Below are 56,934 nucleotides of genomic sequence, written 5' to 3' on the forward strand. Positions count from 1 at the left end.
TCGGGTAAAACCGGCGCCGGCCTCGATCCCTGTGGAGCCGTCCAGTCAGCGGCTACATTTATTGACGGGGACCAGAGAACGTTTATTTTTGTCCTTGGCGCGGCAGATAATCATGCCCAGGCTCAGGAGATGCTTACCCGCTATCTCAATGAGGATGCGGCCCGCCTGGAGCTGAACCGCGTTCACCACTACTGGCACCATGTGCTCGATAAAATCGTGGTTAATACGCCTGATACATCTGTGAATTTGCTGGTCAACGGCTGGCTGTTATACCAGACCGTAGCCTGTCGCCTTATGGCTCGCAGTGGTTACTACCAGTCCGGCGGTGCATTTGGTTTTCGCGATCAGTTGCAGGATACGCTGGCACTGAGTCATGCCGATCCGAACCGAATGCGCGAACAGATAATGCTGTGCGCATCACGGCAATTTATCGAAGGAGATGTGCAACACTGGTGGCACCCTCCACACGGCAGCGGGGTTCGTACCCGCTGTTCTGATGACTACCTGTGGCTTCCGCTTGCCGTTTGCCACTATGTGGAAACGACGGGGGATATGGATGTGCTGGAGATGCGCATACCGTATCTGGAAGGTCGCCTGCTCCAGCCCGGTGAAGAGTCTATCTATGACACGCCGGTCGTCAGCGGCACCGAAGAGACATTGTGGTTACACTGCGTCAAAGCGATTCAACATGGACTGAGGTTCGGTGAGCATGGCCTGCCGCTGATGGGGGCAGGTGACTGGAATGACGGGATGAACCGGGTTGGTATCGAAGGCAGAGGTGAAAGCGTCTGGCTGGGTTTCTTCCTGTATGACATTTTGCAGCGGTTTGCCGCACTGGCAGAGCGCAGGCAGGATGACAGTATCGCCTTGATGTGTCGTTCGCAGGCCTTACACCTGCAAAACAATCTCGAAACCCACGCCTGGGATGGCGAATGGTACCGGCGCGGTTATTTTGACGATGGTACTCCCCTGGGATCGAAAGCCTCGCAGGACTGCCGGATAGATGCGATTGCGCAGAGCTGGTCTGTATTGTCCGGGGCTGCCAGCACGGGACGGTGCGCACAGGCCATGCAGGCGCTGGATAAGCACCTGGTAGATAACGATGGCGGGTTGATAAGGCTGTTAACACCACCATTCGATGGTCATGGACCTAACCCGGGTTACATCCAGGGTTATCTGCCCGGCGTGCGGGAAAATGGGGGGCAGTATACACATGGCGCCATCTGGGCCGTTATGGCATTTGCACGGATGGGAAATGCAGAACGCGCCTGGCAACTCTGGTCAATGATCAACCCGATAAATCATACCCTTAATGCAGGCTCGGTCGGGATTTATAAGGCTGAGCCTTATGTCATGAGTGCTGATGTCTATAGTGTCGCTCCCCATACCGGACGAGCGGGATGGAGCTGGTATACCGGTTCCGCAGGCTGGGCCTACCGCTTACTTACCGAGGAATTTCTGGGTATAAAACGCTCCGGTGCTATCTTTACTGTCCATGCCAGATTGCCGGATGAGTGGCCCTCTTTTTCGATGTCATATCAACATGGTGAAAGCCAGTATCAGATTATGGTTTCACGCGGAGAGGGAGAGTATCGTGTCACACTGGATGGCATCGTACTGCCTGGTGACAACATTCCTTTGCGGGATGATGGGAAAAATCATACGGTTGAAATTATTCAAAACTGATACTGCCTTAAAAGGCACATTAAAGCCTGCCGTTAATGCGCTGATTGTCCCTGAGAACTTCGATTGCGGTTTGCATTACGACTTTATCATCTCGTCTTTTCTGTTTGAGTTGCATTACCTGGAGGTATTCAAGCAACGTTCGGGTGTTAATCGGCCTGCCTTGTTTTCCCACGGCCAGCACCGCCTCACCAAGGATAATTTTCACTGGGGGTAACTGTGCAGGGTACCAGTCAAGGGTGTCTTCTGATTTCATTATAAATTTCTCATGGAAGGGTATTGTATCACAAAATATTACTTTGTTGCTTGGTTCTGCTCTCATAACTCAAGAATAAAGAGAAACGGTATACTATATGGATAGTTAAAGCCAATGCCTCCTTGCTAAGTTTATGAATATGATTAATGCATTTCGAGTTGTAAAAAACGAAATTCGGTTAATGGAATATACAGAGCAATGATTATAGGGGAGAGTGTAACTACTGTGCACCGACTATTTATATTTTGAATTTAAACACAACGCCATTGTCTAACTAATATGTAATGCTAAAGACATGGTTTTCCTTATGTATTACAAGCCATATATTAAACTTTCGGGTCGAGCTAAGGAAAAAACATGTCACAACATTTTACAAAAGCGTTGCTTCACCCCCGGTACTGGATTACCTGGTTTGGGCTAGGTCTGCTCTGGATTATCGTCCAACTTCCCTATCCGGTACTGCATTTATTAGGTTCTACTCTGGGGAGGTCATCTAGACCTTTTCTTAAAAGGCGCGGCCGCATTGCCGACAAAAATATAGAGCTCTGTTTCCCGGAAATGACAACAAAAGCACGGGATCAGATGGTCAGAAAAAACTTTGTTTCCTTGGGGTTAGGGTTGATGGAAACTGGCATGGCTTGGTTTTGGAGTGATGCTAGGGTGAGGAAATGGTTTGAGGTTGAAGGTATTGAAAATCTAACGAAAGCTACCAGAGGCGTGATGGTTTTAGGCGTTCACTTCATGTCCCTTGAATTATGCGGAAGAGTTATGGGGGTATGCCATCCAATGATGGCTACTTACCGTCCACACAATAATCTGCTTATGGAATGGATACAAACTAAAGGTCGAATGCGCTCAAACAAAGCAATGATTAATCGACGCAATTTACTTGGGTTTGTCCGGGCACTGAAAGCCGGCGAGGCTGTTTGGTTTGCACCTGATCAGGATTATGGGCCCGAGGGTAGTGTTTTTGCGCCTTTCTTCTGCGTTAAAAATGCAGCCACTACGAACGGAACTTTTGTTCTATCGAAACTCGCAAGAGCGGACTTGATTACTTTGAGCATGATCCGACTTAGTAATAAAAAGGGCTATCGTATGTTTATCAGCTCTCCGCTTTTAGATTATCCCAAAGGTGATGAGATTATAGCAGCAAACTACATAAATAAAATTATCGAAAAGGAAATCTGCCGAGCCCCCGAACAATATCTATGGATGCATCGTAGGTTTAAGACTCGGCCTGAAGGAGAGCTTTCTGTTTATAAATGAATTATCAGCTAAATCACACAGTATAGCATCAGACCGCCTTATATTTTCGAGATTTACAAAACACTCTGTTTATGTGGCCTCTAATAGATATAAAAATCACTACCGCGATTAATTTCACACGCAATCAATGCCTTGCAAGCGTGTTGGTTTAACTAAAATCGGCAATGAGCACTAATTATTTAAGGAAGGAATATCCTCACCATAATCTGCATATCGTTTAAAGGCATGTGTATAGGAATCCAAGACCGAACAGGAACATATACGCAATCCTATACACATTAGAGACCGGATTCCACTGGAACATTACGGACTAATACGGATAAAAAAATCATAATGTCTTTTTAAAACAGAGTGTTTATGGATAAATACGGACTTTACAGGAAGAGAGGATGGTGCCGATAATAGGAGTCGAACCTACGACCTTCGCATTACGAATGCGCTGCTCTACCAACTGAGCTATATCGGCATCGAGCCGGGCCTGCAGGGCAAGCCGGAAGTGCGTTGAACAAGGTAGACCCGTGCACGAAATGAGTCAATAGCCGCCGGGGCGTTTGGTTGTTTTGCAAGCAACCAGACTGTCGTGCAATCTCCCTTTTCCAAAAACAATCAGGGCGCAGCATGCTGCGCCCTGACCTCTTTATGACCGCAATGCGGCCTTAGCTGCGCACCAGATCGTCGCCGTAGCCGATCCACTTGTAGGTGGTCAGCGCGTCCAGGCCCATCGGACCGCGGGCGTGCAGTTTCTGGGTGCTCACCGCCACTTCTGCGCCCAGGCCGAACTGGCCGCCGTCGGTGAAGCGAGTGCTGGCGTTAACGTACACCGCCGAGGAGTCCACCGCGCGCACGAAGTGCTCGGCGCTGCTGAGCGAACGGGTGAGGATCGCGTCGGAATGGTTAGTGCCGTGGGTGCGGATGTGATCGATGGCCTGATCGATATCGTCCACCAGCAGCACGTTCAGATCCAGCGACAGCCATTCGTCGTCGTAATCCTCCGTATTCACCGGCACCACCGTCGCCGGGCCGCCCTGCAGCAGCGGCAGCGCGTTTTCCGCCGCGTGCAGCGTCACGCCCGCCGCCGCCATTTTGGCGCTCAGCGCCGGCAGGAACTCAGCGGCGATGCTGCGGTTCACCAGCAGCGTCTCCAGCGAGTTACAGGCGCTCGGGCGCTGGATCTTGGCGTTTTCAATCACCGTCAGCGCCTTGTCGAAATCGACATTGGCATCCACGTAGGTATGGCACACGCCGATGCCGCCGGTGATCACCGGAATGGTCGATTGCTCGCGGCACAGCTTGTGCAGGCCGGCGCCGCCGCGCGGGATCAGCATGTCGACATAGCGATCCAGGCGCAGCAGTTCGTTCACCAGCGCGCGATCCGGGCTGTCGATCGCCTGCACCGCCGCCGCCGGCAGGCCGCACTGTTCCAGCGCCTGCTGGATCACTTTCACCGTTGCCTGGTTGGTGTTGTGCGTCTCTTTACCGCCGCGCAGGATCACTGCGTTGCCGGTTTTCAGGCACAGGCTGGCGACGTCGATGGTGACGTTCGGCCGCGCCTCGTAAATCACGCCGATCACGCCGAGCGGCACCCGGCGGCGCTCCAGCTTCAGCCCGCTGTCCAGCAGGTTGCCGTCCAGCACGTGGCCGACCGGATCGTTCAGGCGGCATACCTGGCGCACGTCGTTGGCGATCGCCGCCAGCCGCGCCGGGGTCAGCAACAGGCGATCGAGCAACGCTTCGCTCATGCCGGTGGCGCGCGCCTGCGCCATGTCTTGTTCGTTCGCCAGCAGGATCGCTTCGCTGTTGGCTTCCAGCATGTCGGCCATCACCGACAGCACCTGATTCTTCTTCGCCGTGCTCAGCACCGCCAGCTGCCAGGAGGCCTGCTTGGCGGCCTTCCCCATCTGCTCCAGCATGCTCACTCCTTAACTGACAATCATATCGTCGCGGTGCACTGCCACCGGACCGTATTCGTAACCGAGGATCTCGCTGATTTCCTGCGAGTGGTGCCCGGCGATCATGCGCATCGCATCGCTGTTATAGCGGCTGACGCCGTGCGCCAGATCGCGCCCCGCCAGGTTGCGGATGCGGATCACTTCGCCGCGCGAGAAGTCGCCCTTCACTTCGCGGATGCCTTTCGGCAGCAGCGAGCTGCCGCGCGCCATCATCGCTTCCACCGCACCGTCATCGACGGTGATCTCACCGGCCGGCGGCGCGCCGAAGATCCAGCGCTTGCGATTTTCCAGCGGGGTTTCCAGCGCGTGGAAACGGGTGCCCACCGGTTTGCCTTCGATCACGTCCGCCACCACGCCCGGCTTGCTGCCGGCGGCGATCACCACGTCGATGCCGGCACGGCAGGCCACGTCGGCCGCCTGCAGCTTGGTGCCCATGCCGCCGGTGCCCAGACCGGAGACGCTGTCGCCGGCGATGGCGCGCAGCGCGTCGTCGATGCCGTGCACTTCACGGATCAGTTCGGCCTGCGGGTTGTTGCGCGGATCCGCGGTGTAGAGGCCCTGCTGATCGGTCAGCAGCAGCAGTTTGTCGGCCCCGGCCAGAATGGCCGCCAGCGCCGACAGGTTATCGTTGTCGCCCACCTTGATTTCGGCGGTGGCGACGGCGTCGTTCTCATTGATTACCGGCACGATGCGGTTGTCCAGCAGTGCCGTCATGGTGTCGCGCGCGTTGAGGAAGCGCTCGCGGTCTTCCAGATCGGCGCGCGTCAGCAGCATCTGCCCGACGTGGATGCCGTAAATGGAGAACAGCTGTTCCCACAGCTGGATCAGCCGGCTCTGCCCCACCGCCGCCAGCAGCTGCTTGGAGGCGATGGTGGCGGGCAGCTCGGGGTAGCCCAGGTGTTCGCGCCCGGCGGCGATGGCGCCGGAGGTGACGATGACGATGCGGTGGCCCGCGGCGTGTTGCTGCGCGCACTGGCGCACCAATTCGACGATGTGGGCGCGGTTCAGACGCAGCGATCCGCCGGTCAACACGCTGGTGCCCAATTTCACAACCAATGTCTGGCTGCCGTTCATAGTATTTCTGCCGTGTAATATACCCGTCATCTTTCAAGCTGCAGCGTTGTTGGCTGCACGCACTCACCCCAGTCACTTACCTCAGTAAGCTCCTGGGGATTCCTGCGCTTGCCGCCTAGCCGCAACTCGAAAGCTATAGGGTATGATGAGAATAAGAGTGCAAAGGTCTTTGTAACAGGAGAGACGCGTTATGCCAACAGGCACAACGCGAAATCAGCACAATACGTGGTCAAACGGGGTCAGGCGGAGAGTTTGATCAGTTTTTCTTTGAAATCGTCGGCGGGTTCCAGCCCCAGCTCCATGGTCGCCAGCAGCTCGCCGAGGCGGCGATGGAAGTCGCGCAGGGTGTCTTCCAGCTTGGCGTTCACTTCATCATCCTTAATGTTTTGCGCCGTCCAGTCGCCTTCCTTGTCGAACAGGCCGAATTGGTACGAATAGGTGAAGCGCGCCTCTTCCGCCTGCAGCTCCATCCACCAGCCCCAGAACTCACGCTTCTCCGGAGCGGGCTTTACATTGACGCAGACGGCCAAACAATCAAAGAAAAAACGGTCGTTTTCACATTGCCCTTCACGCAGGTACGGCCCCAAGCTGGCAAAACGTTTCATTAGTCGGCTTTTAGGGTGACCACTCGGTAACGTCATTCTCTAACCTCCTCAATGTAGACCACTCTTTTTAACAAACTGTTAAAATTTAGCAACTAATTAACGCATTTTGTCCCTCAGCCAACCGGACATCTGCAGCAACGCCCGGTGGAAGCTGTCGTAAACCGGGGTGCGCGGGATGGCGACCAGCTTGCCGCTCACCGAGGAGGTGACGATCAGCTGCGACTCTTCTTTCGGGCTGAGCGTATCGCGCTCCCAGTAGCCGGAGATCATCGGCGTCGGGCAACGGCGCCCCAGCAACCCCTGCATTTTCAGCGAGTAGCTGTTCAGCTCCACCTTCAGCACGTTGTCGGAGGCATTGGCCATGCCCATGCGGCTGGCCAGCACGTCCATATACATGTCCGGCACGTTCAACTGGGTGCTGCTGTCGCACAGCAGGCGATGCACCACCGGCCCCAGGCAGGCCACGCCGCGCAGCCGCTGCGGCTCCAGATAGGCCAGCCGCACCGCCACGTTGGCGCCGAAGCGGAAGCCGAAGGCGCTCACCCGCTGATGATCCACCCACGGCACCGAGGCCAGCTGGATCAACACTTGTTGGTGCAGGTAGCTGGAGTCCTGCGTCAGCTTCCATTTGCAGGAGGAACCTATCGACGGCATGTCGAGCGTCAGCATGGCGATGCCGTGCGGCGCCAGGTAGTCGCGGAACAGGCGATGATAGTCAGTCTGCAGCGTATCGAGACTGCCGCACATCAGCACCGTCGGGAACGGCGCTTCGCCCTTCTCGGGCATGTGCAGGAAACCGGTGACGCAACCGCCGCCTTCGATGCGGAACTCCAGCTCTTTCAACTGATACGGCAACAGCAGCGCCGCCTCTTCATAAGCGCGGTTGGCGAGCATCTCCGCCTGTTCAGCCAACTCGTCGCCCTTCAGATGCGGGTAGCCGGCGATGCTGTACAGGCTCGCGGCCTTCAGCCAGTACTCGCCGCCGAGCAGCGGATCCTGCTGCTCCGTCGCCCGCTGCTGCCACTGCATGCCCTGATGGATCCACTCGTAGATCCAGTTGCCGTTGCGGTAGCCCACCACGGTATCCAGCCGCTGCGGATTGCTGCGCTCGGCGTCCGAGGCGGCGATGCGCGCCAGCACTTCGTGGATTTCGATCGGGCTGACGCCGCGCCAGGCCCACAGCAGCGGATTCAGCATGCGGTACCAGCTGCCGGTGGTGTCGCCTTCCAACGCGGAATGCATGGCGGCGCTCACTTTGTTGCGCGCGCGCAGCACCAGCGTCGAGGTTTCAGGGTGTTTGAATTTGGGCTTGAAAAGAATTTCAGAAAGGTTGGCCTGTGCCATGGTAACAACAGCCTCCGTAAATCTGGCGATAGGCCGCAACAGGCCTACTTAACTGGAGGTAGTGTACCTAACTCTGGCGGGATAAACCAAGATAACGCAAACGCCCGGCATAACCGGGCGTCAGGCGGCTGACAAAGGAGGAAAAAGCGTGGTTTTTCCTCCTTTGTGGTCAACGGCCGAAAATCAATAAATTGATTTTCCTTATTTTTTATATCTTGCCTTCGGTAAGCCTGACAACGCCATCACGTTTATCATTAAACAAACGCCCGGCATAACCGGGCGTTGACTTGGAACTGGCTGGGCTTAGCGACCGCCGATAGGGGGAACGAAGCTGACGCCCATGTCCCACGGCTGCTCAATCCAGGTGTCCTGTGGGATGTCGATCACGTAGTCGTCCACCAGCGGACGGCCCGCCGGCTTGGCGAAGATGGTGACGAAATGCGCTTTCGGGTACATGTCGCGAATCGCTTTTGCGGTGCCGCCGGTATCCACCAGATCGTCCACCACGATGAAGCCTTCACCGTCGCCTTCGGCGCGCTTGAGCACTTTCATTTCGCGCTGGTTGTCATGGTCATAGCTGGAAATGCAGACGGTATCCACATAGCGGATGCCCAGCTCGCGCGCCAGCAGGCCCGCCGGCACCAGGCCGCCGCGGCTGACGGCAATGATGCCGGTCCATTTGTCGGCAGGCAGCAGGCGGTGCGCCAGCTTGCGTGCATGTATTTGCAGCATATCCCAGGTAACAACGTATTTTTCGCTCATAGAATCGTGTCCCAGCCGGTTGGTGAAGCGGCTTACTTTATAGTTCAGGGGAAAAAAGGTTGCGCGAGATTATAGAGACTGGCCGCGTTGAATTCCAGCTGTACCGAGGAAAACCTCGCGATTTCCGCCGGGCGGCTTTTCGGTGATTGATGCTGAAAAAGCGAGCGTTCCCGCCGCGAAGCCGTGTGATCAAGCGCTTAAACCGCACAATACGGGGGGCGCACCGCCGGAAATAAAGTGATATTCTCTGACGATCGTGCCACGACGCACAGATACCCGCTCACCTTAACCGCGCGGCACGCCCGTCCTGTCGGAGCCTGCCGTCACAGGAGACTTATAGTGTCTGAATTGTCTCAGCTTTCGCCACAGCCGCTGTGGGATATTTTCGCCAAGATCTGTTCTATCCCGCACCCTTCTTATCATGAAGAAGCGCTGGCGCAGCACATCCTCACCTGGGCCAAAGAAAAGAATCTGCACGCCGAGCGCGATCGGGTCGGCAATATCCTGCTGCGCAAGCCGGCCACCAAAGGCATGGAAAACCGCAAGCCGGTCGCGCTGCAGGCGCACCTGGACATGGTGCCGCAAAAGAATAACGACACCGTGCACGACTTCGCCAAGGATCCGATCCAGCCTTATATCGCCGGCGAGTGGGTGAAAGCGCGCGGCACCACGCTAGGCGCCGACAACGGCATCGGCATGGCCTCCGCCCTGGCGGTGCTGGCCGACGACAGCGTTGAGCACGGCCCGCTGGAAGTGCTGCTGACCATGACCGAAGAAGCCGGCATGGACGGCGCCTTCGGGCTGCAGCCAAACTGGCTGCAGGCAGACATCCTGATCAATACCGATTCCGAAGAAGAAGGCGAAATCTACATGGGTTGCGCCGGCGGTATCGACTTCATCACCACCCTGCCGCTGCAGCGCGAAGCGGTGCCGGCCGGTTATCAAACCCTGAAGCTGACCCTCAAGGGCCTGAAAGGCGGCCACTCCGGCGCCGAGATCCACGTCGGGCTGGGCAACGCCAACAAACTGCTGGCGCGCTTCCTGTTCGCCCATGCGGCGGCGCTGAACCTGCGCGTGCTGGATCTGAACGGCGGCACCCTGCGCAACGCCATTCCGCGTGAAGCCTCCGCGGTGGTTGCGGTGCCGGCGGAAAAAGCCGACGCGCTGAAAGCGCTGAGCCAGGAGTTCCTGGCGGTGCTGCAGAACGAACTCTCCGCCAAAGAGAAGAACATCACCGTGCTGCTGGAGCCGGCCACCAGCGCTTCGCAGGCGCTGAGCGCCGACAGCCAGCAACGCTTCCTGGCGCTGCTGAACGGCACGCCGAACGGCGTGATCCGCATGAGCGACGCGGTCAAAGGCGTAGTGGAAACCTCGCTGAACGTCGGCGTGGTCACCACCAGCGAAAACGAAGCGGAAATCATCTGCCTGATCCGCTCTCTGATCGACAGCGGCAAAGATTACGTGGTCGAGATGCTGACCGCGCTGGGCCAGCTGGCCGGCGCCAAGGTGGCGCCGAAGGGCGGCTACCCGGGCTGGCAGCCGGACGCCGACTCGCCGGTGATGCACCTGGTGCGCGAGCTGTATCAGGAGCTGTTCAACAAGACGCCGAACATCATGGTGATCCACGCCGGCCTGGAATGCGGTCTGTTCAAAAAGCCGTATCCAAACATGGACATGGTATCGATCGGGCCAACCATCACCGGCCCGCACTCGCCGGATGAGCAGGTGCATATCGAAAGCGTCGGTCTGTACTGGAAGCTGCTGACCTCGCTGCTGAAAGCGATCCCTGAGCGCGCGTAATCTGCGCGCTTAACGCAAAAAGCCGGCTAATCGCCGGCTTTTTTATTCCCAAGGCAGCGCCAGCTGCCGCTCCAGCTGCGGATCGAGCAGCGTCACATGTAGCCCCACCAGCCGCACGCCGCGCCCTTCACGCCGTTCGCGCCACGCCTGCCGCGCCACCGCCAGCAAATCCTGCTGATTCAGCACCGGGAACACGTGCTCCTGGGTGGTTTGCTGAAAATCCTGAAACTTCAGCTTCACGCCCTGTCGGGCGATATGCAGATCCGGCTTCACCTTACGCAGCCGCATCTCCAGCTCGGGGTAGAGTTTGTCGATAATCAGCGTTTCGCAATCTTCCCAGTCGTGAATGTCCTCCGCCAGCGTGCGCTCCACGCCCACCGATTTACGCAGCCGCTCCGCCGAGATTTCACGCCGATCGATGCCCTGACACCGCTCCCACAGCACCCGGCCGAACTTGCCGAAGCGCTTGAGCAGCTGCGCCAAATCGTATTGCTGCACGTCGGCGCAGGTGATAAGCCCCACTTCCTCCAGCCGTTTGGCGGTCACCTTGCCGACGCCGGGGATTTTGCTGAGCGGCAGCTGCTGCAAAAACGCCGGCACCTGCGCCGGGGTGATCACGTATTGCCCATTCGGCTTGTTCATCTCGGAAGCGATTTTGGCGAGAAACTTGATCGGCGCGACGCCGGCCGACGCGGTGAGATTCAGCTCATCGGCGATCGCCTGACGGATCTCCTGAGCGATCAGCGTCGCCGAGCCGTTGCATTGCGGGCTGTCGGTCACGTCGAGATAGGCTTCATCGAGCGACAGCGGCTCGATCAACGGGGTATAGCGGGCGAAGATTTCACGGATATGCAGCGAAGCCTCTTTGTAGGCCGCCATGCGCCCCGGCAGCAGGGTGAGATGCGGACACAGCTTGAGCGCCATCGCCGTAGACATGGCGCTATGCACGCCGTAGCGCCGCGCCGGGTAGTTGGCGGTGCTGATCACCCCGCGCCGATCGGCGCTGCCGCCAATCGCCAGCGGGATATCGCGCAGACTGGGATCGTCGCGCATTTCCACCGCCGCGAAGAAGCAGTCCATATCGACATGAATGATTTTACGCATCGCACCCTCCAGTAACACTGTATAAGTATACAGTCAGATACCGAAAGCTCAAGGCCGCAGGCTTCGATGAAAGCGCCGTTTCCGCCAGATATTTCCGCGTTGTTAAAAAAGCTTAATTTTTCAATAGTATGATTTCCGCCATCCCGTGCGGCTCACCACAACGATAACGACAAGGTACTCTACATGATCAGATTTTCTCATTGGCTGCTGGCTTCCGCGCTGTCGCTGAGCGCGTTGGCGGCCAGCGCCGCCACCGGTCACGCGCCGGCGATCGTCGCCCATCGCGGCGGCACCGCCGATGCGCCGGAAAACACCCGCATCGCCATCGAAACCGCGCTGAAAAACGGTGCCGACGCCATTTGGATCACCCTGCAAGAATCCAAAGACGGCGTCATCGTGCTGTATCGCCCCTCGGATCTGAAGGCGCTGACCAACCGGCAGGGCCCGGTCTCTGCCTATACCGCCGCGCAATTGGCCGAGACCGATGCCGGCTGGGCGTTCGCCAAAGGCGATGCGCATCCGTTCCGCGGCCAGGGCATCGGCATTCCGCGGCTGGACGAGGTGCTAAAGGCGTTTCCGCACGTCACCTTCTATCTGGACATCAAATCCCCGGACGCCGATCCGGCGCAGTTTGGCCAGGCGCTGCTGGCGACGCTGGAAAGCACCGACAGCCTGAACCGCACCCGCGTTTACTCTACCGATGCCAAATACCTGCAGGCGCTGCCGCCGGCCGTCCCGCGCTTTGAAAGCCGCGACGAGACCCGCACGCTGCTGGCCAACGTCACCATGGCGCACCAGTGCGATGTCAAACCGGACAACCGACAGCCGCGCTGGTATGGGCTGGAGCTGAAGCGCGAGGTGGAAGTGGTAGAGAAGTACACCCTCGGCGAAGGGCGCTCGAAGGCGTTTCTGACCTGGGATAAAGAGTCGATGGATTGTTTCCGCTCGCAGGGCCCGGCGCACATCATTCTGTTCGGCGTCAACACACCGCAGGAGTATCAGCAGGCGCTGGCGCTGGGCGCCGACGGCGTGATGGTCAACTCGCCGGCCGAGGCGAATAGCTTCCGCAAGGCGAAATAAATAACCGGCTACGGCATAAGGCGGTTCGACATCCCACCTTATGCCCTTATGGCTTTCAACATCCGTTAGTGAGCAGGAACTACCTGGATGATGCCATTTTCATTGCGAACACTAAACCCAGCGCCGAATAGCCGGGCGGCAGGCTCAAGACCTTTATTTCGTTTATCCGGCGACAACAGCGTCACCGATACCCCATAAGACTTCCCGTCTTCGAATTTATAATTATCGTCGGGAATACACGTAGCTGCGGTGACCGCAGGCATCTCGTTATCCGTGAAGTGCTTGCCGAAGATAGCGTTGGCGTTGCCGATTTCTTCGATAATAACGCCGGCCAACCGCTCGTCCCCTTCAGGTTGAACCCGCACACAGACGTGGTTATCAACGACAGTGGCGTTGGCCAAGTAGTTTTTTGGCCTCGGATCGTTCATGTGCATGCAGCCGGCGAGCAGCAAAGCCAGAGTTCCAACCAAAATAATGCGGTTCATCCTGTTACCTCTGCTTAAGAAACTGAGAAAGCGTATATTCGTATTTTCTGGCGATCGTTTTATCCGTTACTCCCTGAAAATTCACGCCATTGTTAATCGCGCCCAGCCAGATAGTGTAACCATACTTCTTCAGGAACCAATAATCAGCGATGATAGAAGCTTGCTGTTCCATAGAGTAGTTATGCAACAGCTGTTTACCATCGAGTCGATATTTGTATTCAGCAGCCCAACTCAATAACCCTCGGGTTCTCACCCACATGCCTTTTTGGTGCTGCCAGACATGGCTCATTTCGTGGATAAATACATGCTGGAAACCTGCAGCGGCCGTGGAAAAATCAGCCTTATATAAGGCTTGTCTAAACCAGACTTCTCCGTTGGGTGCCATCGCCGTTCTGTTGGCTTGCAGCCCAAACGGCAGATAGCTATCGCAGTGAACAAACACTTTTTCATAGAAAACTGACCTGCCAAACACGGAACGGGCCAAATTAATTTCACCCACCGTTAACCCCCGTTTTATCCCTTCTTGTTGTTGTCCCATCCTAGAACTCCCTAAATCCAAAAGAAACCTAATGAGACGACATTTTAACCAATCAAGTCAACGAGCTAACCAACTGAGAAACAACAGAAAAATCCGGATGTTTTTAAAATGAGAGCTGTATCAACCTTAAGACCTAAAGCTTGATAAGAACAAAATAGAGGATGTACATTTTTCCTATCAAATAAAAAACCCGGCCAAGGCCGGGTTTTCGCTTCGCTACAGAATGCGGTGCTTGTCCAACTGCTCGCGCCGCTGCGCCGCTTTGGCTTCGCGTTTTTTGCGCGCATCGCACGGCTCCGGGCAGTCGCAGACTTTCTCCATGCCCAGCGCGGTGATGCCGCCGCAGCTGCCCTGCAGGCTTTTGCGTTTGAACACATAGCCCAGCGACATGCCGCCGACGATCAGCAGAAACAACACGAAGGTAGCGGCGAATACCGTCAACATAGCAACCTCACGAACGCTTTTTCAGATAGGGCTTGAACGCGTCTGAATAACGCTCCTCAAAGCCGTCGGCGGTTTTCACGATCATGAACACCGGAATGCCGAGCAGGTTGGCCAGCGCCATGCCGCGCTCCGGCCCCATCACGTTCAGGCCGGTGGACAGGCCGTCGGCGGTCATGCAGGTCGGGCTCAGCACGGTGATCGACACCAGCCGATGATGGATCGGGCGCCCGGTGATCGGATCGATGGTGTGCGAATAGCGCACCCCGTCCTGCTCGAAGTAGTTGCGATAGTCACCCGAGGTGGCGATCGACATCTCCCCCGGTTGGATCACCAGCTGCGCCTGCTGCTGCGCGCCGGTGGTCGGGCGCTCGATGGCGATGCGCCACGGCTTTTGCTCGCCGTTATGTCCGCGCGTGCGCACCTCGCCGCCGATATCCACCATGTAGTCTTTCACGTGTTGCGATTGCAGATACTCCGCCACCACGTCCACGCCATACCCTTTGGCGATCGACGACAGATCGACGTACAGCTCGGGGATGCTTTTCACCAGCGCGCTGCCCTGCACCGACAGCTTGTCGGCGCCGGTCCAGGCGCGGCGGTGCTCCAGTTCCGCCTCGCTCGGCACTTTGTCCGGTCGCCCTTCCGGGCCGAAACCCCATAGGTTGACCAGCGGCCCGACGGTCACGTCCAGCGCGCCATCGGTGACGCGGTTGATGCGCAGCGCTTCGCGCACCACTTCGGCGGTGGCCGGCGAAACCGGGAACGGCCGGTCAATGTCGCGGCTGGCGTTGAAGCGGCTTAGCTCGGAATCCGGCCGGTAGGTGGACATCTGATCGTTCACCTGTTCCAGCCGTTTGTCGATCTCCGCCTGCATCTCGCGCGCCGACGGCGTATCGTCGCCGGTCACGTAACGGATCGAATACGAGGTGCCCATGGTTTTACCCGTCAGATCCACCTGTTCCGGCCCGCAGCCGGTCAGCAGCAGGGTGGCGCTCAGCGCCACGCCCGTCAGCCAGTTCTTCGTCGCCAATGCGCGCAATTTAGCCACCAAAGTCATCCAGCATGATATTTTCGTCTTCGACACCCAGATCTTTGAGCATCTTGATCACCGCGGCGTTCATCATCGGCGGCCCGCACATGTAAAACTCGCAGTCTTCCGGCGCCGGGTGGTTTTTCAGGTAGTTCTCCAGCAGAACATTATGGATAAAGCCGGTGTAGCCGGTCCAGTTATCTTCCGGCTGCGGATCCGACAGCGCCACGTGCCAGGTGAAGTTTTCGTTCTCCGCCTGCAGCTGGTTGAAGTCGTCTTCATAGAACATCTCGCGCAGCGAACGCGCGCCGTACCAGAAAGTGATCTTGCGCTTCGAGTTCAGACGCTTGAGCTGATCGAAGATGTGCGAGCGCATCGGCGCCATGCCCGCGCCGCCGCCGATAAAGATCATTTCGGCGTCGGTGTCCTTGGCGAAGAACTCGCCGAACGGCCCGGAGATGGTCACCTTGTCGCCCGGCTTCAGCGACCAGATATAGGAAGACATGATGCCCGGCGGCACGTCCGGATTGTTCGGCGGCGGCGTGGCGATACGCACGTTGAGCATGATGATGCCCTTCTCTTCCGGGTAGTTGGCCATCGAGTAGGCGCGCACCGTGGTGTCGTTCACCGTCGAACGGTAGCGGAACAGGTTGAACTTGTCCCAGTCGCCGCGATACTCCTGCGGCACGTCGAAGTCGGCGTAACTGATGTCGTGCGCCGGCGCTTCGATCTGGATGAAACCGCCCGCGCGGAACGGCACGTCTTCGCCATCGGGGATCTTCAGCTTCAGCTCTTTGATAAAGGTGGCTTTGTTATCGTTGGAGATAACCTCGCACTCCCATTTCTTCACGCCGAAGATCTCTTCCGGCAGCTCGATCTTCAGGTTCTGCTTCACGTTCACCTGGCACGCCAGGCGGCAACCCTCTTTCGCTTCGCGCTTGTTGATGTGCGAGAGCTCGGTCGGCAGGATATCGCCGCCGCCCTCTTTGATCACCACCCGGCACTGGCCGCAGGAACCGCCGCCGCCACAGGCCGAGGAGACGAAAATCCCCTGGCTGGAGAGCATGTTGAGCAGCTTGTCGCCCGCCGGCGCATGGAAGCTCTTATCCAGATCGCCGTTGATTTCCACCGCGATGTCGCCGGTATTCACCAGCTTCGACTTGGCGAACAGGATCAGCAACACCAGCACCATCACGATGGCGGTGAACATTGCTACGCCTAAAATAATTTCCATAAATTCTTCCCGCCTTTACAACTGAACACCGGAGAAGGACATGAAGCCCAGCGCCATCAGTCCGGTGGTGATAAAGGTAATGCCCAGGCCGCGCAGCCCTGCCGGCACGTTGGCATACTTGAGTTTTTCGCGGATCCCCGCCATGGCGACGATCGCCAGCATCCAGCCGGTGCCGGAACCAAAGCCGTACACCACCGATTCGACGAAGTTGTAGTCGCGCTGCACCATGAAGGACACGCCGCCGAAGATGGCGCAGTTCACGGTGATGAGCGGCAGGAAGATGCCGAGCGCGTTATACAGCGACGGGAAGAAACGATCGAGGATCATCTCCAGAATCTGCACCAGCGCCGCAATCACGCCGATGAAGGTGATGAAGTTGAGGAAGCTCAGATCGACGCCTTCCACCAGCGCGCCGTCGCGCAGGATCAGGTTGTAGACCAGGTTATTCACCGGCACCGAAATGCCGAGCACGATGGTCACCGCGATGCCCAGGCCAAAGGCGGTCGAGACCTTCTTCGACACCGCCAGGAAGGTGCACATCCCGAGGAAGAACGCCAGCGCCATGTTCTCAACGAACACCGCGCGCACAAACAGGCTGATATAGTGTTCCATCGGCCTTTACTCCTTTTCGATCTGCGCCGGCTTCAGGGTGCGCAGCACCCAGATCAGCAGGCCGATGATGAAGAACGCGCTCGGCGCCAGCAGGAACAGGCCGTTCGGCTGATACCAGCCGCCGTTCTGCACCGTTTCCAGCACCGGCACGCCGAACAGCTTGCCGGAGCCGATCAGCTCGCGCAGGAAACCGACCAGCACCAGGATCACCCCGTAACCCAGCCCGTTGCCGATGCCGTCCATAAAGCTCTCGATCGGCGGCGACTTCATGGCGTAGGCCTCGGCGCGCCCCATCACGATGCAGTTGGTGATGATCAGGCCGACGAACACCGACAGCTGCTTGGAGATCTCAAACGCATAGGCGCGCAGCAGCTGATCGACCACGATCACCAGCGAGGCGATGATCGCCATCTGCACGATGATGCGCACGCTGTTGGGAATATGATGACGGATCAGCGAGATGAAGAAGCTGGAGAACGCGGTCACCAGCGTCACCGCAATGGTCATCACCACCGCCGTCTCCAGCTTGGTGGTCACCGCCAGCGCCGAACAGACGCCCAGCACCTGCAGGGCGATCGGGTTATTGTCGAACAGCGGCCCCAGCAGGACCCGCTTTATCTCTTTGGAATCAGCCATTTTTCAGCGCTCCTTCACGAACTTTTTTCAGGAACGGGCCGAAGCCGTGCTCGCCCAACCAGAAATCAAACGTATGCTGTACGCCGTTGGAGGTCAGCGTGGCGCCGGACAGGCCGTCCACACCATGCACATCCCCCTGACGCGCGCCGCCTTTCACCACGCGGATCGCCGGCTGGCCATTGTCGTCGAACAGCTGCTTGCCGACCCACTGCTGGCGCCAGGACGGGTTCTCGACCTCCCCGCCCAGCCCCGGGGTTTCCCCCTGGTCGTAGTAGGTGATGCCCTTGACCGTGTTGCCGTCATTATCCAGCGCCACGAAGGCGTACATCATCGACCACAGACCGGTGCCGTATACCGGCAGCACAATCTTGTTCACCTGGCCGCTTTCATCGCGCACCAGGTAGATTTCCGCCAGGTTGCTGCGGCGCTTGATGCCGGCCGGATCGTCGCCCGCCGCCAGCGCCACGCTTTTGGCGTCGTCGCGCAGCGCGGCGCCCAGATCGAACGCCGCCGCCTTGCCGGCGACAAACTCGCCGCTGTTCAGATCCACCAGGCGCGGTTCGATGCGCTCGCTGTACAGGCGCTTGACCTGCTCGCTCTCCATTTTCGGCTGCAACAGGCCGGCTACGTCGAGAATATTGCGCTGCTTGTCGAGCAGCTTTTGCTCCTGCTGTTTGGACTTCAGGCCGACGGCGGAGCCCGCCACCACCACTGAACACACCAGACACAGCAGCAGCACTACCAGCAGCGTTTTACCGATGCCGTCGTTTTTCGCTTCATTCGCCACGGGCTTTTCTCCGCTTGATGTTGGCCTGCACCACCAGATAATCGAACAGCGGCGCGAACAGGTTGGCGAACAGGATCGCCAGCATCATGCCTTCCGGATAGGCGGGGTTGACTACCCTAATCAGCACGCACATCACGCCAATCAGAATGCCGTACCACCATTTCCCCTTATTGGTGAAGGAGGCGGAAACCGGGTCGGTCGCCATAAAGATCATGCCGAAGGCGAAGCCGCCCAGCACCAGATGCCAGTACCACGGCATGGCGAACATCGGGTTGGTGTCCGAACCGATGGCGTTGAACAACAGGGCGGAAGCCACCATGCCGAGCATTACGCCGGCGACGATGCGCCAGGAGGCCACGCGGCCGAACAGGATAATCGCCCCGCCGATCAGGATCATCAGCGTGGACACCTCACCGATCGAGCCGGGAATGTTGCCGAGGAAAGCGTCCAGCCAGCTGATGGACTGGCCGGTGGCCACGTTGCTCAGGCTGTGCGCCCCGCCCGCGCTCCACTGCGCCAGCGGCGTCGCGCCGGAGAAACCGTCCGCGGAGGTCCACACCAAATCGCCGGAGATCTGCGCCGGATAGGCGAAGAACAGGAAGGCGCGGCCGGCCAGCGCCGGGTTGAGGAAGTTGCGCCCGGTGCCGCCGAAGATCTCTTTGGCCACCACCACGCCGAAGGTGATGCCCAGCGCGGCCTGCCACAGCGGCAGGGTCGGCGGCACGATCAGCGCGAACAGGATGGACGTGACGAAGAAGCCTTCGTTGACCTCATGCTTGCGGATAATGGCGAACAGCACTTCCCAGAAGCCGCCGACGACGAATACCACGGCGTAGATCGGCAGGAAGTAACAGGCGCCCAGCACCATCTTGCTGACCCAGCCGGCGTCGGCCGCCAGCGAGGCGCCGAGCCACTGCGCCAGGCGATAATGCCAGTCGCCCGCCAGCACCTGTTGCAGCGCGTCGCCGCTGTACAGATGGTGCAGCGCCGGGATTGCCTGCTGGCCGACGTTGTACATGCCCCAGAACATCGCCGGGAACACCGCCAGCCACACCAGGATCATCATGCGTTTCAAATCGATGGCGTCGCGCACGTGCGAAGCGCCGCGCGTCACCGTGCCGGGGGTGTAAAACACCGTGGTGGTCGCTTCATACAGCGGGTACCACTTTTCCAGTTTGCCGCCCGGCGTGAAGTGATGCTCTATCTTCTCGAAATAATTCTTCAGGCCCATCGGTTATCCTTCCTGCTCAATCTTGGTCAGCACCTCGCGCAGCACCGGCGCGTACTCATACTTGCCGGGGCAAACGAAGGTGCACAGCGCCAGATCTTCCTCATCCAGTTCCAGGCAGCCCAGCGCTTGCGCGCTGTCGCTGTCGCCCGCCAGCAAATCGCGCAGCAGCAGCGTCGGCAAAATATCCAGCGGCATCACCCGCTCATAGTTGCCGATCGGCACCATGGCGCGCTCGCCGCCGTTAGTGGTGGTTGAGAAAGCGAACAGTTTGTTCTTCAGGAAGTGGCCCAGCGTGGTGCGGGTAATGGAGAATTTGTTCGGTGAGGGCACGATCCAACCGAACAGCTCTTTGTCGCGCCCTTCCTCCAACACCGACACCTGCGAGTGGAAGCGGCCGAGCCAGGCGTTCGGCCCGGCGGCGTGCATGCCGTTCAGCACCGAACCGGAGATCACCCGATTCTCGCCGCCTTTCAGGCGGCCGGCGGTCAGCTCATCGAGGCTGGCCCCCAGGCGGGTGCGCAGTAGCGCCGGCTGCGCCACCTGCGGCCCGGCCAGCGCCACCACACGGCGGGTATCGAGCTTGCCGGTGGTGAACAGCGTGCCGATGGCGATGACATCCTGGTAACCGATGTGCCAAACGATTTTCTTCAGGCTGACCGGTTCAAGGAAATGAATGTGGGTGCCCGCCAGCCCGGCGGGATGCGGGCCGGCGAATTCGCTGTAGGCGATCTGCGAGCCGCTTTGCTGCCCAACCGAGGCGCCGGCGGCGTGGCATACGTGTACCTTGCCCGCCGTCAGGCGCGCCAACACCACCAGCCCGGCGTTAAACGCCGCCTGCTGTTCGGCGATGATCACCTGCGGGTCGGCGGCCAACGGCTGGGTATCCATCGCGGTGACGAAAATGGCGCGCGGCTCGCTGCCGGGGCTCGGCGTTTTGCTGAACGGACGGGTGCGCAGCGCGGTCCACAGGCCGCTGGCGATCAGTTCGCTTTCGACCTGTTCACGCGGCAGCTGGCTCAGTTCACCCAGCGGATAGTGCGCAAACTCAAGCTGATCGTCGCCGCCGTTTTCCAGCGCAATCACCACCGATTGCAATACGCGCCGCTCGCCGCGGTTAATCGCGGCGATGCGGCCGCTGGCGGGTGCCGTGAAGAAAACCCCGGGGTTTTTCTTATCTTCGAACAACGCCTGGCCTTTCTTAACGGTATCGCCTTCCTGCACCAGCATGGAGGGGCGCATTCCGACATACTCTTCCCCAAGCAGGGCGACATGCTGAATGTTCGGGCCATCTTGGATCGCCTGAACCGGAACCCCGGCTATCGGCAGATCTAACCCTTTTCTGATCTTAATCATAGGATTTATACGATGTAGTTTGGTTTACACGTCTGCCCGGCCCCAGAGGCGGGTGCGGACGATGCCAGGATTGCCGGGCAGTGCGCACGACGGCACGCCCAACATGAACTTTCTCGCAGTGAATATATGGGGTAACGCGCATTCCCTTGATTCCCCCCTCTCCGTTATTTGCGTGACAATCGATGTGTTAACGGCCTGTAGCCAAATAACCACCGAAACGGCCGGGTTATATGCCATAACCCCCGCCGCTTCAATCGCCACCGCGCGTTAAATTGAAGAGAGAATATTAACATTGTTCGCAACATTGTTCTGCGTTCCGTCGTGACTTGGGTCAAGCAAACGCAATTAAATTTCGCCTGTTTTTCACTACTTATCGTTAAAATCTGCCGGTCATTTCACTTTTATCGAGCTTTGTCGTTTTTTTATACATATCACGTATTGCTAAAAATAAACGCGCTGGTAATCTGGCGGTGTTTTGCAGCAGTAAAAACAATAATCAGTGGCATGCTGGCCAGGTTGATTACGCCGGCAGATAAATATAAGCAGGAATTATAATGAGCAAAATCGCGCTGTTGTTTGCGATGCTTGTTTCTATGCCGATGATCACGGCCTGCAGCGCCAGCGAGCAGGTACCCGAAGCGCCGGTAGTTAAACAGCAATTATTGGGTTCGCCGGTCTATATTCAGATCTTCAAAGAGGAACGCAAGCTGGAATTGTATGCCAGAATGGGCAATGAATTCCGCCTGGTCAACACGTTCCCGATCTGTAATTTCTCCGGCGGGCTGGGTCCTAAACGTCGTGAAGGCGACTTTAAAAGTCCTGAAGGCTTTTATAGCGTTGACGCGCGCCATCTGAAACCCGACAGCAAGTATTATCGGGCGATCAATATCGGTTTCCCTAACGATTACGATAAGTCGCAGGGCTATTCCGGCGCTTATCTGATGATCCACGGCGAATGTAAATCGATCGGCTGTTACGCGATGACCAACACCTATATGGATGAGATCTATCGCTACGTCGAAGCCGCCTTCGCCTATGGCCAAAGCCGCGTCGACATCAGCATCTACCCGTTCCGCATGACCGAACAGAACCTGAAACGCCATGCGTCATCCAGCTATATCGCCTTCTGGCGCCAGCTGAAGCCGGGCTATGATTACTTCGCGAAGAACCGCCAACCGCCGACAATGGGCGTGGTCAATGGCCAGTACGTCTTGGGTCAACCGCTGATGAGCAGCGGCGGCATGATGACGCAGTACGCGTCAGCCAGCCCGACGCCCAACACCAACCCCTTCGCTCAGAACAAGCCGCTCACCGAAGTGAAATAACGCGAACTCGCCTGGCTCAATCTTGTGCCAGGTTTCGTTAGCGGTCAGCGGTTGGGTGGCGATCACCGTGACCACATCGTTCGGTGTGGTCTGTTGCTGAAAATCAATCTCCACGTCCTGATCGAGCAGCGTCGCCTTGCCGAACGGCGCGCGGCGCGTGATCCAATACAGGTTGGTGGAGCAATACGCCATCACGAAGCGCCCGTCCGACAACAGCATATTGAATACCCCTTTCTTGCGCAGTTGGCTCGCCAACAGGCCAATGTAGCGGAATACCGCCGGCCACTGGCTTGGGGTGCGCGGATATTTCAGCGCCAGCTGGTGCAGCAGCCAGCAGAAGGCATATTCGCTGTCAGTCTGGCCGACCGGGCGGAACGTGCCGGTATCCAACTGACGATAGCCTTTCAATTGGCCGTTGTGCGCGTAGGTCCAGTTGCGGCCCCACAGTTCGCGGGTGAACGGATGGGTGTTTTCCAACGCCACTTCGCCGCGGTTGGCCTGGCGAATATGGGACACCACCGCGCAAGACTTGATCGGGTAGTCCTGCACCAGGCGGGCGATCGGCGAGTTGAAGCTCGGCTGCGGATCCTTGAATGTGCGGCAGCCGTTCCCTTCATAGAAGGTAATGCCCCAGCCATCCTTATGCGGCCCGGTGCGGCCGCCGCGCTGTACCAGGCCGGTAAAGCTGAAGCAGATATCGGTCGGTACGTTTGCGCTCATCCCGAGCAGTTCACACATCGCCAGCACTCCTTAACCACACTGACACAGACTGTGCGGGCACGGCATACATGCGGCGCCCGCCGTCTTATTCATGGGGAGCCGCAGCTCCCCGAAGGCTATTAAGCCTTAACCATCTCTTTTTCGATCAGCTGAATCAAGATGTGAATCGCTTTGATGTGGATTTCCTGAATGCGGTCGGCGTAGCCGAAGTGCGGCACGCGAATTTCCACATCGGCGGAACCCGCCATCTTGCCGCCGTCCTTGCCGGTCAGGGTGATCACTTTCATCCCCTTGGCACGCGCCGCATCGATAGCCTTGATGATGTTGCCGGAGTTGCCGGAGGTGGAAATGCCCAGCAGCACGTCGCCTTCGCGGCCCACCGCTTCCACATAGCGCGAGAACACATACTCATAGCCGAAGTCGTTGCTGACGCAGGACAGGTGGCTCACGTCCGAGATGGCAATCGCCGGGTAGCCCGGGCGGTTTTCGCGGTAGCGGCCGGTCAGCTCTTCGGCGAAATGCATCGCGTCGCAATGGGAACCGCCGTTGCCGCAGGAAATCACTTTACCGCCGGCTTTGAAGGAATCCGCCAGCAGCACCGCCGCGCGTTGGATGGCGTCGATGTTGGCGTCGTCATTGATAAATTTCGCCAGGGTATCAGCCGCTTCGTTCAGTTCACTGCGAATAAGGTCGTGGTACATGAGGAACCTCTTGTTATCGTCAAATCTTCCGCTCCGCAGTGTACCGGATCGCGGAAACAGCGAGAAGCATTCTCGGCCAAACAGCGCGCCGGTTAAGGAAGCGGAGAGGTTTTTGATGATTGGTGCTGTCAGTTTGTGACCTGAGTTGTAATTAAACTGTAAACGCATTGATAAAAATTCTGCCTTGTACTAAAACCTATTACATACACACAACAGGTCAGACCTCTTACTACTTCGGAGCTTCTTATGATAGTTCTTAGTATCGTCGTTTTCCTGGCTCTCCTCGGCGTGGTGTTCTACCACCGAGTGAACCTTACCCTCAGCAGCCTGATCCTGGTGGCGTACACCGCCGTCATGGGCGCTATCGGCCTGTGGAGCTTCTGGCTGTTGCTGCCGCTGGCGATCGTGCTGCTGCCGCTGAACCTTTCCTCTGTGCGCCGTTCCCTGCTCTCCGCGCCGGCGCTGCGCGCCTTCCGCAAGGTGATGCCGCCGATGTCCACCACCGAGAAGGAAGCGATCGACGCCGGCACCACTTGGTGGGAAGGCGATCTGTTCCGCGGTGCGCCGGATTGGAACAAGCTGCACAGCTACCCGAAACCGCGCCTGACGGAAGAAGAGCAGGCGTTTATCGACGGCCCGGTGGAAGAAGCCTGCCGCATGGCCAACGACTTCCAGATCACCCACGAACTGGCCGATCTGCCGCCAGAACTCTGGGCGTACCTGAAAGAACACCGTTTCTTCGCGATGATCATCAAGAAAGAGTACGGCGGTCTGGAATTCTCCCCTTACGCTCAGGCGATGGTGCTGCAAAAACTGGCCGGCGTTTCCGGCATCCTGGCGATCACCGTCGGCGTGCCGAACTCCCTCGGCCCGGGCGAACTGCTGCAGCACTACGGCACCGAAGAACAGAAAAACCACTATCTGCCGGGCCTGGCGCGCGGCGACGAAATCCCATGCTTCGCGCTGACCAGCCCGGAAGCGGGTTCCGATGCCGGCGCGATCCCGGACGTCGGCACCGTGTGCATGGGCGAATGGCAAGGCAAGCAGGTGCTGGGCATGCGCCTGACCTGGAACAAGCGCTACATCACGTTGGCGCCGGTCGCCACCGTACTGGGCCTGGCGTTCAAACTGCATGACCCGAACCGCCTGCTGAGCGACAACGAATCCCCGGGCATCACCTGTGCGCTGATCCCGACCAGCACCCCGGGCGTGGAAATCGGCAACCGCCACTTTCCGCTGAACGTGCCGTTCCAGAACGGCCCGACCCGCGGCACCGACGTGTTCGTGCCGATCGATTACATCATCGGCGGGCCGAAAATGGCCGGCCAGGGCTGGCGCATGCTGGTTGAGTGCCTGTCGGTCGGTCGCGGCATCACCCTGCCGTCCAACTCTACCGGCAGCCTGAAATCCATCGCCCTGGCGACCGGCGCCTACGCGCACATTCGCCGTCAGTTCAAGATCTCCATCGGCAAGATGGAAGGGATCGAGGAACCGTTGGCGCGCATCGCCGGCAACACCTATGTGATGGACGCCGCCGCTTCGCTGATCACCTATGCGCTGGTGCAGGGCGAGAAGCCGGCCGTGCTGTCGGCCATCGTCAAATACCACTGCACGCACCGCGGCCAGCAGTCGATCGTTGACGCCATGGATATCGCCGGCGGTAAAGGCATCATGCTGGGCGAATCCAACTTCCTGGCTCGCGCTTATCAGGGGGCACCGATCGCCATCACGGTGGAAGGCGCGAACATCCTGACCCGCACCATGATGATCTTCGGTCAGGGCGCGATCCGCTGCCATCCTTATGTGCTGGATGAAATGGCGGCGGCGCAGAACAACGATCTGAACGCCTTCGATAAATCGCTGTTCGGCCACCTGGGTCACGTCGGCAGCAACAAGGTACGCAGCTTCTGGCTGGGCCTGACCAACGGCCGCACCAGCGCCACGCCAACCAAGGACGCGACCCGTCGTTACTATCAGCAGCTGAACCGCCTGAGCGCCAACCTGGCGCTGCTGTCGGACGTTTCCATGGGCGTGCTGGGCGGCAGCCTGAAGCGCCGTGAGCGCATCTCCGCTCGCCTGGGGGATATCCTCAGCCAGATGTATTTGGCTTCCGCCGTGCTGAAACGCTTTGACGACGAAGGCCGTCAGAAAGAAGATCTGCCGCTGGTGCATTGGGGCGTGCAAGACAGCCTGCATAAAGCCGAACAGGCGCTGGATGATCTGCTGCGCAACTTCCCGAACCGCTTTATCGCCGGCGCGCTGCGCTTCGTGGTCTTCCCGTTCGGCCGCGTGCATACTGCGCCGTCCGATCGCCTGGATCATCAGTTGGCCAAGATCCTGCAGGTGCCTTCCGCCACCCGCAGCCGTCTGGGGCGCGGCCAGTACCTGACGCCGAGCGAGCATAACCCAATCGGCCTGCTGGAAGCGGCGCTGGCCGACGTGATGGCCGCCGAGCCGATTCACGAACGTCTGTGCAAGGCGGCCGGCAAAAACCTGCCGTTCACCCGTCTGGATCGTTTGGCGGAGCGCGCGCTGGAAGAAGGCAAGATCAGCGCCGACGAAGCGAAGATCCTGGTGAAAGCCGAAGAGAGCCGCCTGCGCTCCATCAACGTGGACGACTTTGCGCCGGATGCGCTGGCGGCCGCCAAGCCGGAAAAGCCGGCGGCGCAGTCTAAGCGCCAGCAGCAGACCGAAGCGGCTTAACGCCAATTCCCACTCCACGCATCCAAGGGGCGATCATCATCGCCCCTTTTTTCTTTTGCTTTCAGGACAAACTGCGCACCACGCCGCAGGTTGGCGCAACGGCGGATTTCACAGGAAGGAAGTTCGGGTAGACTGCGCGGCGGGTGCTCTGGATCTTTCTGTCCGGAGCCTTGGCAAAGGAGAGAAAGAGAAAGGCCCCGAGTCGATATTATCAACCCGAGGCCACTCTGATGCCTAGCAACATCAGGTTAGCCTCTTACCCGCCGCAAGGCAAGGATAGGGAGGTCAAAAATGCAGCAAAAACGGGTCGTACTTAAACTGGTGATCGTCTGTATGACGCTGCTCGCGTTCATCTGGCTAACCCGCGGTTCGCTGTGCGAACTGCGCATCAGGTTGGGAGACTCGGAGGTTGCGGCCACTTTGGCTTACGAATCCGGACGGTAAGGCAACCCAACGGCGGGGTTCGCCCCGCCCGTTGGCTGATGGTGTCAGGCAGGATCCACGAGCACCCGCCTTTTCAGCCCTGCTGACGAATGCGCGCCAACAGCGCGTCGATATGCTCGATCTGCGGCGCATTGACGATCAGCGTGCGCCCCAATCCCAGGGCGTGACGCTGACAGTCGAGGCGCATGTCGGCGTCGGCGATGCTGTCCAGATCGGCGACGTGCGCCAGGCCGATGGTGCGCCGAATCAGTTCGGTGCCGCAGTATCCTATCGCGTCGCTCCAGACCTGCTGCAGGAACTGCTCGGCGTAACCCGGCGTCGCCAGCGCCGCATCGCGGCTTTGCTGATGGCACAGCGCCAGAAAGCGATCGGCAAAGATCAGCCACAGCTCGCGCACATCCTGCAGCCGCTGCTCGCGCCCGGCGGCGGCGTCGCGCGGCCCGAACAGCCCCGGCTGGCCGCAATAGTTGAGCAGCAGGTTGCCTAACGCAGTGCCGACATCGAAACCGATCGGGCCGTAGAAACCGAATTCGGCGTCGATCGCTTTCAATCGCCCTTCCGCCACGAAGATCGAACCGCTGTGGATATCCCCGTGCAACAGCGCCTCCGCCTTGCTGAGGAAGCGATGTTTCAGGCCGGCGACCGCCAACTTCAGCGGCGCATCCTCGCGCAGCGCCTGCACCTGCGGCAACAGCGCCGCCTCGAACTGATTGCGCTCATGGTCGATATAGGGATCGGTAAAGAACAGATCTTCGGTGATCTGGCACAGTTCGGGGTTGGTGAAACGGCTGACTTCCGCCTTTTTCTGCTGCGCCGACTGATAAAAATCGGAGGTGTGAAACAGCGTCTGCGCCAGGTATTCCGCCAGTTGCCCGGCCGCCAGCGGATGATAGTTCCCCTGCACCAGTTCACTGCGCCAGATGCGATGATCGGAGAGATCTTCCTGCACCATCACCGCCAACTCGGGATCGTGATGCAAGACTTTTACCGTATGCCGCGGGCAGAAACCGCCGTGGACCAGCAGCGTTTCCGCTTCGATGCGCGCCCGATCCAACGTCAGCGGCCAGGATTCGCCCACGCAGCGCACGTAGGGCAGCGCCTGTTTGACGATCACCCGGCTCACACCTTCACGATCGCGGATCTTGAACACCAGGTTCAGGTTGCCGTCACCGATCTCGTCGGCGCTCACCAGCGCCTGCGGTTCGGCCACCTGCCCGTATTGGCGGGCATATTCAACGGCATCGGCAGCCGTAAACGTACGATAAAGCGACATTCCCCAACCCCTCTGTTCTCTCTCACTGACCCAGCAACTCTGATTATTTAGACGTAAAAGCATTTGGACGTCTATACATCTGGAAGTCATGTTGGCAGAATAGCGTTTCAGATGCAATAACCACGCAACAAGGAATTAACCGCCGATGCAAGCGCTTAACACCACCAGTTTGACCCTGCGAGATAACCGCCTTTGGATCCTCGATCAGCAAGCCCTGCCGCAGGAAAAGCGGTGGCGCGCTTGCGACAGCGTGGAAGAGTTGGTCGGGCACATTCACAGCCTGCGGGTGCGCGGCGCTCCGCTGATCGGGCTGTCCGCCAGCCTGCTGTTGGCGCTGCTCGCGGAACGCGGTCTGCCGCGCGCCGAGCTGGAGCAGGCGCTGCACACGCTGCGCGCCGCCCGCCCGACGGCGGTTAACCTGATGAACAATCTGGATCGCATGAAGTTGGCGCTGGCGGAACCTGACTGGGCGCCGGCGATGGTGGACGAAGCGCTGCGGTTGGTGGAGGAGGATCGCCTGCTGTGCGATCGCATCGCCGATCGCGGCGCAGGGCTGGTCAAGCCCGGCAGCCGCCTGCTGACCCACTGCAATACCGGCGGATTGGCCACCGCCGGCGTCGGCACCGCTATCGGGGTGCTGCTGCGCGCCCACCAGCAGGGCAAGGTGCAACAAGTATGGGTCGATGAAACCCGGCCGCTGCTGCAGGGCGGCCGCCTGACCGCCTGGGAACTGGGCGAGCTGGGCATTCCCTATCGTCTGATCTGCGATTCAATGGCCGCCAGCCTGATGGCGCAAGGCCAGGTCGATGCGGTATGGGTCGGCGCGGATCGCATCGCCGCCAACGGCGACGTCGCCAACAAGATTGGCACCTACAGCCTGGCGGTGCTGGCGCACTATCACGGCATCCCGTTCTACGTGGCCGCCCCGCACACCACCCACGATCCGCACTGTCCGGACGGCGCCGCCATCCCGATCGAGCAACGCGCGGCGGCCGAAGTCACCGGCGTTTCAGGCAGCTTCGGCACCTGCCAGTGGGCGCCGGCCAAGGCACCGGTCTACAATCCGGCGTTCGACGTCACGCCGGCAAAACTCATCAGCGGGTGGGTGTTCGACAGCGGCGTGATCACGCCGCAGCAGGTTGAAGCGGGGATTTTCCGGCGAACACTGGGTTAACGCCCGCCGGTTGACGATCAGTCCAGACGCGGATAGGCATCGGCGATCGTGTCGCCGGTGAAATGCGCCACCCAGCCCTCCGGGTTGTCAAATACCCGGATCGCGGTAAAGTGCGGCGCCGAGCCCATATCGAACCAGTGACGGGTGTTGGCCGGCACTGAGATCAGATCGTTCTTTTCGCACAGGATCTGGAAGATCTTGCCGTCCAGATGCAGGCAAAACAGCCCCGCCCCTTCAACGAAAAAGCGCACTTCATCCTCACCGTGCGTGTGTTCGGACAGGAATTTTTCGCGCAGCGCCTGACGCTGTTCGTGGTCCGGCCGCATGCTGATCACGTCCCAGCTCTGGTAGCCCTTTTCCGCCACCAGCCGGTCGATCTCATGCTGGTAGGCGGCGATCACCGCCTGCGGCTGCGGATTGTCGCCCAGTTCGCGATCCGCCTGCCAACGCTCAAAGCGCACGCCGATCTGCGCCAGCTGCCGCTGGATTTCCTGCGCGTCGCGGCTCTGCCACAGCGGCTGCTGCGGCGCTGTATCACTGAAAATGGTCAATCCACTCATGAGACAAACTCCCCTAAATCGATATGATCAAAACGGCTGACCTGCGGATGCCGGCTCTGTGCATCCGCCTCATCGCGGATCAGCTGGCAGGTATGCCAGCCGGCGGCCTGCGCGGCGTCCAGTTCCTGGTGGATATCGGACAGGAACAACAGTTCGTCGGGCGCGATGCCGATAGCCTGCGCAATGTTGCGGTACGACGCGGTTTCACGCTTGGCGCCGACGTGCGTGTCGAAATAGCCGCTGAACAGCGGCTGCAGATCGCCGGCGCTGCTGTGGCCGAACAGCAGCTTCTGCGCTTCCACCGAACCGGAGGAATAGACGTAAAGCTTCAGCCCCTGACGCTGCCAGGCGGCCAACTGCCCCGCAACCTCCGGGTACAGATGCCCGCGGAAATCCCCTTCGCGATAGCCGCTGCGCCAGATGATGCCCTGCAGCGCCTTGAGCGCGGTGGATTTGCGGTCTTCATCCATAAAGCGGTACAGCGCGGCGATCAGCGCGTCGAGATCCGCCTGCGGCTGGTCAATTTCAGCGCGCAGCGCCGCCAGCGGCGCGGCGACTTCGCTCTCCGTGGCGTGACGGCGTACAAAATCCGCCAGCCGTTCGCGGGCATAGGGAAACAATACCTGGTGCACGAAGCGAATATCGCTGGTGGTGCCTTCAATATCGGTCACGATAGCGCGGATCATTTCGCCTCCAGCAAGCGACGTTGCAGTTCACACTGGAACAGGAATTCCAGCCCTTCGAGATGGCGGCGGGCTTCCGCCACCTGACTTCCCCAGCAATAGAGACCGTGGCCGCGCACCAGAAAACCGTACTGCAGCGGCGTGACCTCGGCATAGGCCGCGACGCGCGACGCCAGCCGGGGAATGTCCTGATCGTTATCGAAAATGGGGATCGCCACGCTGTCCAGGTGGCTGCGCTGACCGGCGAGCGACTTTTGCATTTCGTACCCCTGCAGCACCAACGCATCGCCGCGTTCCACCCGCGACAACACGGTGGCGTTGACGGAATGGGTATGCAACACCGCGCCAAGGTGCGGGTACAAGCGATAGAGCAGCGTATGCAGCCCGGTTTCCGCCGACGGCGTACGGCCGCTCGGCACATGATTGTCGGCGATATCCACCTGCAGAAAATCGGCGGCGCTCAGGCTGCCTTTGTCTTTGCCGGATTCGGTGACCAGGCACTGGCGTTCGTCGAGGCGCAGCGACATGTTGCCGCCGGTCGCCGGACACCAGCCTTTGTCGCCAATCCAGTGGCAGGCCGCCAGTAATGCGGTAAGTTGCGGATTCTCCGTCATTGTTATCGTTTCCCGTTCGGTAAGGCGGCCGGCAGATGAAACGTTGCCTGCCGCGTGGCGGGCTAAGCACTTTTTCGCATTTAGCCATCTAAGCGTCTTGATTGCCAAATACTAGCATCGTGTTATATTGACGGCAATATAAGCGCCTGGAGTATTCACCTGCTATGAGCACTTCCGCATTGATTCCCGAAAGTAAACTGCCTGCCCTGGGCACCACCATCTTCACCCAAATGAGCGCGCTGGCGCAGCAGCATCAGGCGATCAACCTGTCGCAGGGCTTCCCTGATTTCGACGGGCCGGACTACCTGAAAGAACGCCTGGCCTGGCACGTCGCCCAGGGCGCCAACCAATATGCGCCGATGACCGGCGTGGCGGCGCTGCGCGAAGCCATCGCCGACAAAACCGCCGAGCTGTATGGCTGGCAGCCGGACGCCGGCGGCGAAGTGACCGTCACCGCCGGCGCCACCGAAGCGCTGTTCGCCGCCATCACCGCGCTGGTGCGCCCCGGCGATGAGGTGGTCTGTTTCGATCCGAGCTACGACAGCTACGCGCCGGCGGTGACGCTGGCGGGCGGCGTACTCAAACGCCTCGCCCTGCAGCCGCCCGCGTTTGCCGTGGATTGGCAACGGTTCGCCGCCGCGCTGTCGCCGCGCACCCGCCTGGTGATCGTCAACACGCCGCACAACCCGTCCGCCACCGCCTGGCAGGCGGAAGACATGCAACAGCTGTGGCACGCCATCGCCGAACGCGAAATCTACGTGCTCAGCGACGAGGTTTACGAACACATCTGCTTCGCCAAAGGCGGCCACGCCAGCGTGTTGGCCCACCCGCAGCTGCGCCAACGGGCGATCGCGGTCTCCTCTTTCGGAAAAACCTTCCACATGACCGGCTGGAAAGTGGGTTACTGCGTGGCGCCCGCCGCGCTGAGCGCTGAGGTGCGCAAGGTGCATCAATACCTGACCTTTTCGGTCAATACTCCGGCGCAGCTGGCGCTGGCGGATAGCCTGCGCGCCGAGCCGGAGCACTGGCGACAGCTGCCGGCGTTCTATCGCGCCAAGCGAGATCGCTTTGTGCAGGCGCTGACGAGCAGCCGACTGGAAATTTTACCCTGCGCCGGTACATACTTCTTGCTGGCGGACTACAGCGCCATCTCCGATCTGGACGATGTAGCGTTCTGCCATTGGTTAACCGAGCACGTGGGCGTGGCGGCCATTCCGCTGTCGGTCTTCTGTGCCGATCCTTTCCCTCATAAATTGATCCGGCTGTGCTTCGCTAAACAGGACGCCACGCTGGATGCAGCTGCGGAGCGGTTATGTCGACTTTAAAAATTACCCTGTTGCAGCAACCGCTGGTCTGGCGCGACGGCCTCGCTAACCTGGCCGCCTTCGACGCGTTGCTGGCGCCGATCGCCGGGCGTGATCTCATCGTCTTGCCGGAAATGTTCACCACCGGTTTCGCCATGGATGCCGGCGAGAGCGCCCTGCCCGAACAGCAGGTGATCGACTGGCTGCACGGTTGGGCGGTGAAAAGCCATGCGTTAATCGGCGGCAGCGTGGCGCTGAAAACTGACGAGGGCGCGGTCAACCGCTTCCTGCTGGTGGAGCCGGGCGGCCAGGTGCATGCCTATGATAAACGCCATCTGTTCCGCATGGCCGGCGAACACCTGCACTACCAGGCCGGCAACCGGCGTGAAATCTTCGAGTGGCGCGGCTGGCGCATCCTGCCGCAGATCTGCTACGACCTGCGTTTCCCGGTCTGGGCGCGCTATCAGCAGGATTACGATCTGGCGCTGTACGTCGCCAACTGGCCGGCGCCGCGCAGCCGCCATTGGCAAACGCTGCTGGCGGCGCGGGCGATTGAAAATCAGGTGTATGTGGCGGGCTGCAACCGGGTGGGCGACGATGCCAACGGCCTGAACTACAGCGGAGACAGCCTGATCATCAGCCCGCAGGGCGAGATCCTGGCGGATGCCGAGCCCGGCGCAGCCGCGCAGCTGGACGCTGAGCTGTCGCTGGAAACCCTGCAGAGTTACCGCAACGCCTTCCCGGCCTGGCGCGACGCCGACAGCTTTCTGCGTCTCGACTGATTAAACACGCTCCCAGCCGGCGATTGGCACGTCGATGTTCGGCAGAGAGATAAAGGCTCCGCGCCGATCGCCGCCAGCTTGTCGCCGCGCGTCATCATCCGTGCGGCGGCCTGCTGCGCCTCCAGCGCCGATGCCGGAAAAGGACGGCGCACTCAACACCAGTAGGCCATAAAGTTAACGGTAGCGCGGTCCAGATCGCGTTCACCGATCAGGTAACGCCGCAGCGTTTTCACCGTGGAAGACTCGGCCGCCACCCAGGCGTAGAAAACGTTGCTGCCGGCTGCCCGCTCCCACAACACCTCATCGCTCAGGCTGCTTTCCACCAGGGACTGCGCCTGCGCACAGGCCGACGCGGGGATATCCACCCGCTGGCGCACCGCTTCCACCAGCAACGTGCCGTGCGCCAACTGGCGGCCCACATCGCGCGGCAGCCAGTAAACCTCGGCGAACGGGAAACGGGTCAAATCCAGGCAATCCCCCGCCTGCGGCACTTCGAAGAACGCCTGCACGCGAGGCGGATTAGCCTGCTGCGCCAATTGCTCCAGAATGCCCATCGCCGCCGGCACGGCCGTTTCATCGGCGATCAACAGCGCCTGCTGCAACTGCGCCGGCGGCGCCCATTCGTAGCCGCCGCTGTCGCCGTCGAAGTCAGCGTTGGGGGCGACGGTCTGAATGGCATCACCCGGCTCGGCGTGAGTCGCCCAGGCGGAGGCCGGGCCGTTCACGCCATGCAGCACGAATTCGACGTCCATCTGATTCTGCTCACGGCGCAGCGCACGCAGCGTATAAGTGCGCATCACCGGGCGCCGCTCTTTGGGGATCGCCATGTAATCGCCGTACCAGTCCGGGCTATTGGCCAATTGCGGGATCTGGCCGTCCGCCGCCGGGAACAGCAGTTTGATGCGCTGATCCGGCGCTTCCAGCTTCATCCGATGAATATCCGCACCTTCAAACACGCAGCGCACCAGCGAAGGTGAAATCAGTATTTTGCTTTTCAAGGTGATATCAAAAATTCTGTAGCTGGCGGACATGTTCTCGATTCTCCGGCAACGGCTGTCGCTTGAACGTATGGCCGATCGGCTGCCGTGTTGACGGCGTGGGTTGCTCGATCGCGCAGCGGGCAAAATGTTAATAAAACTAATTAATTACGTTAATGTATCGCAAAAAATCATATCATGATTTTATTGATAACAAGAAACGTTATTGATAAAAGAATCATTCTCAAAAATAACGCAATAACAATATCACCTGGGAAATAAATAACGATGAAACGCAAACACCTTTGGGTTTTGAACCCTTGTCTGCTGGCAATGCTTGCGCCAGCGGCCTGGGCCGAAGATCAGAAAGCCGGCGCCGAAGAGCAGATGGTGGTCTCAGCCAGCCGTTCACACCGTAGCATGGCGGAAATGGCGCAGACCACCTGGGTGATCGAAAGTCAGGAGATCGAACAGCAGGTTCAGGGCGGCAAAGAGATCAAGGACATGTTGGCGCAGCTGATCCCCGGCATGGACGTCAGCGGCCAGGGCCGCACCAACTATGGCATGAATATGCGCGGCCGCTCGATGATGGTGATGATTGACGGCGTGCGCCTGAATTCATCGCGCAGCGACAGCCGCCAGTTGGATTCGATCGATCCGTTCAATATCGATCATATCGAGGTGATTTCCGGCGCGACCTCGCTGTACGGCGGCGGCAGCACCGGCGGCCTGATCAATATCGTCACCAAAAAAGGGCAACAGGAACAGCAGGTCGAGTTGCAGGTCGGCGGTAAAACCGGCTTTGGCGGCCATAACGATCACGACGAGAACGTGGCGGCGGCGGTCAGCGGCGGCAACGACAACGCCTCGGGGCGCCTGTCCGTTTCTTACCAGCGCTATGGCGGCTGGTATGACGGCAAAGGCAATGAGGTATTGATCGACAATACCCAAACCGGCCTGCAGTATTCCAATCGCCTCGATGTGATGGGCACCGGCACCCTCAACATCGACGATCATCAACAGCTGCAGCTGACCACCCAATACTACAAAAGCCAGTCCGACGGCGATCACGGCCTGTTTCTGGGGGAAAACTTCGCGGCGGTGACCGGCAACGCCAAGGCGTACAACAGCGGTAACTTAAACTCCGATCGCATCCCCGGCACCGAGCGCCACCTGATCAACCTGCAATATTCCAACACCGATTTCCTCGGCCAGGATCTGGTGGCGCAGGTCTACTATCGCGACGAAACGTTGACCTTCTACCCATTCCCAACGCTGGCGGGCAAAGCGCCGAACTATTACGTCAGCAGCATTGGCGCTTCGCAGCAAAAAACCGATTTTTACGGCGGCAAACTGACGTTAAACAGCAAACCTGTCGACGCGCTGACGCTGACTTACGGCATCGACGCCGAGCATGAGAGCTTCAACGCCAACCAGCAGTTCTTCGACCTGGCGAAGGCCCAACAGTCCGGCGGCATGACGCTGGAGAACGCTTACGGCACCGGCCGCTACCCGAGCTATACCACCAGCAACCTGGCGTCGTTCCTGCAGGCCAGTTACGACATCAATCCCATCTTCACCCTGAGCGGCGGCGTGCGTTACCAGTACACCGAAAACAAGATTGATGACTTCGTCGGTTATAACCAGCAGCAGGCGATCGCCACCGGCGCCGCGACGTCCGCCGACGCTATACCGGGAGGGAAAACCGACTACAACAACACGCTGTTCAATGCCGGCCTGTTGGCACATCTGACCGAGCGCCAGCAAACCTGGTTCAACTTCTCTCAGGGCTTCGAGATCCCGGATCCGGGCAAATATTACGGCAACGGCACCTACGCGTTGAACGGCAGCCATTATCAATTGCTGAAGAGCGTCAACGTCGGCGATTCCAAACTGGAAGGCATCAAGGTCAATGCCTACGAGCTGGGCTGGCGCTATACCGGCGATAACCTGCGCACGCAAATCGCCGCCTACTACTCGCTGTCCGACAAGAGCATCGCCATCAACAAAACCGACATGACCATCAACGTCAATGCGGACAAGCGGCGCATCTATGGGCTGGAAGGCGCGGTGGATTATTTCTTTGAAGACAGCGACTGGAGCGCCGGTACCAACTTCAACCTCATCCGTTCCGAAACCAAGGTCAACGGCGAATGGAAGAAGCTGGTGGTCGATACCGCCAGCCCATCGAAAGTCACCGCTTATGTCGGCTGGGCGCCGGGCGACTGGAATCTGCGCTTACAGTCGCAGCAAACCTTCGACGTGTCGGACGACGGCGATTACACCAAAGCCAACTCCACTCAGGGCCGCAAGATCGATGGCTACAACACCGTCGACTTCCTCGGCAGCTATACCCTGCCGGTAGGAAAAATCAGCTTCAGCGTGGAAAACCTGCTGGACAAGGAGTACACCACCGTTTGGGGCCAACGCGCGCCGATCCTGTACAGCCCGACCTACGGCTCGCCTGAGCTGTACAGCTATAAAGGCCGCGGACGCACCTTCGGCTTGAACTATTCGGTGTTATTCTGAGGATAAGGGGCCGGTCCGCCGGCCCCGTTGATTGGGCCGCACCGTTTTTCAGAGAACGGAAACGACGAAGCCCTGAGTTATCGCTAACTCAGGGCTTCTGAATAGTGGCGGAACGGACGGGGCTCGAACCCGCGACCCCCTGCGTGACAGGCAGGTATTCTAACCAACTGAACTACCGCTCCGCGCCATTCCCTCTTGCGGGGGAACGAGGCGCATATTACGGACGCCTCTCGGTTCCGTCAACGCCTTTTTCTCCGCAAATGAACCGTTTGCACAGTTTTTCAACGAAGATTCATCCGGTGAGGTTTTTTCACGCAAAAACGCCGTTATTCCGCCGGCGCCCCGCGCCACAGGCAGCTACCGCCCTTTTTTGCCACCAGATCCAGACGCGCCTCGTGCGCCTTTATTTCTTCGTCGCTGGCGTAGACCACTTTCATCGCCGTAGCCGGGCGGACGATACGCTGTATTTCTTGCGCGGCGTCATTTTGCTGGGTATCCCCCTCCATCTGGAACGCTATCGAGGTCTGACCGCCGGTCATCGCCAGATAGACTTCCGCCAGGATCTCGGCATCGAGCAATGCGCCGTGCAGCGTACGCTTGCTGTTATCTATCTCATAACGGCTGCACAAGGCATCGAGGTTGTTGCGCTTGCCCGGGAACAGGCGACGCGCCATCAACAGGCTGTCGGTGATGGTGCAGAAGGTCTCGGTCTTCGGGATGCCCTGCTGCAACATGCGGAATTCGTGATCCATAAAGCCGATATCGAACGCCGCGTTATGGATCACCAGTTCGCCGCCGCGGATAAAGTCGAGAAATTCCTCGGCAACCTGATCGAAGGTCGGCTTGTCGGCCAGGAAGTCGTCGCTGATGCCGTGTACGCCGTAGGCTTCCGGATCCACCAGCCTATCCGGCTTGATGTAAACGTGGAAGTTGCGCCCGGTCAGGCGGCGGTTAATCACCTCCACCGCACCGATTTCGATGATGCGGTGCCCTTCGTAGTGCACCCCAAGCTTGTTCATACCGGTGGTTTCGGTATCGAGGACAATCTGTCTGGTGGTTGTAGAGATCATATTGCAGTGCTCACAGCGCTCGTTTATGTCAGACTTGGCTTTTATAAAACTGATAGGAAGAGTCTACCAGAGATGCTCAAACAGGTAGAAATTTTCACCGACGGCTCCTGCCTTGGCAACCCCGGCCCCGGTGGCTACGGCGCGATACTACGCTATAAGCAGACGGAAAAAACCTTCAGCGAAGGATTTCGTCTGACCACCAATAACCGCATGGAAATGATGGCGGCGATCGTGGCGCTGGAAGCGCTGACCGTCCCCTGCGCCGTGACGCTCAGCACCGACAGCCAGTACGTGCGCCAGGGCATCACCAGCTGGATCCATAACTGGAAGAAACGCGGTTGGAAAACCGCCGACAAAAAACCGGTCAAAAATGTCGATCTGTGGCAGCGGCTGGATCAGGCCATTCAGCGCCACGAGGTGAAATGGGAATGGGTCAAGGGCCACGCCGGCCATCCGGAGAACGAACGTTGTGACGTGCTGGCGCGCGAGGCGGCCGGCAAACCGACGCAGGAAGACGTCGGTTACCAACCGGAAGCCTAAGGCAGCTTGCGATAGCTCTTGGTCGCGCCCACCGCGCGGCTGAGAGACGGCTTTCTCGCCCCCAGTTTCATCGGCGTAGGCGTCAGCGGCAAGGTGCGCTTACGCGCCACAATCACGCTCATGCAGCCCAGCGCCGGCAAATGGGTACATAAAAACTTGCCGCCCTTGCGGTGCCACGGCAGCACGTGAAAACGCGCCTGGTGCAACACCTCGTAATTCAGCAGGCTGAGCCAATCCAGCAGCCGCATCTGGGTAAACATGCGGCTGACATAGGGCTGGCGGCGACGCAACCCGGGCACCAGCTTGCCCAATCCCAGCAGGCTGAACGGATTGAAGCTGCTGACGACCAACCAGCCGTCGTCGATCAACACCCTGTCCACTTCACGCAGCATGCGGTGCGGATCGTCCGCATAGGACAGCGTATGCGCCAGCAGGCAGGCATCTACCGACTTGGCGGCGAACGGCAGTTGATAAGCATCGGCGACCACCTGCAGCCCTTCCCCCTCCAGCCCTACGTTAACCTGGTGGGAGATTGCGCATTTGTCCGTGGCCAGCCCGGCGCTGAGCATGCCCATCTTCAGCAGATGGAAACCGAACAGCTTGGGCCACCAGGGTTGCAACTGCCGCTCGAGCGCTTCACGATAGTACTCCCCCCACGGCAGCTCAGCCCAGGACTGCGGGCCGGTGAGCTTTTGTAGAGTATGGGCTGGTTTCATGATTTATTATCTTCTTTCAAGCCGTTGCCAACGAGAGGTACACCATGAATCTTATCAGCATTCCCGCCTTCCAGGACAATTACATTTGGTTATTGGATGACCGACAGGGGCGCTGCATTATCGTCGATCCGGGTGAAGCGCAGCCGGTACTTGAAGCGTTGCAGCGCCTGCAGCTGGCGCCGGCGGCGATCCTGCTGACCCACCATCATCACGATCACGTCGGCGGCGTGGCGCAGATCGTGGCGCAGTATCCCGGCCTGGCCGTCTATGGGCCGCAAGAAACCGCGGACAAAGGCGCCAACCACATCGTCCGCGACGGCGACACCTTTGACATCGATGGCCGCCACTACAAGACTATCGCCGTTCCCGGTCATACGTTGGGCCATATGGCATTCTATAGTGCCCCTTATCTGTTCTGCGGCGACACCATTTTCTCCGCCGGCTGCGGCAGGCTGTTTGAAGGCACCGCCAAACAAATGTACGACTCATTTCAACAACTCGCGCAACTTCCCGATAACACCTTAATTTGCTGCGCGCATGAATATACTCTTTCAAATCTTAAGTTTGCGCGGGCTATTTTGCCGGAAGATCGAGAGATTGAAACATATCAACAACATGTTGAAGCGTTAAGGGCAAAAGGCCAAGCCAGCGTGCCGACTACATTGCAATTAGAGCGCAAAATTAACCTATTTTTACGCTGCCATGACACTGATTTACAAAAGAAATTAGGCTTTAATTCACCACCCCAAAGCCTTCATTCAGTTTTTTCCGAATTACGCCTGCGGAAAGATAACTTCTAAGCTTTTAGTTGTGTTATTTGGCGAAGCAAAGTATTATTGCTCGTCTTTTAAGCAACTACATTGACACACACATGAAGGCTAAAGCGATATTTCTCGCCTCAGTCTTGCTAGTGGGTTGCCAGTCGTCCAGGCAGGACGCACCGGCGCCAGAACAGCATGCACAGAGTTTGTCTTCGGCTGGTCAAGATGGTGAAGCAGGAGAGTACACAGCAAATGGCCGAGCGAGCTCGGCGCGGTGGTTGGATAACAACAGTCCCGCCGCGCAACAGGACCTGTGGAACTTCATTAGCGACGAGCTGAAGATGGAGGTTCCGGAAAATTCCCGGATCCGTGATCAGAAAAGAAAGTACTTAAAAAGTAAGAGCTATCTCCACGATGTAACATTACGGGCAGAGCCGTACATGTACTGGATAGTCGGGCAGATTAAGAAACGTAATATGCCGATGGAACTGGTACTGCTACCCATAGTGGAGAGCGCTTTTGACCCACACGCCACGTCAAGTGCCAACGCCGCAGGGCTATGGCAAATCGTGCCGCAAACGGGTCGCAATTATGGTTTGAAAAACAATCAGTGGTATGACGGTCGACGCGATGTCGTCGCCTCAACAACCGCTGCGCTTAACATGATGCAGCGCTTGAACCGCATGTTTAACGGCGACTGGTTACTGACCGTAGCCGCCTATAACAGTGGTGAAGGCCGCGTGATGCAAGCGGTGAAGGCAAACAAACGCCAGGGTAAGCCAACCAATTTCTGGGCATTGTCGCTTCCGCGTGAAACGTCAATCTATGTCCCGAAAATGCTGGCGCTGAGCGACATCATCAAGAACAGCAAGAAGTACGGCGTGAAACTCCCGAAAACGGATGAAACCCGTGCGCTGGCGCGTATTGATGTCGGACAGCAGATCCAGCTGACTCAGGCGGCTGAGATGGCAGGGCTTTCAGTCACCAAGATGAAAGCGTATAACCCAGGCTACAAAAAAGGCGTTACGGCACCCAACGGGCCCCATTACATCATGGTTCCCAAAGGACATGCCGAGCAACTGAAAGACTCGCTGGCCGATGGCCAGATCGCCGTGACTCAGCCAACGACGCAGTTGGCGAAGAACAGCGGTTTGACCGGTGGCAGTTCGTATAAAGTGCGCTCCGGCGACACCTTATCGGGCATTGCCAAGCGGCTGAACGTTAAGACCAGCGATTTGCAGAGTTGGAACAACTTACGCGCCAAGAGCGCCATAAAAGTTGGGCAAACCCTGCAAGTGGCCAGCAATACTGGCAGTAACAGCAGTATCACCTACCAGGTCCGTAAAGGTGATTCGCTCGCCAGTATCGCACGTCGTCACGGCGTCGATATTAACGACGTGATGCGTTGGAATTCAACGCTCGCCAAAGGCAACCTGCAGCCAGGTCTGAAGCTGACCCTGTTTGTCGGCAACAAGCTAACGCCGGATACCTAAGTTTCCGGTACAAAAAAGCACCCTGCGGGGTGCTTTTTTATTACCTGCGATTCACCAGACGGGAGAGTCTTTTTCCGGGTGGAACTCCACCAACAACGGATTGTGATCCGACGCGCTGGTCACCAATACCGACGCCTCCACCACCCCCAGATTGCGGTAAAATACGAAATCCAGCGGACGGCCGAAGGCCTTGCGGCGATGATCGTCGGCGAAGCTCACTTCGCGCAGCGCCATCTCTCCGGCGAAGTCATACAGCGCATTGATGCGCTTGCGGCTCCAGGCGTTGAAGTCCCCGGCCATGATCACCGGCCCCCGGTGGCTGGCGATCTGCTCACCGATTGGCCCCAGTTGCTTGCTGTAGACGTCGACGCCCAGGCTAAAGTTCACCGCATGGATGTTCACCACCATCAACAGCTCGCCGTTGTACAGCGGATAAACGGTGATCAGGGCCGACTTGGACAGCCGCAGCAGCGGCTCTCGCTCGCGCAGCGGGCAACAGTAAACAGGATGAGCGGCCGCCAGCGTCATCACGCCGGAAGGGTGCTGCGGTAGCACAAAGGCCGGTACCTGATCGGCCGCCAGGTAGTTGGCGGTAGCGTAGCTCACCAGCTCCGGCGTGGTTTGCGCCTCTTGCAACAGCACCAGTTGCGCGTCTTTGCCATGGTTTTTCAGCACCGAAAGCCAGTCGGCTCGCTGCTGTTTGAAAATATTCCACACCATAACGCGCAAGGCGCCGGTCGTCGGCAGCGCCGCCCCTGGCGGCAACGGCTGGTTAACGGCGCCAGGAAAGATTCGCTCAACTGGCTGGCCTGCAACATACCGCATTGCATAAGTTCGTTTCGGCACGCGATTCGCCTATTACCCAGTAACATGAAAACTGGCGATGAAGACTCGCCAACGATGAATTGATTATACGCCTACCCCGCATAGAGGGCATGGCTTTTGCGGGCATCACCTTTTCAGTTATAGGGGCCACCTGCAGCGATTTCAATCTTCTGACGGTATAGCTGTGTAAAGGTGGGGGATAATAGGTGAAAAATGCGAAAAGGCCCGCAAAACGCGGGCCAGGCAGTAATAGTTGCCTATCAAGCTGTTTGCCGCTGAGACTTTTTATCCAGACGGCCACTGAGGCTAACCAGCAACAATGCAACCACCACGATCAGCGCGCCAATCCAGGGGGTCTGCGCCAGCCCCAGCGAGGCAACGGTCTGGCCGCCAATCACCGAACCAAGCGCAATGCCGATGTTGAACGCCGCGATGTTGAGACCGGACGCCACATCCACCGCATTTGGCGTGTATTGCGCGGCTTTTTGTACCACATAGACCTGCAGCCCCGGCACGTTGCCGAAAGCGAACACGCCCATCGCAATCACCGTCAGCAAAGCGGCGATACTGTGGCTGGCGGTAAACTGAAACACCAGTAACAAAACGGCCAACGCGGCAAAGATAAAGCTCAACGCACGCACCGCCCCATGGCGATCGGCCAGCTTGCCCCCCCAGATGTTACCCACCGCCACCGCGACGCCATAAGCCAACAGTATCCAGCTCACGGTCGGAGCAGAGAAGCCCGCCAGTTCCTGCATCATCGGCGCAAGGAAGGTAAAGGTCGTGAAGACCCCGCCGTATCCCAATGCGGTAATTGCGTAAATCAGCAGCAGACGAGGATGGGTCAGTACTTTCATTTGTTCCCGCACGCCGGCGCTGCCCTGGTTCTTGATATTGTTCGGCACCAGAATAATGCTGGCCACTGTAGCGACCGCGCCAATCAGAGAAACGGCCAGGAAGGTTTCACGCCAGCCAAACTGCTGGCCGATGAATGTCCCTAACGGTACGCCGGTCACCAGCGCCACCGTCAGGCCACCAAACATGATGGCAATGGCGGAAGCCGCCTTCTCTTTCGCCACCAGGCTCGTCGCGATAGTGGAGCCGATAGAGAAGAACACGCCGTGCGCCAGGCCGGTCAACAACCGGGCAATCACCAGCGATTCATAGCTGGGTGATTGCCAGGCCAGCAGGTTGCCGAGAGTGAACAGCGCCATCAGGCCAACCAGCAGCAGCTTGCGCGGTATACGGCTGGTCAGGGCCGTCAGCACCGGCGCGCCAATGGCCACGCCGAGGGCATAGATAGTCACCAGCAATCCAGCGGACGGTACGGTCACCCCAAGCTGTTCCGCGATAGTCGGGATCAACCCGACAATCACGAACTCGGTCGTGCCGATAGCAAAAGCGCTGATGGTTAAGGCAAGTAATGCGAGTGGCATTTTTACTCCGAAATAGCATTCAAGTTGATGACGGCTATTATCGGCCTATGCTTAAATGATAAAAATGCTCAAAATTTCAAATTAACTTTGCTATCGGAGCAAAAATGAAAGCAAACTCAGACGAGCTGATCACCTTTGTCACCGTAGTGGAAAGCGGCAGCTTCAGCCGGGCGGCCGAACGCCTGGAACAAGCGAACTCCGTAGTCAGCCGAACGGTGAAAAAACTGGAAAGCAAACTGGGCGTGACGTTACTCAACCGCACCACGCGCCAAATCAGCCTGACTCAGGAAGGAGAGAATTACTTTCGCCAGGTGCAGAAGGTACTGAACGACATGGCCGCGGCGGAAAATGCGCTGATGGAAAGCCGCCAGCGTCCGCAAGGCCTGCTGCGCGTCGACGCGGCAACGCCGGTGGTGCTGCACATGCTGACGCCTTTAGTGGCGGAGTTCCGCGAACGTTATCCTGAAATGTCGCTATCGCTGGTGTCTTCAGAAAACTTTATCAATTTGATCGAGCGAAAAGTGGATATCGCAATCCGCGTAGGCGAACTGACCGATTCCACGCTGAAAGCACGCAAACTGATGACCAGCTATCGGCATGTGCTTGCCTCTCCCGCCTATCTGGCTCAACACGGCACGCCACTAACGGTAGAAGATCTTGCACATCACTGCTGCATCGGCTTCAACGACCTGCCCAGCCTGAACCGCTGGCCACTGGCTTGTTCAGATGGCAGCCAGTTGGAAATCACCCCAGGCTTGACGACCAATAGCGGAGAAACCCAGCGCCATCTCTGTCTGCATGGCAACGGTATCGCCTGCCTGTCGGACTTTATGAGCGACGAAGATATCAAACGTGGAGATTTGGTTCCGATTCTGGTGGAAGCGACACTGCCGGTCGCCATGCCGATCAACGCGGTTTATTACAGCGACAGCGCCGTCAGCAACCGTCTGCGCAGCTTTATTGATTTTGTGAGTGAATACCTGAAACGATAAAAAAGGCGCCCCGATGGGCGCCTTATGCTGACTACTGCGAGGAATGATTAATCCCAGTTTGGCGCCAGACCTTCCGGGCTAACCAGACGGCCGTTGCACTCCAGTGCGGCAATCTGCGCCATATCTTCGTCGGTCAGCGTCAGTTGCTGCGCCAACAGGTTGCTCGCCAGGTTTTCACGCTTGGTCGAGGAAGGAATAACTGCATAGCCCAGCTTCAATGCCCAAGCCAGGACAACCTGTGCTGGAGTTGCATTGTGACGAGCGGCGATGCTTTTGATCGTTTCATCCTGCAGCGCTTTGCCGTAGGCCAACGTCATGTAAGAGGTGATGGCGATGCCGTGCTGCTGCGCGAATTCTACCACCTTGCGGTTCTGCAAGAACGGTGACAGCTCGATTTGGTTGGTGGCGATTTCATCGGCGCCAATCGCGTCAATCGCTTGCTGCATCAAATCGATGGTGAAGTTAGATACGCCAATTTGGCGAGTCAGTCCCAGCTTTTTCGCTTCCAGCAGCTCAGCCATAAATTCGGCAACCGGCACTTCGTCATTGGGTGACGGCCAGTGGATCAGCGTCAGATCAACGTAGGACGTTTGCAGTTTTTTCAGGCTTTCTTGCAGGCTTGGGATCAGCGCGCCTTTCGCCAGGTTCGCGATCCAAATCTTGGTGGTGATGAACAGGTCTTCACGTTTCACGCCGCTGGCAGCGATAGCCTGGCCAACAGCCGCTTCGTTTTCATAGATCTGCGCGGTATCGATAGTGCGATAGCCCAGCTCGAGTGCGGTGCTGACAGAATCGATAACAACCTGATCCTGAAGGCGGAAAGTACCTAAACCAAATGCAGGGATGCTCATAATGTTTTCTCTCATTAACAGGTAGATGTGGTATGAGGAAGATTATGGCAACTTTTTTATTGATCAAAAACGCCTGGTTCGGCATAAGACTTTTGATCTAACGGCAACAATATGGGGGGTAAGGCGGTAAGGAAGGATAATTCCGGCCTGAAAAGCGTAAAATGCAGATATGAAAAAGCCCTGAGTCGAGACTCAGGGCTTATCAATTAAGTGGCGGAACGGACGGGGCTCGAACCCGCGACCCCCTGCGTGACAGGCAGGTATTCTAACCAACTGAACTACCGCTCCACCGATTCTTTTACGTTGCATCTTTCGATGCCGGCAATATCGCGTTCTGCGATTTGCGCATTACCAGTCGTCACACTGATAACGTTTATTTGATGCCTGGCAGTGTCCTACTCTCGCATGGGGAGACCCCACACTACCATCGGCGCTACGGCGTTTCACTTCTGAGTTCGGCATGGGGTCAGGTGGGACCACCGCGCTATTGCCGCCAGGCAAATTCTGTTTCATTCCAACCGCTTCACTTTCGTGTCGCCATCAGAACCAATCTCGGAACTTCGCTGAAAATCTCTCTAAAACACCTTCGGTGTTGTAAGGTTAAGCCTCACGGATCATTAGTACTGGTTAGCTCAATGCATCGCTGCACTTACACACCCAGCCTATCAACGTCTTAGTCTTAAACGTTCCTTCAGGGGCCTTGAAGGCCCAGGGAAGACTCATCTTGAGGCAAGTTTCGCGCTTAGATGCTTTCAGCGCTTATCTTTTCCGCACTTAGCTACCGGGCAATGCCATTGGCATGACAACCCGAACACCAGTGGTGCGTTCACTCCGGTCCTCTCGTACTAGGAGCAACCCCTCTCAATCTTCCAACGCCCACGGCAGATAGGGACCGAACTGTCTCACGACGTTCTAAACCCAGCTCGCGTACCACTTTAAATGGCGAACAGCCATACCCTTGGGACCTACTTCAGCCCCAGGATGTGATGAGCCGACATCGAGGTGCCAAACACCGCCGTCGATATGAACTCTTGGGCGGTATCAGCCTGTTATCCCCGGAGTACCTTTTATCCGTTGAGCGATGGCCCTTCCATTCAGAACCACCGGATCACTAAGACCTACTTTCGTACCTGCTCGAGCCGTCACTCTCGCAGTCAAGCTAGCTTATGCCTTTGCACTAACCTCACGATGTCCGACCGTGATTAGCTAACCTTCGTGCTCCTCCGTTACTCTTTGGGAGGAGACCGCCCCAGTCAAACTACCCACCAGACACTGTCCTCACCCCAGATTATGGGGCCGAGTTAGAACATCAAACATTAAAGGGTGGTATTTCAAGGATGGCTCCACGCAGACTGGCGTCCACGCTTCAAAGCCTCCCACCTATCCTACACATCAAGGCTCAATGTTCAGTGTCAAGCTATAGTAAAGGTTCACGGGGTCTTTCCGTCTTGCCGCGGGTACACTGCATCTTCACAGCGAGTTCAATTTCACTGAGTCTCGGGTGGAGACAGCCTGGCCATCATTACGCCATTCGTGCAGGTCGGAACTTACCCGACAAGGAATTTCGCTACCTTAGGACCGTTATAGTTACGGCCGCCGTTTACTGGGGCTTCGATCAAGAGCTTCGCCTTGCGGCTGACCCCATCAATTAACCTTCCAGCACCGGGCAGGCGTCACACCGTATACGTCCACTTTCGTGTTTGCACAGTGCTGTGTTTTTATTAAACAGTTGCAGCCAGCTGGTATCTTCGACTGGCTTCAGCTCCATCCGCGAGGGACTTCACCTACATGCCAGCGTGCCTTCTCCCGAAGTTACGGCACCATTTTGCCTAGTTCCTTCACCCGAGTTCTCTCAAGCGCCTTGGTATTCTCTACCTGACCACCTGTGTCGGTTTGGGGTACGATTTAATGTTACCTGATGCTTAGAGGATTTTCCTGGAAGCAGGGCATCAACTACTTCTGCACCGTAGTGCATCGTCATCACGCCTCAGGGTTGATATGCAACCGGATTTACCAGGTCACACCCCCTACACGCTTAAACCGGGACAACCGTCGCCCGGCTAGCCTAGCCTTCTCCGTCCCCCCTTCGCAGTAACACCAAGTACAGGAATATTAACCTGTTTCCCATCGACTACGCTTTTCAGCCTCGCCTTAGGGGTCGACTCACCCTGCCCCGATTAACGTTGGACAGGAACCCTTGGTCTTCCGGCGAGCGGGCTTTTCACCCGCTTTATCGTTACTTATGTCAGCATTCGCACTTCTGATACCTCCAGCAACCCTCACAGGCCACCTTCAACGGCTTACAGAACGCTCCCCTACCCAACAACGCCTAAGCGTCGCTGCCGCAGCTTCGGTGCATGGTTTAGCCCCGTTACATCTTCCGCGCAGGCCGACTCGACCAGTGAGCTATTACGCTTTCTTTAAATGATGGCTGCTTCTAAGCCAACATCCTGGCTGTCTATGCCTTCCCACATCGTTTCCCACTTAACCATGACTTTGGGACCTTAGCTGGCGGTCTGGGTTGTTTCCCTCTTCACGACGGACGTTAGCACCCGCCGTGTGTCTCCCGTGATAACATTCTTCGGTATTCGGAGTTTGCATCGGTTTGGTAAGCCGGGATGGCCCCCTAGCCGAAACAGTGCTCTACCCCCGAAGATGAGTTCACGAGGCGCTACCTAAATAGCTTTCGGGGAGAACCAGCTATCTCCCGGTTTGATTGGCCTTTCACCCCCAGCCACAAGTCATCCGCTAATTTTTCAACATTAGTCGGTTCGGTCCTCCAGTTAGTGTTACCCAACCTTCAACCTGCCCATGGCTAGATCACCGGGTTTCGGGTCTATACCTTGCAACTAATCGCCCAGTTAAGACTCGGTTTCCCTACGGCTCCCCTATACGGTTAACCTTGCTACAAAATATAAGTCGCTGACCCATTATACAAAAGGTACGCAGTCACACCACGAAGGTGCTCCCACTGCTTGTACGTACACGGTTTCAGGTTCTATTTCACTCCCCTCGCCGGGGTTCTTTTCGCCTTTCCCTCACGGTACTGGTTCACTATCGGTCAGTCAGGAGTATTTAGCCTTGGAGGATGGTCCCCCCATATTCAGACAGGATGTCACGTGTCCCGCCCTACTCATCGAACTCACGACCTGTGCATTTTAGTGTACGGGGCTATCACCCTTTGCTGCGCGACTTTCCAGACGCTTCCACTAACACACAAGCCGATTCAGGTTCTGGGCTCCTCCCCGTTCGCTCGCCGCTACTGGGGGAATCTCGGTTGATTTCTTTTCCTCGGGGTACTTAGATGTTTCAGTTCCCCCGGTTCGCCTCATGCCACTATGTATTCATGACATGATAGTGTGTCGAAACACACTGGGTTTCCCCATTCGGGTATCGCCGGTTATAACGGTTCATATCACCTTACCGACGCTTTTCGCAGATTAGCACGCCCTTCATCGCCTCTGACTGCCTAGGCATCCACCGTGTACGCTTAGTCACTTAACCTCACAACCCGAAGATGTTTCCATCGTTCGCGCTGCAAACATTTGAGAGACTCTATGACAGGTTACTCTTCATCCCAATACGTCTACGTAGGGATAAATTTCAGCCGTCATGTTTCAATTTTCAGCTTGTTCCAGATTGTTAAAGAGCAATATCTTAAACATGACTCGGAAGTCATCTTTAAGATATGGTGTATCGTCAGATACTTGAGACCGCCGCTTTCACCGGGTGGGTCGGAAGCTTGGCGTCCCCTAGGGGATTCGAACCCCTGTTACCGCCGTGAAAGGGCGGTGTCCTAGGCCTCTAGACGAAGGGGACACGACACCGTACTTTTATGACGCTTTTGCTCGTTACTTTTTCATCAGACAATCTGTGTGAGCACGCCACTCGAACTAATATCTTTAGGTAAGGAGGTGATCCAACCGCAGGTTCCCCTACGGTTACCTTGTTACGACTTCACCCCAGTCATGAATCACAAAGTGGTAAGCGCCCTCCCGAAGGTTAAGCTACCTACTTCTTTTGCAACCCACTCCCATGGTGTGACGGGCGGTGTGTACAAGGCCCGGGAACGTATTCACCGTAGCATTCTGATCTACGATTACTAGCGATTCCGACTTCATGGAGTCGAGTTGCAGACTCCAATCCGGACTACGACGTACTTTATGAGGTCCGCTTGCTCTCGCGAGGTCGCTTCTCTTTGTATATGCCATTGTAGCACGTGTGTAGCCCTACTCGTAAGGGCCATGATGACTTGACGTCATCCCCACCTTCCTCCAGTTTATCACTGGCAGTCTCCTTTGAGTTCCCGGCCGAACCGCTGGCAACAAAGGATAAGGGTTGCGCTCGTTGCGGGACTTAACCCAACATTTCACAACACGAGCTGACGACAGCCATGCAGCACCTGTCTCAGAGTTCCCGAAGGCACCAATCCATCTCTGGAAAGTTCTCTGGATGTCAAGAGTAGGTAAGGTTCTTCGCGTTGCATCGAATTAAACCACATGCTCCACCGCTTGTGCGGGCCCCCGTCAATTCATTTGAGTTTTAACCTTGCGGCCGTACTCCCCAGGCGGTCGATTTAACGCGTTAGCTCCGGAAGCCACGCCTCAAGGGCACAACCTCCAAATCGACATCGTTTACAGCGTGGACTACCAGGGTATCTAATCCTGTTTGCTCCCCACGCTTTCGCACCTGAGCGTCAGTCTTCGTCCAGGGGGCCGCCTTCGCCACCGGTATTCCTCCAGATCTCTACGCATTTCACCGCTACACCTGGAATTCTACCCCCCTCTACGAGACTCTAGCTTGCCAGTTTCAAATGCAGTTCCCAGGTTGAGCCCGGGGATTTCACATCTGACTTAACAAACCGCCTGCGTGCGCTTTACGCCCAGTAATTCCGATTAACGCTTGCACCCTCCGTATTACCGCGGCTGCTGGCACGGAGTTAGCCGGTGCTTCTTCTGCGAGTAACGTCAATTGATGAACGTATTAAGCTCACCACCTTCCTCCTCGCTGAAAGTGCTTTACAACCCGAAGGCCTTCTTCACACACGCGGCATGGCTGCATCAGGCTTGCGCCCATTGTGCAATATTCCCCACTGCTGCCTCCCGTAGGAGTCTGGACCGTGTCTCAGTTCCAGTGTGGCTGGTCATCCTCTCAGACCAGCTAGGGATCGTCGCCTAGGTGAGCCATTACCCCACCTACTAGCTAATCCCATCTGGGCACATCTGATGGCAAGAGGCCCGAAGGTCCCCCTCTTTGGTCTTGCGACGTTATGCGGTATTAGCTACCGTTTCCAGTAGTTATCCCCCTCCATCAGGCAGCTTCCCAGACATTACTCACCCGTCCGCCGCTCGTCACCCGGGGAGCAAGCTCCCCTGTGCTACCGCTCGACTTGCATGTGTTAAGCCTGCCGCCAGCGTTCAATCTGAGCCATGATCAAACTCTTCAATTAAAAGCTTGATTTGCTTCCACTCGAGAAGCGATGCTCAAAGATTTACTGCATGAATTTTACTTCAGTTAGTCACTCTTCAAGACTTGATATTTTTTTGCATCCGAAGATGCTGGATATCGTCTTGTGGAGTGCCCACACAGATTGTCTGATAAATTGTTAAAGAGCAGTGCCGAGAAACTCATCGGCGCGGGCTGCGTATACTACGCTTTTCGCCCGGAGAGTCAAGCATTTATTTCGCTTTCTTCTCGCTGACCCGGCGGCTTGTCAGTCGTTGTTCCCGGTCAGTGGAGGCGCATTATAGGGAGTTCTCGGCGGGCCGCAACCCCTAATTGCAAAAAACTTTTCAAGCGTTCAAATAATCACCAGAAATGCCTTTTTAGGATGTTTATTAGTCAAAAAACACCGGTTTTAGCGCAGTAATAGCGGCAAACCCTGCAAACAGGAGCAAACGAAGATAAAGAAAAGGGAGCGGTCACCCGCTCCCTTTCATCTTTAATAGGCTTAACTGTCGTTATTGGCGTGCAACGATATGGTCGTTTTCCACATCCAGCGTTACCAGCTTGCCGGGGATCAGCTTGCCAGACAGGATTTGCTGCGCCAGCGGGTTCTCGATCTCCTGCTGAATAGCACGTTTCAACGGACGCGCACCATACACAGGGTCGTAACCGGTTTTGCTCAACAGTGCCAGGGCCGGTTCGGTCATGGTCACTTCGTAACCGCGCTCTTCCAAACGCTTGTACAGACGCGACAGCTGAATCTTGGCGATTGCAGCAATGTGTTTCTCGCCCAGCGGATGGAACACCACCACTTCGTCGATACGGTTGATGAACTCCGGACGGAAGTGGTGACTCACCATCTCCATCACCGACTCTTTCATCTGAGCGTAGTTCATCTGACCGAAATGCTCCTGGATCAGATCCGACCCCAGGTTGGACGTCATGATCACCACAGTATTGCGGAAATCGACGGTGCGGCCCTGGCCATCGGTCAGGCGGCCGTCATCCAACACCTGCAACAGAATATTGAATACGTCCGGGTGCGCTTTCTCGACTTCATCCAGCAGGATCACCGAGTAAGGCCGGCGGCGCACGGCTTCCGTCAGGTAGCCGCCCTCTTCATAGCCGACATAACCCGGAGGCGCGCCGACCAGACGAGAGACGGAGTGCTTCTCCATAAACTCGGACATGTCGATACGCACCATGGCGTCGTCGCTGTCGAACAGGAACGAAGCCAGTGCCTTGCAGAGCTCGGTTTTCCCCACCCCGGTCGGGCCAAGGAACAGGAACGAACCGATCGGCCGGTTAGGATCGGACAACCCGGCGCGGCTGCGGCGGATAGCGTTAGAGACCGCGCTGACCGCTTCGTCCTGGCCAATCACTCGCGAATGCAGCTCTTGCTCCAGACGCAGCAGCTTGTCGCGCTCGCCTTCCAGCATTCTGGCCACCGGGATCCCTGTGGCGCGCGCCAGCACTTCAGCAATCTCCGCATCGGTCACCCGGTTGCGCAGCAGCTTCATGCTCTTGCCTTCGGCCTGCGTGGCGGCGGCGAGCTGTTTCTCCAGCTCAGGGATCTTGCCGTACTGCAGTTCCGACATCCGCCCCAGATCGCCGACGCGGCGCGCCTGCTCCAGGGTGATTTTGGCCTGCTCGAGTTCCGCCTTGATGTTCTGAGTACCGGAGAGCGACGCTTTTTCCGCTTTCCACTCTTCTTCCAGCTCCGAATATTCGCGTTCTTTCTGCCCCAGCTCATCGCTGAGCATGTCCAGGCGTTTCTTACTGGCGTCGTCCGACTCTTTATTCAGCGCCTGCTGTTCCAGCTTCAACTGAATGATGCGGCGCTCAAGCCGATCGAGCGATTCAGGCTTGGAGTCCATCTGCATGCGAATGCTGGACGCCGCTTCGTCGATCAGGTCGATAGCCTTGTCCGGCAATTGACGATCGGCGATATAACGGTGCGAAAGCGTTGCCGCCGCCACGATGGCCGGATCGGTGATCTGCACGTGGTGGTGCAGTTCGTAACGCTCTTTCAGGCCGCGCAGAATAGCGATAGTGTCTTCCACGCTTGGCTCCGCCACATACACTTTCTGGAAACGACGCTCGAGCGCCGCATCCTTCTCTATATATTGACGATACTCATCCAGCGTGGTGGCACCGACGCAGTGCAGCTCGCCGCGCGCCAGCGCCGGCTTGAGCATATTACCCGCATCCATCGCGCCATCCGCCTTACCGGCGCCGACCATGGTGTGCAGTTCGTCGATAAACAGGATAACGCTGCCTTCCTGCTTGGCCAGATCGTTGAGCACGCCTTTCAGACGCTCTTCAAACTCGCCGCGGTATTTGGCGCCGGCGATCAAAGCGCCCATATCGAGGGACAATACGCGCTTGTGCTTCAGCCCTTCCGGCACTTCGCCGTTGATGATGCGCTGCGCCAGGCCTTCGACGATGGCGGTTTTACCTACGCCAGGTTCGCCGATCAGCACCGGGTTGTTTTTGGTGCGGCGTTGCAGCACCTGAATGGTACGACGGATCTCTTCGTCACGGCCGATCACCGGGTCAAGCTTGCCCTGCTCGGCGCGTTCGGTCAGATCGATCGTGTATTTCTTCAATGCCTGCCGTTGGTCTTCGGCGCCTTGGTCTTCCACGCTGTCACCGCCTCTCATTTGTTCAATGGCTTTGCTGATTTTGTCGGCCGTCGCGCCGGCCGCTTTCAACAAGTCGGTCAACGAGCCGCGGTCTTCCAGCACCGCAAGCACAAACAGCTCGGAAGAAATGAATTTGTCCGCGCGCTTCTGCGCCAGCTTGTCGCACAGGTTCAGAACGCGCACCAGCTCATGGGATGGTTGAACGTCGCCACCGGTGCCTTCTACCTGCGGTAAACGGGACAGCGCCTGTTCGATCTCGGTGCGCACGCGCCCGGCATCGATACCTGCGGAAGTTAATAGTGGACGAACCGTGCCCCCTTCCTGATTGAGCAGGGCGCTCATCAGATGTAGCGGTTCAATAAACTGGTTGTCGTGCCCAAGGGCTAGTGACTGGGCATCGGCGAGGGCAAGCTGGAATTTGTTGGTAAGACGATCCAGACGCATAACACCTCCAAGATGGGTCGAAATTGCTACTGGAGATTAAATGAGGTCATCCCTCAAATTTTCAAGGTTATCTCGACGCTAAATTTTCGGTACAACGCCATGCGTCGTTGGATCGTCCTAATTCAATAGGTTATATCAGCCAGATTAAACTTGCCAGACGTCCGGTTATTCCGTCGCGCCGATAGGAGAAAAAATGGCTCATTTCGTTAACCGTACAGCGGTCGCCGCCGTAGATGGCCTGAACGCCCGCACGCAACAAGCGTTGGCGAGCCAGCAAGTAGATATTAGCCAAAAACTTATCGCCGTGCGGGGCAAATGCCGCTGCGGCCTCAGCGTCTTCCGCCATGAAAGCGGCGCGCACCTCCGGCCCGACCTCAAACTGCTGCGGGCCGATCGCCGGCCCCAGCCAGGCGCTAATTTGGCCCGGCGCGGCGCTGAACGCCGCCACGGTTTGCTCCAGCACTCCGTGGCATAGCCCACGCCAGCCGGCGTGAGCGGCGGCCACTTCGTCGCCGTGCTGCGAGCAGAACAGCACCGGCAGACAATCCGCCGTCATCACGGCACACACCTGCCCCGGCACGTTGCTGTACACCGCATCCGCCCGCAGATCGGCGGGCGCTTGTCCCGTCAACGTCACCACGCGAGTGCCGTGCACCTGCTCGAGCCACACCGGCATCTGCGGCAAGCCGGCGGCGATAACCAATCGTTCCCGATTGCGCTTCACCGTTTGCTCCTCGTCACCGACGTGAGCGCCGAGGTTCAGCGAGTCATAAGGCGGCAGGCTGACGCCGCCGCGACGCGTGGTGCTGCAGGCCTTAACGCCGGCAGGCAACGGCCAGTCAGGCAGAATGAGCGAGCTCATTACCAGTCCATCTGATCTTTGAATTCTTCGGTGTCCGCCTTCAGCGCGTTGATCAGATCGACCATGTCCTGCGGCAGCGGCGCATGCCACTCCATCTGAATACCGCTAATCGGATGATACAAACGCAGCATAGTGGCGTGCAGCGCCTGACGGTCAAAACCGCGCAGCGTATTGATGAAGGCTTCCGAAGCGCCTTTCGGCGGACGCGGACGACCGCCGTACAGCGGATCGCCCACCAGCGGATGGCTGATATAGGCCATGTGCACGCGGATCTGGTGAGTACGGCCGGTTTCCAGGCGCAGGCGCAGGCGGGTGTGCGCGCGGAAGTGTTCCATGATGCGGTAGTGCGTTACCGCCGGTTTACCCATCGGGTGCACCGCCATATGGGTACGCTTGGTGGAATGACGCGCGATAGGCTCTTCTACCGTGCCGCCGGCGGTCATGGTGCCGATCGCCACCGCTTCGTATTCACGGGTGATTTCACGCGCCTGCAGCGCTTCCACCAGCCGGGTTTGGGCCGGCACGGTTTTCGCCACCACCATCAGGCCGGTGGTGTCTTTGTCCAGACGGTGCACGATGCCGGCGCGCGGCACGTCGGCGATTTCCGGGTAGTGATATAGCAGCGCATTGAGCACCGTGCCGTCCGGGTTACCGGCGCCAGGGTGCACCACCAAATCGCGCGGTTTGTTGATCACCAGGATGTCGCTGTCTTCATAGACGATATCCAGCGCGATATCCTGTGGCTCCCAACGCGCCTCTTCTTCAATCTGTGCATCGATGGCGACGGTCTCTCCGCCCAGCACCTTCTCTTTCGGTTTGTTTGACGTTTTGCCATTGACCTTCACCCGATCGCCCAGGATCCACTCTTTTATGCGAGATCGTGAATAATCAGGGAACAATTCGGCCAAAGCCTGATCTAAACGTTGTCCGAGTTGAGATTCGGCCACCGTTGCGGTGAGTTGTACTTGTTGTGCCATATGCAGCTTCTTCGTTAACGTTGGGTTTTCACGGCGATGCCGTTTAATATAATGTGCTATTGTACCTGGTCTTTGTCGGGAGCTTAACGGACAGTCTCCCGGAATAACACCCTGAGGATAATCAAAACGTCATGACGCGTATGAAATATCTGGTGGCGGCAGCCACGTTGAGCCTGGCGCTGGCAGGTTGCTCCACATCCAAGGATGCGGTTCCCGACAACCCACCTTCGGAAATCTATGCTACCGCGCAGCAAAAACTGCAGGACGGTAACTTCAAGGGCGCGATTACGCAACTCGAAGCGTTAGATAACCGCTATCCTTTCGGGCCGTATTCCCAGCAGGTCCAGCTGGATTTGATTTACGCCTACTATAAGGCCGCCGACTTGCCGATGGCTCAGGCATCCATCGATCGCTTCATGCGTCTGAACCCGACGCACCCGAACATCGATTACGTGATGTACATGCGCGGCCTGACCGACATGGCGCTCGATGACAGCGCGCTGCAGGGCTTCTTCGGGGTTGACCGTTCTGACCGCGATCCTCAGCACGCTCGCGCTGCGTTCCGCGACTTCAGCCAGTTGATTCAGCAATACCCGAACAGCCAATACGCGACCGACGCCAACAAGCGTTTGGTGTATCTGAAAGACCGCTTGGCCAAGTATGAGCTTTCGGTGGCGGAATACTACACTAAACGCGGTGCTTACGTCGCGGTCGTTAATCGCGCCGAGCAGATGTTGCGTGAATTCCCGGATACCAAAGCGACGCACGACGTGTTGCCGCTGATGGAAAATGCCTACAAGCAGCTGCAGCTGAAC

At 57.9% G+C, this 56,934-nt stretch carries 48 protein-coding genes, 4 tRNA genes and 3 rRNA genes (2 of these 55 running past the window's edge); 16 read left to right on the forward strand and 39 right to left on the reverse strand.

Annotation, left to right across the window (positions count from 1 at the left end; genetic code table 11):
* Nucleotides 1–1,686, forward strand: partial view of a glycoside hydrolase family 94 protein gene (locus tag ACMGGK_RS19170; protein ID WP_164053930.1) — the 3' end only. Its footprint begins 6,897 nt before the window's first position; 1,686 of the gene's 8,583 nt are visible here — the last part of the coding sequence; its start codon lies off the left edge, out of view; the stop codon is at nt 1,684–1,686.
* A gap of 19 nt (nt 1,687–1,705) precedes the next feature.
* Here ACMGGK_RS19170 and ACMGGK_RS19175 read toward each other — a convergent pair whose 3' ends face one another.
* Nucleotides 1,706–1,939, reverse strand: coding sequence for a hypothetical protein (locus ACMGGK_RS19175; RefSeq protein ID WP_016929262.1), 234 nt, complete (start codon nt 1,937–1,939; stop codon nt 1,706–1,708).
* Between the two features lie 357 nt (nt 1,940–2,296).
* Here ACMGGK_RS19175 and lpxP point away from each other — a divergent pair, with 357 nt between their 5' ends.
* The gene (gene lpxP / locus ACMGGK_RS19180) at nt 2,297–3,205 is read left to right on the forward strand and encodes a kdo(2)-lipid IV(A) palmitoleoyltransferase (RefSeq protein WP_127146762.1); all 909 of its coding nucleotides are present in this window, start codon (nt 2,297–2,299) and stop codon (nt 3,203–3,205) included.
* 390 nt (nt 3,206–3,595) lie between these two features.
* Here lpxP and ACMGGK_RS19185 read toward each other — a convergent pair.
* The 6 genes from ACMGGK_RS19185 to gpt all read right to left on the reverse strand — a co-directional run bounded on the left by ACMGGK_RS19185 (nt 3,596) and on the right by gpt (nt 8,939).
* Nucleotides 3,596–3,671 (reverse strand) — tRNA-Thr (locus ACMGGK_RS19185).
* Nucleotides 3,672–3,861: 190 nt separating this feature from the next.
* Nucleotides 3,862–5,115: a glutamate-5-semialdehyde dehydrogenase gene (proA, locus tag ACMGGK_RS19190; RefSeq protein ID WP_164053711.1), complete on the reverse strand. Its 1,254-nt coding sequence runs from the start codon at nt 5,113–5,115 to the stop codon at nt 3,862–3,864.
* A gap of 9 nt (nt 5,116–5,124) precedes the next feature.
* Nucleotides 5,125–6,228: a glutamate 5-kinase gene (proB, locus tag ACMGGK_RS19195; protein WP_015376738.1), complete on the reverse strand. Its 1,104-nt coding sequence runs from the start codon at nt 6,226–6,228 to the stop codon at nt 5,125–5,127.
* 239 nt (nt 6,229–6,467) lie between these two features.
* The gene (crl, locus tag ACMGGK_RS19200; protein WP_004930258.1) at nt 6,468–6,869 is read right to left on the reverse strand and encodes a sigma factor-binding protein Crl; all 402 of its coding nucleotides are present in this window, start codon (nt 6,867–6,869) and stop codon (nt 6,468–6,470) included.
* Between the two features lie 60 nt (nt 6,870–6,929).
* Complete coding sequence (frsA, locus tag ACMGGK_RS19205) at nt 6,930–8,177, reverse strand: esterase FrsA (protein ID WP_016928979.1); 1,248 nt, start codon at nt 8,175–8,177, stop codon at nt 6,930–6,932.
* 303 nt (nt 8,178–8,480) lie between these two features.
* On the reverse strand, nt 8,481–8,939 hold the full coding sequence (gene gpt / locus ACMGGK_RS19210; RefSeq protein ID WP_004930253.1) for a xanthine phosphoribosyltransferase: 459 nt from the start codon (nt 8,937–8,939) through the stop codon (nt 8,481–8,483).
* Nucleotides 8,940–9,278: 339 nt separating this feature from the next.
* On the opposite strand from gpt, the gene pepD reads away from it, so the two are divergent.
* A complete protein-coding gene (gene pepD / locus ACMGGK_RS19215) occupies nt 9,279–10,739 on the forward strand; it encodes a beta-Ala-His dipeptidase (protein WP_420277133.1) in 1,461 nt (486 codons plus the stop codon).
* A 42-nt stretch (nt 10,740–10,781) separates the two neighbouring features.
* Here pepD and dinB read toward each other — a convergent pair whose 3' ends face one another.
* A complete protein-coding gene (gene dinB / locus ACMGGK_RS19220) occupies nt 10,782–11,843 on the reverse strand; it encodes a DNA polymerase IV (protein ID WP_021505001.1) in 1,062 nt (353 codons plus the stop codon).
* 183 nt (nt 11,844–12,026) lie between these two features.
* Here dinB and ACMGGK_RS19225 point away from each other — a divergent pair, with 183 nt between their 5' ends.
* Nucleotides 12,027–12,923, forward strand: coding sequence for a glycerophosphodiester phosphodiesterase family protein (locus tag ACMGGK_RS19225; RefSeq protein ID WP_176063646.1), 897 nt, complete (start codon nt 12,027–12,029; stop codon nt 12,921–12,923).
* Between the two features lie 65 nt (nt 12,924–12,988).
* Here the strand turns inward: ACMGGK_RS19225 and ACMGGK_RS19230 are convergent, their stop codons facing one another.
* The 10 genes from ACMGGK_RS19230 to ACMGGK_RS19275 form a co-directional block, all read right to left on the reverse strand.
* Entirely contained in the window at nt 12,989–13,408 is a 420-nt protein-coding gene (locus ACMGGK_RS19230; protein ID WP_075686141.1) for a putative T6SS immunity periplasmic lipoprotein, read from the reverse strand.
* A 4-nt stretch (nt 13,409–13,412) separates the two neighbouring features.
* A complete protein-coding gene (locus ACMGGK_RS19235) occupies nt 13,413–13,946 on the reverse strand; it encodes a type IV secretion protein Rhs (protein ID WP_420277134.1) in 534 nt (177 codons plus the stop codon).
* A 216-nt stretch (nt 13,947–14,162) separates the two neighbouring features.
* Complete coding sequence (gene nqrM / locus ACMGGK_RS19240; protein WP_004930244.1) at nt 14,163–14,390, reverse strand: (Na+)-NQR maturation NqrM; 228 nt, start codon at nt 14,388–14,390, stop codon at nt 14,163–14,165.
* A gap of 7 nt (nt 14,391–14,397) precedes the next feature.
* The gene (locus ACMGGK_RS19245; RefSeq protein WP_420277135.1) at nt 14,398–15,447 is read right to left on the reverse strand and encodes an FAD:protein FMN transferase; all 1,050 of its coding nucleotides are present in this window, start codon (nt 15,445–15,447) and stop codon (nt 14,398–14,400) included.
* Nucleotides 15,431–16,654 carry an NADH:ubiquinone reductase (Na(+)-transporting) subunit F gene (gene nqrF, locus ACMGGK_RS19250; RefSeq protein WP_028127828.1) on the reverse strand — a complete coding sequence of 408 codons (1,224 nt, stop codon included), beginning with the start codon at nt 16,652–16,654 and terminating at the stop codon, nt 15,431–15,433. Before nqrF ends, ACMGGK_RS19245 begins: the two co-directional genes overlap by 17 nt.
* Before the next feature lie 15 nt (nt 16,655–16,669).
* Nucleotides 16,670–17,266, reverse strand: coding sequence for an NADH:ubiquinone reductase (Na(+)-transporting) subunit E (nqrE, locus tag ACMGGK_RS19255; protein ID WP_176063651.1), 597 nt, complete (start codon nt 17,264–17,266; stop codon nt 16,670–16,672).
* Between the two features lie 6 nt (nt 17,267–17,272).
* On the reverse strand, nt 17,273–17,902 hold the full coding sequence (locus ACMGGK_RS19260) for an NADH:ubiquinone reductase (Na(+)-transporting) subunit D (RefSeq protein WP_004930232.1): 630 nt from the start codon (nt 17,900–17,902) through the stop codon (nt 17,273–17,275).
* Nucleotides 17,895–18,689 carry a Na(+)-translocating NADH-quinone reductase subunit C gene (locus tag ACMGGK_RS19265; RefSeq protein ID WP_016928990.1) on the reverse strand — a complete coding sequence of 265 codons (795 nt, stop codon included), beginning with the start codon at nt 18,687–18,689 and terminating at the stop codon, nt 17,895–17,897. The genes ACMGGK_RS19260 and ACMGGK_RS19265 overlap by 8 nt, the downstream gene beginning before the upstream one ends.
* Nucleotides 18,679–19,920: an NADH:ubiquinone reductase (Na(+)-transporting) subunit B gene (locus ACMGGK_RS19270; RefSeq protein WP_016928991.1), complete on the reverse strand. Its 1,242-nt coding sequence runs from the start codon at nt 19,918–19,920 to the stop codon at nt 18,679–18,681. The genes ACMGGK_RS19265 and ACMGGK_RS19270 overlap by 11 nt, the downstream gene beginning before the upstream one ends.
* A 3-nt stretch (nt 19,921–19,923) precedes the next feature.
* Complete coding sequence (locus ACMGGK_RS19275; RefSeq protein WP_028128252.1) at nt 19,924–21,273, reverse strand: Na(+)-translocating NADH-quinone reductase subunit A; 1,350 nt, start codon at nt 21,271–21,273, stop codon at nt 19,924–19,926.
* Between the two features lie 554 nt (nt 21,274–21,827).
* On the opposite strand from ACMGGK_RS19275, the gene dpaA reads away from it, so the two are divergent.
* Entirely contained in the window at nt 21,828–22,598 is a 771-nt protein-coding gene (gene dpaA / locus ACMGGK_RS19280) for a peptidoglycan meso-diaminopimelic acid protein amidase (RefSeq protein ID WP_004930225.1), read from the forward strand.
* Here the strand turns inward: dpaA and ACMGGK_RS19285 are convergent.
* Together ACMGGK_RS19285 and lpcA are read right to left on the reverse strand one after the other, a co-directional pair.
* On the reverse strand, nt 22,533–23,336 hold the full coding sequence (locus ACMGGK_RS19285; RefSeq protein ID WP_004930222.1) for a class II glutamine amidotransferase: 804 nt from the start codon (nt 23,334–23,336) through the stop codon (nt 22,533–22,535). The genes dpaA and ACMGGK_RS19285 overlap by 66 nt on opposite strands.
* A gap of 101 nt (nt 23,337–23,437) precedes the next feature.
* On the reverse strand, nt 23,438–24,019 hold the full coding sequence (gene lpcA / locus ACMGGK_RS19290) for a D-sedoheptulose 7-phosphate isomerase (RefSeq protein WP_004930220.1): 582 nt from the start codon (nt 24,017–24,019) through the stop codon (nt 23,438–23,440).
* A gap of 246 nt (nt 24,020–24,265) precedes the next feature.
* On the opposite strand from lpcA, the gene fadE reads away from it, so the two are divergent.
* Nucleotides 24,266–26,722 (forward strand): acyl-CoA dehydrogenase FadE, encoded by a 2,457-nt coding sequence (fadE, locus tag ACMGGK_RS19295; protein ID WP_206195198.1) that lies wholly within the window; start codon nt 24,266–24,268, stop codon nt 26,720–26,722.
* A 291-nt stretch (nt 26,723–27,013) separates the two neighbouring features.
* Nucleotides 27,014–27,166, forward strand: coding sequence for a type I toxin-antitoxin system Hok family toxin (locus ACMGGK_RS19300; protein ID WP_016928994.1), 153 nt, complete (start codon nt 27,014–27,016; stop codon nt 27,164–27,166).
* 73 nt (nt 27,167–27,239) lie between these two features.
* Here the strand turns inward: ACMGGK_RS19300 and mtnK are convergent, their stop codons facing one another.
* Nucleotides 27,240–28,439 (reverse strand): S-methyl-5-thioribose kinase, encoded by a 1,200-nt coding sequence (gene mtnK, locus ACMGGK_RS19305; protein WP_016928995.1) that lies wholly within the window; start codon nt 28,437–28,439, stop codon nt 27,240–27,242.
* A 145-nt stretch (nt 28,440–28,584) separates the two neighbouring features.
* Between mtnK and mtnA the strand changes: the two genes are divergently transcribed.
* Nucleotides 28,585–29,613: an S-methyl-5-thioribose-1-phosphate isomerase gene (mtnA, locus tag ACMGGK_RS19310; protein WP_049299727.1), complete on the forward strand. Its 1,029-nt coding sequence runs from the start codon at nt 28,585–28,587 to the stop codon at nt 29,611–29,613.
* 17 nt (nt 29,614–29,630) lie between these two features.
* Here the strand turns inward: mtnA and ACMGGK_RS19315 are convergent, their stop codons facing one another.
* From ACMGGK_RS19315 to ACMGGK_RS19325, 3 genes are read right to left on the reverse strand one after another with little or no spacing between them, the layout of a single operon-like run.
* Nucleotides 29,631–30,173: a 1,2-dihydroxy-3-keto-5-methylthiopentene dioxygenase gene (locus ACMGGK_RS19315; protein WP_028127829.1), complete on the reverse strand. Its 543-nt coding sequence runs from the start codon at nt 30,171–30,173 to the stop codon at nt 29,631–29,633.
* Nucleotides 30,170–30,859, reverse strand: coding sequence for an acireductone synthase (mtnC, locus tag ACMGGK_RS19320; RefSeq protein WP_016928998.1), 690 nt, complete (start codon nt 30,857–30,859; stop codon nt 30,170–30,172). The genes ACMGGK_RS19315 and mtnC overlap by 4 nt, the downstream gene beginning before the upstream one ends.
* Nucleotides 30,856–31,470: a methylthioribulose 1-phosphate dehydratase gene (locus ACMGGK_RS19325; RefSeq protein WP_016928999.1), complete on the reverse strand. Its 615-nt coding sequence runs from the start codon at nt 31,468–31,470 to the stop codon at nt 30,856–30,858. Before ACMGGK_RS19325 ends, mtnC begins: the two co-directional genes overlap by 4 nt.
* Before the next feature lie 164 nt (nt 31,471–31,634).
* On the opposite strand from ACMGGK_RS19325, the gene ACMGGK_RS19330 reads away from it, so the two are divergent.
* Nucleotides 31,635–32,795 (forward strand): pyridoxal phosphate-dependent aminotransferase, encoded by a 1,161-nt coding sequence (locus tag ACMGGK_RS19330; RefSeq protein WP_049299728.1) that lies wholly within the window; start codon nt 31,635–31,637, stop codon nt 32,793–32,795.
* On the forward strand, nt 32,783–33,556 hold the full coding sequence (locus tag ACMGGK_RS19335) for an amidohydrolase (RefSeq protein ID WP_016929001.1): 774 nt from the start codon (nt 32,783–32,785) through the stop codon (nt 33,554–33,556). The genes ACMGGK_RS19330 and ACMGGK_RS19335 overlap by 13 nt, the downstream gene beginning before the upstream one ends.
* Nucleotides 33,557–33,708: 152 nt before the next feature.
* Here the strand turns inward: ACMGGK_RS19335 and ACMGGK_RS19340 are convergent, their stop codons facing one another.
* Nucleotides 33,709–34,587 (reverse strand): siderophore-interacting protein, encoded by an 879-nt coding sequence (locus tag ACMGGK_RS19340; RefSeq protein WP_049299729.1) that lies wholly within the window; start codon nt 34,585–34,587, stop codon nt 33,709–33,711.
* Between the two features lie 234 nt (nt 34,588–34,821).
* On the opposite strand from ACMGGK_RS19340, the gene ACMGGK_RS19345 reads away from it, so the two are divergent.
* Entirely contained in the window at nt 34,822–37,062 is a 2,241-nt protein-coding gene (locus ACMGGK_RS19345; RefSeq protein ID WP_420277136.1) for a TonB-dependent siderophore receptor, read from the forward strand.
* Nucleotides 37,063–37,167: 105 nt separating this feature from the next.
* On the opposite strand, the gene ACMGGK_RS19350 is transcribed toward ACMGGK_RS19345, so the two are convergent.
* Both ACMGGK_RS19350 and dnaQ read right to left on the reverse strand, forming a co-directional pair.
* Nucleotides 37,168–37,244, reverse strand: a tRNA-Asp gene (locus ACMGGK_RS19350).
* Between the two features lie 144 nt (nt 37,245–37,388).
* Nucleotides 37,389–38,132: a DNA polymerase III subunit epsilon gene (gene dnaQ, locus ACMGGK_RS19355; RefSeq protein WP_143778594.1), complete on the reverse strand. Its 744-nt coding sequence runs from the start codon at nt 38,130–38,132 to the stop codon at nt 37,389–37,391.
* Between the two features lie 72 nt (nt 38,133–38,204).
* On the opposite strand from dnaQ, the gene rnhA reads away from it, so the two are divergent.
* Nucleotides 38,205–38,672, forward strand: coding sequence for a ribonuclease HI (gene rnhA, locus ACMGGK_RS19360; protein ID WP_004930193.1), 468 nt, complete (start codon nt 38,205–38,207; stop codon nt 38,670–38,672).
* Here rnhA and ACMGGK_RS19365 read toward each other — a convergent pair.
* Nucleotides 38,669–39,388, reverse strand: a complete 720-nt coding sequence (locus ACMGGK_RS19365; RefSeq protein ID WP_420277137.1) for a class I SAM-dependent methyltransferase — start codon at nt 39,386–39,388, stop codon at nt 38,669–38,671. The genes rnhA and ACMGGK_RS19365 overlap by 4 nt on opposite strands.
* A 44-nt stretch (nt 39,389–39,432) precedes the next feature.
* Here ACMGGK_RS19365 and gloB point away from each other — a divergent pair, with 44 nt between their 5' ends.
* Together gloB and mltD are read left to right on the forward strand one after the other, a co-directional pair.
* On the forward strand, nt 39,433–40,188 hold the full coding sequence (gene gloB / locus ACMGGK_RS19370; RefSeq protein ID WP_420277138.1) for a hydroxyacylglutathione hydrolase: 756 nt from the start codon (nt 39,433–39,435) through the stop codon (nt 40,186–40,188).
* 71 nt (nt 40,189–40,259) lie between these two features.
* Nucleotides 40,260–41,642, forward strand: coding sequence for a murein transglycosylase D (gene mltD / locus ACMGGK_RS19375; protein ID WP_004930188.1), 1,383 nt, complete (start codon nt 40,260–40,262; stop codon nt 41,640–41,642).
* 51 nt (nt 41,643–41,693) lie between these two features.
* Here the strand turns inward: mltD and ACMGGK_RS19380 are convergent, their stop codons facing one another.
* Entirely contained in the window at nt 41,694–42,488 is a 795-nt protein-coding gene (locus ACMGGK_RS19380) for an endonuclease/exonuclease/phosphatase family protein (RefSeq protein WP_028127832.1), read from the reverse strand.
* Between the two features lie 239 nt (nt 42,489–42,727).
* Entirely contained in the window at nt 42,728–43,903 is a 1,176-nt protein-coding gene (locus ACMGGK_RS19385; protein ID WP_016929008.1) for an MFS transporter, read from the reverse strand.
* A 104-nt stretch (nt 43,904–44,007) separates the two neighbouring features.
* Here ACMGGK_RS19385 and yafC point away from each other — a divergent pair, with 104 nt between their 5' ends.
* A complete protein-coding gene (gene yafC, locus ACMGGK_RS19390; protein ID WP_004930183.1) occupies nt 44,008–44,895 on the forward strand; it encodes a DNA-binding transcriptional regulator YafC in 888 nt (295 codons plus the stop codon).
* Nucleotides 44,896–44,942: 47 nt separating this feature from the next.
* Here yafC and dkgB read toward each other — a convergent pair whose 3' ends face one another.
* The 9 genes from dkgB to rluD all read right to left on the reverse strand — a co-directional run bounded on the left by dkgB (nt 44,943) and on the right by rluD (nt 56,119).
* Entirely contained in the window at nt 44,943–45,746 is an 804-nt protein-coding gene (dkgB, locus tag ACMGGK_RS19395; RefSeq protein WP_016929009.1) for a 2,5-didehydrogluconate reductase DkgB, read from the reverse strand.
* A 211-nt stretch (nt 45,747–45,957) separates the two neighbouring features.
* Nucleotides 45,958–46,034: transfer RNA gene (locus ACMGGK_RS19400), tRNA-Asp, on the reverse strand.
* Between the two features lie 94 nt (nt 46,035–46,128).
* Nucleotides 46,129–46,244: ribosomal RNA gene (gene rrf / locus ACMGGK_RS19405) — 5S ribosomal RNA — on the reverse strand.
* A 98-nt stretch (nt 46,245–46,342) separates the two neighbouring features.
* Nucleotides 46,343–49,250, reverse strand: a 23S ribosomal RNA gene (locus ACMGGK_RS19410).
* Between the two features lie 239 nt (nt 49,251–49,489).
* Nucleotides 49,490–49,565, reverse strand: a tRNA-Glu gene (locus ACMGGK_RS19415).
* 88 nt (nt 49,566–49,653) lie between these two features.
* Nucleotides 49,654–51,195: ribosomal RNA gene (locus ACMGGK_RS19420) — 16S ribosomal RNA — on the reverse strand.
* Together the 16S, 23S and 5S rRNA genes with 2 tRNA genes alongside form the textbook arrangement of a ribosomal RNA operon.
* A 511-nt stretch (nt 51,196–51,706) precedes the next feature.
* The gene (gene clpB / locus ACMGGK_RS19425) at nt 51,707–54,280 is read right to left on the reverse strand and encodes an ATP-dependent chaperone ClpB (protein WP_025301647.1); all 2,574 of its coding nucleotides are present in this window, start codon (nt 54,278–54,280) and stop codon (nt 51,707–51,709) included.
* A 130-nt stretch (nt 54,281–54,410) separates the two neighbouring features.
* Nucleotides 54,411–55,142 carry a purine nucleoside phosphorylase YfiH gene (gene yfiH / locus ACMGGK_RS19430; protein ID WP_049298908.1) on the reverse strand — a complete coding sequence of 244 codons (732 nt, stop codon included), beginning with the start codon at nt 55,140–55,142 and terminating at the stop codon, nt 54,411–54,413.
* Nucleotides 55,142–56,119, reverse strand: a complete 978-nt coding sequence (rluD, locus tag ACMGGK_RS19435) for a 23S rRNA pseudouridine(1911/1915/1917) synthase RluD (RefSeq protein ID WP_028127833.1) — start codon at nt 56,117–56,119, stop codon at nt 55,142–55,144. The genes yfiH and rluD overlap by 1 nt, the downstream gene beginning before the upstream one ends.
* 131 nt (nt 56,120–56,250) lie before the next feature.
* On the opposite strand from rluD, the gene bamD reads away from it, so the two are divergent.
* A protein-coding gene (gene bamD / locus ACMGGK_RS19440) for an outer membrane protein assembly factor BamD (RefSeq protein ID WP_004932456.1) crosses the window boundary here: on the forward strand, nt 56,251–56,934 show its 5' portion. It continues 48 nt past the right edge of the window; only the first 684 of its 732 coding nucleotides appear in the window; its start codon is at nt 56,251–56,253; the stop codon falls past the right edge of the window.

It is taken from the genome of Serratia sp. BNK-33-b, from assembly GCF_048684565.1.
Lineage (GTDB): Bacteria > Pseudomonadota > Gammaproteobacteria > Enterobacterales > Enterobacteriaceae > Serratia > Serratia marcescens.

What these genes read in the sequence shown, in the direction of transcription:
- clpB (WP_025301647.1), bottom strand. Translation starts at nt 54,280, where the DNA reads ATGCGTCTGGATCGTCTTACCAACAAATTCCAGCTTGCCCTCGCCGAT.
- ACMGGK_RS19175 (WP_016929262.1), bottom strand. Translation starts at nt 1,939, where the DNA reads ATGAAATCAGAAGACACCCTTGACTGGTACCCTGCACAGTTACCCCCA.
- mtnC (WP_016928998.1), bottom strand. Translation starts at nt 30,859, where the DNA reads ATGATCCGCGCTATCGTGACCGATATTGAAGGCACCACCAGCGATATT.
- ACMGGK_RS19270 (WP_016928991.1), bottom strand. Translation starts at nt 19,920, where the DNA reads ATGGGCCTGAAGAATTATTTCGAGAAGATAGAGCATCACTTCACGCCG.
- dnaQ (WP_143778594.1), bottom strand. Translation starts at nt 38,132, where the DNA reads ATGATCTCTACAACCACCAGACAGATTGTCCTCGATACCGAAACCACC.
- ACMGGK_RS19275 (WP_028128252.1), bottom strand. Translation starts at nt 21,273, where the DNA reads ATGATTAAGATCAGAAAAGGGTTAGATCTGCCGATAGCCGGGGTTCCG.
- ACMGGK_RS19300 (WP_016928994.1), top strand. Translation starts at nt 27,014, where the DNA reads ATGCAGCAAAAACGGGTCGTACTTAAACTGGTGATCGTCTGTATGACG.
- yafC (WP_004930183.1), top strand. Translation starts at nt 44,008, where the DNA reads ATGAAAGCAAACTCAGACGAGCTGATCACCTTTGTCACCGTAGTGGAA.
- ACMGGK_RS19330 (WP_049299728.1), top strand. Translation starts at nt 31,635, where the DNA reads ATGAGCACTTCCGCATTGATTCCCGAAAGTAAACTGCCTGCCCTGGGC.
- ACMGGK_RS19260 (WP_004930232.1), bottom strand. Translation starts at nt 17,902, where the DNA reads ATGGCTGATTCCAAAGAGATAAAGCGGGTCCTGCTGGGGCCGCTGTTC.
- ACMGGK_RS19235 (WP_420277134.1), bottom strand. Translation starts at nt 13,946, where the DNA reads ATGGGACAACAACAAGAAGGGATAAAACGGGGGTTAACGGTGGGTGAA.
- ACMGGK_RS19230 (WP_075686141.1), bottom strand. Translation starts at nt 13,408, where the DNA reads ATGAACCGCATTATTTTGGTTGGAACTCTGGCTTTGCTGCTCGCCGGC.
- nqrE (WP_176063651.1), bottom strand. Translation starts at nt 17,266, where the DNA reads ATGGAACACTATATCAGCCTGTTTGTGCGCGCGGTGTTCGTTGAGAAC.
- lpxP (WP_127146762.1), top strand. Translation starts at nt 2,297, where the DNA reads ATGTCACAACATTTTACAAAAGCGTTGCTTCACCCCCGGTACTGGATT.
- nqrF (WP_028127828.1), bottom strand. Translation starts at nt 16,654, where the DNA reads ATGGAAATTATTTTAGGCGTAGCAATGTTCACCGCCATCGTGATGGTG.
- ACMGGK_RS19345 (WP_420277136.1), top strand. Translation starts at nt 34,822, where the DNA reads ATGAAACGCAAACACCTTTGGGTTTTGAACCCTTGTCTGCTGGCAATG.
- gloB (WP_420277138.1), top strand. Translation starts at nt 39,433, where the DNA reads ATGAATCTTATCAGCATTCCCGCCTTCCAGGACAATTACATTTGGTTA.
- mtnK (WP_016928995.1), bottom strand. Translation starts at nt 28,439, where the DNA reads ATGTCGCTTTATCGTACGTTTACGGCTGCCGATGCCGTTGAATATGCC.
- lpcA (WP_004930220.1), bottom strand. Translation starts at nt 24,019, where the DNA reads ATGTACCACGACCTTATTCGCAGTGAACTGAACGAAGCGGCTGATACC.
- frsA (WP_016928979.1), bottom strand. Translation starts at nt 8,177, where the DNA reads ATGGCACAGGCCAACCTTTCTGAAATTCTTTTCAAGCCCAAATTCAAA.
- ACMGGK_RS19315 (WP_028127829.1), bottom strand. Translation starts at nt 30,173, where the DNA reads ATGAGTGGATTGACCATTTTCAGTGATACAGCGCCGCAGCAGCCGCTG.
- mltD (WP_004930188.1), top strand. Translation starts at nt 40,260, where the DNA reads ATGAAGGCTAAAGCGATATTTCTCGCCTCAGTCTTGCTAGTGGGTTGC.
- ACMGGK_RS19385 (WP_016929008.1), bottom strand. Translation starts at nt 43,903, where the DNA reads ATGCCACTCGCATTACTTGCCTTAACCATCAGCGCTTTTGCTATCGGC.
- nqrM (WP_004930244.1), bottom strand. Translation starts at nt 14,390, where the DNA reads ATGTTGACGGTATTCGCCGCTACCTTCGTGTTGTTTCTGCTGATCGTC.
- ACMGGK_RS19325 (WP_016928999.1), bottom strand. Translation starts at nt 31,470, where the DNA reads ATGACGGAGAATCCGCAACTTACCGCATTACTGGCGGCCTGCCACTGG.
- ACMGGK_RS19225 (WP_176063646.1), top strand. Translation starts at nt 12,027, where the DNA reads ATGATCAGATTTTCTCATTGGCTGCTGGCTTCCGCGCTGTCGCTGAGC.
- proB (WP_015376738.1), bottom strand. Translation starts at nt 6,228, where the DNA reads ATGAACGGCAGCCAGACATTGGTTGTGAAATTGGGCACCAGCGTGTTG.
- mtnA (WP_049299727.1), top strand. Translation starts at nt 28,585, where the DNA reads ATGCAAGCGCTTAACACCACCAGTTTGACCCTGCGAGATAACCGCCTT.
- ACMGGK_RS19285 (WP_004930222.1), bottom strand. Translation starts at nt 23,336, where the DNA reads ATGTGTGAACTGCTCGGGATGAGCGCAAACGTACCGACCGATATCTGC.
- dinB (WP_021505001.1), bottom strand. Translation starts at nt 11,843, where the DNA reads ATGCGTAAAATCATTCATGTCGATATGGACTGCTTCTTCGCGGCGGTG.
- ACMGGK_RS19245 (WP_420277135.1), bottom strand. Translation starts at nt 15,447, where the DNA reads ATGACTTTGGTGGCTAAATTGCGCGCATTGGCGACGAAGAACTGGCTG.
- dkgB (WP_016929009.1), bottom strand. Translation starts at nt 45,746, where the DNA reads ATGAGCATCCCTGCATTTGGTTTAGGTACTTTCCGCCTTCAGGATCAG.
- gpt (WP_004930253.1), bottom strand. Translation starts at nt 8,939, where the DNA reads ATGAGCGAAAAATACGTTGTTACCTGGGATATGCTGCAAATACATGCA.
- crl (WP_004930258.1), bottom strand. Translation starts at nt 6,869, where the DNA reads ATGACGTTACCGAGTGGTCACCCTAAAAGCCGACTAATGAAACGTTTT.
- ACMGGK_RS19365 (WP_420277137.1), bottom strand. Translation starts at nt 39,388, where the DNA reads ATGAAACCAGCCCATACTCTACAAAAGCTCACCGGCCCGCAGTCCTGG.
- rluD (WP_028127833.1), bottom strand. Translation starts at nt 56,119, where the DNA reads ATGGCACAACAAGTACAACTCACCGCAACGGTGGCCGAATCTCAACTC.
- rnhA (WP_004930193.1), top strand. Translation starts at nt 38,205, where the DNA reads ATGCTCAAACAGGTAGAAATTTTCACCGACGGCTCCTGCCTTGGCAAC.
- proA (WP_164053711.1), bottom strand. Translation starts at nt 5,115, where the DNA reads ATGCTGGAGCAGATGGGGAAGGCCGCCAAGCAGGCCTCCTGGCAGCTG.
- ACMGGK_RS19340 (WP_049299729.1), bottom strand. Translation starts at nt 34,587, where the DNA reads ATGTCCGCCAGCTACAGAATTTTTGATATCACCTTGAAAAGCAAAATA.
- dpaA (WP_004930225.1), top strand. Translation starts at nt 21,828, where the DNA reads ATGAGCAAAATCGCGCTGTTGTTTGCGATGCTTGTTTCTATGCCGATG.
- ACMGGK_RS19335 (WP_016929001.1), top strand. Translation starts at nt 32,783, where the DNA reads ATGTCGACTTTAAAAATTACCCTGTTGCAGCAACCGCTGGTCTGGCGC.
- fadE (WP_206195198.1), top strand. Translation starts at nt 24,266, where the DNA reads ATGATAGTTCTTAGTATCGTCGTTTTCCTGGCTCTCCTCGGCGTGGTG.
- yfiH (WP_049298908.1), bottom strand. Translation starts at nt 55,142, where the DNA reads ATGAGCTCGCTCATTCTGCCTGACTGGCCGTTGCCTGCCGGCGTTAAG.